The organism is Billgrantia kenyensis, assembly GCF_013697085.1.
GTDB lineage: Bacteria > Pseudomonadota > Gammaproteobacteria > Pseudomonadales > Halomonadaceae > Halomonas > Halomonas kenyensis.
In genome coordinates this window covers 1-54,296 of the sequence record NZ_JACEFT010000024.1, presented here as the reverse complement: position 1 = coordinate 54,296, position 54,296 = coordinate 1, and the positions used below count along the sequence as shown (strand labels likewise).

56 protein-coding genes (1 of these 56 running past the window's edge) are annotated in these 54,296 nt (G+C 64.2%); 25 read left to right on the top strand and 31 right to left on the bottom strand.

The features are described 5' to 3' along the window. Nucleotides 1-608: the 3' portion of a GGDEF domain-containing protein gene (locus tag H1D44_RS16240; protein WP_181515903.1), read on the top strand. 580 nt of this gene lie to the left of the window's left edge; only the last 608 of its 1,188 coding nucleotides appear in the window; its start codon lies beyond the left edge, outside the window; its stop codon occupies nt 606-608. Between the two features lie 6 nt (nt 609-614). Here H1D44_RS16240 and H1D44_RS16235 read toward each other — a convergent pair whose 3' ends face one another. Together H1D44_RS16235 and H1D44_RS16230 are read right to left on the bottom strand one after the other, a co-directional pair. Then, a complete protein-coding gene (locus H1D44_RS16235; RefSeq protein ID WP_181515902.1) occupies nt 615-2,084 on the bottom strand; it encodes a dihydrolipoyl dehydrogenase in 1,470 nt (489 codons plus the stop codon). A gap of 86 nt (nt 2,085-2,170) precedes the next feature. Beyond that, the gene (locus H1D44_RS16230; RefSeq protein ID WP_181515901.1) at nt 2,171-2,359 is read right to left on the bottom strand and encodes a DUF3008 family protein; all 189 of its coding nucleotides are present in this window, start codon (nt 2,357-2,359) and stop codon (nt 2,171-2,173) included. Nucleotides 2,360-2,679: 320 nt separating this feature from the next. On the opposite strand from H1D44_RS16230, the gene H1D44_RS16225 reads away from it, so the two are divergent. The 4 genes from H1D44_RS16225 (at nt 2,680) to H1D44_RS16210 (ending at nt 5,959) form a co-directional block, all read left to right on the top strand. Continuing rightward, nucleotides 2,680-3,996, top strand: a complete 1,317-nt coding sequence (locus tag H1D44_RS16225) for a putative bifunctional diguanylate cyclase/phosphodiesterase (protein ID WP_181515900.1) — start codon at nt 2,680-2,682, stop codon at nt 3,994-3,996. Between the two features lie 80 nt (nt 3,997-4,076). Beyond that, on the top strand, nt 4,077-4,274 hold the full coding sequence (locus H1D44_RS16220; RefSeq protein WP_181515899.1) for a tautomerase family protein: 198 nt from the start codon (nt 4,077-4,079) through the stop codon (nt 4,272-4,274). A gap of 14 nt (nt 4,275-4,288) precedes the next feature. Next, nucleotides 4,289-5,041, top strand: coding sequence for a creatininase family protein (locus tag H1D44_RS16215; protein WP_181515898.1), 753 nt, complete (start codon nt 4,289-4,291; stop codon nt 5,039-5,041). 84 nt (nt 5,042-5,125) lie between these two features. Further along, nucleotides 5,126-5,959, top strand: coding sequence for an alpha/beta hydrolase (locus H1D44_RS16210; protein WP_181515897.1), 834 nt, complete (start codon nt 5,126-5,128; stop codon nt 5,957-5,959). A 232-nt stretch (nt 5,960-6,191) separates the two neighbouring features. Here the strand turns inward: H1D44_RS16210 and H1D44_RS16205 are convergent, their stop codons facing one another. Next, nucleotides 6,192-6,914 carry a YebC/PmpR family DNA-binding transcriptional regulator gene (locus tag H1D44_RS16205; RefSeq protein ID WP_181515896.1) on the bottom strand — a complete coding sequence of 241 codons (723 nt, stop codon included), beginning with the start codon at nt 6,912-6,914 and terminating at the stop codon, nt 6,192-6,194. Between the two features lie 145 nt (nt 6,915-7,059). On the opposite strand from H1D44_RS16205, the gene H1D44_RS16200 reads away from it, so the two are divergent. Together H1D44_RS16200 and H1D44_RS16195 are read left to right on the top strand one after the other, a co-directional pair. After that, nucleotides 7,060-8,253 carry a M24 family metallopeptidase gene (locus tag H1D44_RS16200; RefSeq protein WP_181515895.1) on the top strand — a complete coding sequence of 398 codons (1,194 nt, stop codon included), beginning with the start codon at nt 7,060-7,062 and terminating at the stop codon, nt 8,251-8,253. Between the two features lie 98 nt (nt 8,254-8,351). Then, nucleotides 8,352-8,573 (top strand): hypothetical protein, encoded by a 222-nt coding sequence (locus H1D44_RS16195; RefSeq protein WP_181515894.1) that lies wholly within the window; start codon nt 8,352-8,354, stop codon nt 8,571-8,573. A gap of 81 nt (nt 8,574-8,654) precedes the next feature. On the opposite strand, the gene soxR is transcribed toward H1D44_RS16195, so the two are convergent. Next, a complete protein-coding gene (gene soxR / locus H1D44_RS16190; RefSeq protein ID WP_181515893.1) occupies nt 8,655-9,170 on the bottom strand; it encodes a redox-sensitive transcriptional activator SoxR in 516 nt (171 codons plus the stop codon). A gap of 253 nt (nt 9,171-9,423) precedes the next feature. Between soxR and H1D44_RS16185 the strand changes: the two genes are divergently transcribed. Both H1D44_RS16185 and H1D44_RS16180 read left to right on the top strand, forming a co-directional pair. Beyond that, nucleotides 9,424-11,307 carry an ABC transporter ATP-binding protein gene (locus tag H1D44_RS16185; RefSeq protein ID WP_181515892.1) on the top strand — a complete coding sequence of 628 codons (1,884 nt, stop codon included), beginning with the start codon at nt 9,424-9,426 and terminating at the stop codon, nt 11,305-11,307. 37 nt (nt 11,308-11,344) lie between these two features. After that, complete coding sequence (locus H1D44_RS16180) at nt 11,345-11,761, top strand: RidA family protein (protein ID WP_181515891.1); 417 nt, start codon at nt 11,345-11,347, stop codon at nt 11,759-11,761. A 30-nt stretch (nt 11,762-11,791) separates the two neighbouring features. Here the strand turns inward: H1D44_RS16180 and H1D44_RS16175 are convergent, their stop codons facing one another. Beyond that, nucleotides 11,792-12,766 (bottom strand): LysR family transcriptional regulator, encoded by a 975-nt coding sequence (locus tag H1D44_RS16175; protein ID WP_181515890.1) that lies wholly within the window; start codon nt 12,764-12,766, stop codon nt 11,792-11,794. 326 nt (nt 12,767-13,092) lie between these two features. On the opposite strand from H1D44_RS16175, the gene H1D44_RS16170 reads away from it, so the two are divergent. The 6 genes from H1D44_RS16170 (at nt 13,093) to H1D44_RS16145 (ending at nt 23,537) form a co-directional block, all read left to right on the top strand. After that, nucleotides 13,093-14,301, top strand: coding sequence for an efflux RND transporter periplasmic adaptor subunit (locus H1D44_RS16170; RefSeq protein ID WP_181515889.1), 1,209 nt, complete (start codon nt 13,093-13,095; stop codon nt 14,299-14,301). Between the two features lie 90 nt (nt 14,302-14,391). Then, on the top strand, nt 14,392-17,565 hold the full coding sequence (locus tag H1D44_RS16165) for an efflux RND transporter permease subunit (protein WP_181515888.1): 3,174 nt from the start codon (nt 14,392-14,394) through the stop codon (nt 17,563-17,565). After that, nucleotides 17,558-19,036 (top strand): efflux transporter outer membrane subunit, encoded by a 1,479-nt coding sequence (locus tag H1D44_RS16160; protein WP_238984562.1) that lies wholly within the window; start codon nt 17,558-17,560, stop codon nt 19,034-19,036. Before H1D44_RS16165 ends, H1D44_RS16160 begins: the two co-directional genes overlap by 8 nt. Nucleotides 19,037-19,301: 265 nt before the next feature. Then, a complete protein-coding gene (dbpA, locus tag H1D44_RS16155; RefSeq protein ID WP_181515887.1) occupies nt 19,302-20,702 on the top strand; it encodes an ATP-dependent RNA helicase DbpA in 1,401 nt (466 codons plus the stop codon). A gap of 28 nt (nt 20,703-20,730) precedes the next feature. Next, a complete protein-coding gene (locus H1D44_RS16150; RefSeq protein ID WP_181515886.1) occupies nt 20,731-21,633 on the top strand; it encodes a PA4780 family RIO1-like protein kinase in 903 nt (300 codons plus the stop codon). Nucleotides 21,634-21,764: 131 nt separating this feature from the next. Next, nucleotides 21,765-23,537: a sensor domain-containing phosphodiesterase gene (locus H1D44_RS16145; protein ID WP_181515885.1), complete on the top strand. Its 1,773-nt coding sequence runs from the start codon at nt 21,765-21,767 to the stop codon at nt 23,535-23,537. Between the two features lie 45 nt (nt 23,538-23,582). Here the strand turns inward: H1D44_RS16145 and H1D44_RS16140 are convergent, their stop codons facing one another. Then, entirely contained in the window at nt 23,583-25,091 is a 1,509-nt protein-coding gene (locus H1D44_RS16140) for a methyl-accepting chemotaxis protein (RefSeq protein WP_238984563.1), read from the bottom strand. A 233-nt stretch (nt 25,092-25,324) separates the two neighbouring features. Here H1D44_RS16140 and aroQ point away from each other — a divergent pair, with 233 nt between their 5' ends. Further along, the gene (aroQ, locus tag H1D44_RS16135) at nt 25,325-25,903 is read left to right on the top strand and encodes a gamma subclass chorismate mutase AroQ (RefSeq protein ID WP_238984564.1); all 579 of its coding nucleotides are present in this window, start codon (nt 25,325-25,327) and stop codon (nt 25,901-25,903) included. A gap of 29 nt (nt 25,904-25,932) precedes the next feature. On the opposite strand, the gene H1D44_RS16130 is transcribed toward aroQ, so the two are convergent. Further along, the gene (locus H1D44_RS16130) at nt 25,933-26,682 is read right to left on the bottom strand and encodes an NAD(P)H-dependent oxidoreductase (RefSeq protein WP_181515884.1); all 750 of its coding nucleotides are present in this window, start codon (nt 26,680-26,682) and stop codon (nt 25,933-25,935) included. Nucleotides 26,683-26,812: 130 nt separating this feature from the next. On the opposite strand from H1D44_RS16130, the gene H1D44_RS16125 reads away from it, so the two are divergent. Both H1D44_RS16125 and H1D44_RS16120 read left to right on the top strand, forming a co-directional pair. Beyond that, nucleotides 26,813-27,853 carry a zinc-dependent alcohol dehydrogenase family protein gene (locus H1D44_RS16125; RefSeq protein ID WP_181515883.1) on the top strand — a complete coding sequence of 347 codons (1,041 nt, stop codon included), beginning with the start codon at nt 26,813-26,815 and terminating at the stop codon, nt 27,851-27,853. 43 nt (nt 27,854-27,896) lie between these two features. Then, nucleotides 27,897-28,748, top strand: a complete 852-nt coding sequence (locus H1D44_RS16120; RefSeq protein WP_181515882.1) for a LysR substrate-binding domain-containing protein — start codon at nt 27,897-27,899, stop codon at nt 28,746-28,748. Here the strand turns inward: H1D44_RS16120 and H1D44_RS16115 are convergent. Beyond that, nucleotides 28,712-29,527, bottom strand: coding sequence for an AraC family transcriptional regulator (locus H1D44_RS16115; protein ID WP_181515881.1), 816 nt, complete (start codon nt 29,525-29,527; stop codon nt 28,712-28,714). The genes H1D44_RS16120 and H1D44_RS16115 overlap by 37 nt on opposite strands. Before the next feature lie 93 nt (nt 29,528-29,620). On the opposite strand from H1D44_RS16115, the gene H1D44_RS16110 reads away from it, so the two are divergent. From H1D44_RS16110 to H1D44_RS16100, 3 genes are all read left to right on the top strand, one after another. Then, complete coding sequence (locus H1D44_RS16110; protein WP_181515880.1) at nt 29,621-30,823, top strand: MFS transporter; 1,203 nt, start codon at nt 29,621-29,623, stop codon at nt 30,821-30,823. Between the two features lie 64 nt (nt 30,824-30,887). Then, complete coding sequence (locus tag H1D44_RS16105) at nt 30,888-31,667, top strand: aminoglycoside adenylyltransferase family protein (protein ID WP_181515879.1); 780 nt, start codon at nt 30,888-30,890, stop codon at nt 31,665-31,667. Nucleotides 31,668-31,733: 66 nt separating this feature from the next. Further along, the gene (locus H1D44_RS16100) at nt 31,734-32,741 is read left to right on the top strand and encodes a zinc-dependent alcohol dehydrogenase family protein (protein ID WP_181515878.1); all 1,008 of its coding nucleotides are present in this window, start codon (nt 31,734-31,736) and stop codon (nt 32,739-32,741) included. A gap of 18 nt (nt 32,742-32,759) precedes the next feature. Here the strand turns inward: H1D44_RS16100 and H1D44_RS16095 are convergent, their stop codons facing one another. After that, complete coding sequence (locus H1D44_RS16095) at nt 32,760-33,299, bottom strand: GrpB family protein (RefSeq protein ID WP_181515877.1); 540 nt, start codon at nt 33,297-33,299, stop codon at nt 32,760-32,762. A 141-nt stretch (nt 33,300-33,440) separates the two neighbouring features. Between H1D44_RS16095 and H1D44_RS16090 the strand changes: the two genes are divergently transcribed. Next, nucleotides 33,441-33,644, top strand: coding sequence for a putative motility protein (locus tag H1D44_RS16090; RefSeq protein WP_181515876.1), 204 nt, complete (start codon nt 33,441-33,443; stop codon nt 33,642-33,644). Here the strand turns inward: H1D44_RS16090 and H1D44_RS16085 are convergent. Genes H1D44_RS16085 through H1D44_RS16065 form a run of 5 tightly spaced genes read right to left on the bottom strand, consistent with a single transcriptional unit; the run spans nt 33,641 to nt 36,364 of the window. After that, on the bottom strand, nt 33,641-34,336 hold the full coding sequence (locus tag H1D44_RS16085) for an aspartate/glutamate racemase family protein (protein WP_181515911.1): 696 nt from the start codon (nt 34,334-34,336) through the stop codon (nt 33,641-33,643). The genes H1D44_RS16090 and H1D44_RS16085 overlap by 4 nt on opposite strands. Nucleotides 34,337-34,392: 56 nt before the next feature. Further along, nucleotides 34,393-35,097, bottom strand: a complete 705-nt coding sequence (locus tag H1D44_RS16080) for a DUF899 domain-containing protein (RefSeq protein ID WP_181515875.1) — start codon at nt 35,095-35,097, stop codon at nt 34,393-34,395. 13 nt (nt 35,098-35,110) lie between these two features. Then, nucleotides 35,111-35,506, bottom strand: coding sequence for a VOC family protein (locus tag H1D44_RS16075; RefSeq protein ID WP_181515874.1), 396 nt, complete (start codon nt 35,504-35,506; stop codon nt 35,111-35,113). After that, a complete protein-coding gene (locus tag H1D44_RS16070; protein WP_181515873.1) occupies nt 35,479-36,030 on the bottom strand; it encodes an SRPBCC family protein in 552 nt (183 codons plus the stop codon). Before H1D44_RS16070 ends, H1D44_RS16075 begins: the two co-directional genes overlap by 28 nt. Beyond that, nucleotides 36,023-36,364, bottom strand: a complete 342-nt coding sequence (locus H1D44_RS16065; protein WP_220128139.1) for an ArsR/SmtB family transcription factor — start codon at nt 36,362-36,364, stop codon at nt 36,023-36,025. Before H1D44_RS16065 ends, H1D44_RS16070 begins: the two co-directional genes overlap by 8 nt. A gap of 190 nt (nt 36,365-36,554) precedes the next feature. On the opposite strand from H1D44_RS16065, the gene H1D44_RS16060 reads away from it, so the two are divergent. Then, a complete protein-coding gene (locus H1D44_RS16060; RefSeq protein ID WP_181515871.1) occupies nt 36,555-37,454 on the top strand; it encodes an arylamine N-acetyltransferase family protein in 900 nt (299 codons plus the stop codon). Nucleotides 37,455-37,460: 6 nt separating this feature from the next. Here H1D44_RS16060 and H1D44_RS16055 read toward each other — a convergent pair whose 3' ends face one another. Both H1D44_RS16055 and H1D44_RS16050 read right to left on the bottom strand, forming a co-directional pair. Continuing rightward, entirely contained in the window at nt 37,461-38,180 is a 720-nt protein-coding gene (locus H1D44_RS16055) for an SDR family NAD(P)-dependent oxidoreductase (protein ID WP_181515870.1), read from the bottom strand. Nucleotides 38,181-38,240: 60 nt separating this feature from the next. After that, nucleotides 38,241-38,585, bottom strand: coding sequence for a hypothetical protein (locus H1D44_RS16050; protein WP_181515869.1), 345 nt, complete (start codon nt 38,583-38,585; stop codon nt 38,241-38,243). 159 nt (nt 38,586-38,744) lie between these two features. On the opposite strand from H1D44_RS16050, the gene H1D44_RS16045 reads away from it, so the two are divergent. Then, a complete protein-coding gene (locus H1D44_RS16045) occupies nt 38,745-39,635 on the top strand; it encodes a LysR substrate-binding domain-containing protein (RefSeq protein ID WP_181515868.1) in 891 nt (296 codons plus the stop codon). Between the two features lie 40 nt (nt 39,636-39,675). Here the strand turns inward: H1D44_RS16045 and H1D44_RS16040 are convergent, their stop codons facing one another. The 10 genes from H1D44_RS16040 to H1D44_RS15995 form a co-directional block, all read right to left on the bottom strand. Beyond that, the gene (locus tag H1D44_RS16040) at nt 39,676-39,873 is read right to left on the bottom strand and encodes a hypothetical protein (RefSeq protein ID WP_181515867.1); all 198 of its coding nucleotides are present in this window, start codon (nt 39,871-39,873) and stop codon (nt 39,676-39,678) included. Nucleotides 39,874-40,063: 190 nt separating this feature from the next. Continuing rightward, nucleotides 40,064-40,675, bottom strand: coding sequence for a cell wall hydrolase (locus tag H1D44_RS16035; protein WP_220128138.1), 612 nt, complete (start codon nt 40,673-40,675; stop codon nt 40,064-40,066). Between the two features lie 115 nt (nt 40,676-40,790). Beyond that, a complete protein-coding gene (locus H1D44_RS16030; protein WP_220128137.1) occupies nt 40,791-41,753 on the bottom strand; it encodes an arsenic resistance protein in 963 nt (320 codons plus the stop codon). Nucleotides 41,754-41,766: 13 nt separating this feature from the next. Next, complete coding sequence (locus tag H1D44_RS16025) at nt 41,767-42,366, bottom strand: NAD(P)H-dependent oxidoreductase (protein ID WP_181515866.1); 600 nt, start codon at nt 42,364-42,366, stop codon at nt 41,767-41,769. Nucleotides 42,367-42,477: 111 nt separating this feature from the next. Next, a complete protein-coding gene (locus H1D44_RS16020) occupies nt 42,478-42,978 on the bottom strand; it encodes an arsinothricin resistance N-acetyltransferase ArsN1 family B (protein WP_238984565.1) in 501 nt (166 codons plus the stop codon). 48 nt (nt 42,979-43,026) lie between these two features. Next, nucleotides 43,027-43,770, bottom strand: coding sequence for a carbon-nitrogen hydrolase family protein (locus H1D44_RS16015; protein ID WP_181515864.1), 744 nt, complete (start codon nt 43,768-43,770; stop codon nt 43,027-43,029). Continuing rightward, entirely contained in the window at nt 43,767-44,726 is a 960-nt protein-coding gene (locus H1D44_RS16010) for a DMT family transporter (protein ID WP_181515863.1), read from the bottom strand. The genes H1D44_RS16015 and H1D44_RS16010 overlap by 4 nt, the downstream gene beginning before the upstream one ends. 169 nt (nt 44,727-44,895) lie before the next feature. Next, entirely contained in the window at nt 44,896-46,155 is a 1,260-nt protein-coding gene (locus H1D44_RS16005; protein ID WP_181515862.1) for a hydroxymethylglutaryl-CoA reductase, degradative, read from the bottom strand. A 49-nt stretch (nt 46,156-46,204) separates the two neighbouring features. Continuing rightward, nucleotides 46,205-47,557 carry a tripartite tricarboxylate transporter permease gene (locus H1D44_RS16000; RefSeq protein ID WP_181515861.1) on the bottom strand — a complete coding sequence of 451 codons (1,353 nt, stop codon included), beginning with the start codon at nt 47,555-47,557 and terminating at the stop codon, nt 46,205-46,207. 2 nt (nt 47,558-47,559) lie between these two features. Further along, nucleotides 47,560-47,793: a hypothetical protein gene (locus H1D44_RS15995; RefSeq protein ID WP_181515860.1), complete on the bottom strand. Its 234-nt coding sequence runs from the start codon at nt 47,791-47,793 to the stop codon at nt 47,560-47,562. A gap of 158 nt (nt 47,794-47,951) precedes the next feature. Between H1D44_RS15995 and H1D44_RS15990 the strand changes: the two genes are divergently transcribed. Then, nucleotides 47,952-49,340: an aminotransferase-like domain-containing protein gene (locus H1D44_RS15990; RefSeq protein WP_181515859.1), complete on the top strand. Its 1,389-nt coding sequence runs from the start codon at nt 47,952-47,954 to the stop codon at nt 49,338-49,340. Nucleotides 49,341-49,342: 2 nt separating this feature from the next. Here H1D44_RS15990 and H1D44_RS15985 read toward each other — a convergent pair whose 3' ends face one another. The 5 genes from H1D44_RS15985 to H1D44_RS15965 all read right to left on the bottom strand — a co-directional run bounded on the left by H1D44_RS15985 (nt 49,343) and on the right by H1D44_RS15965 (nt 53,423). Next, nucleotides 49,343-50,011, bottom strand: a complete 669-nt coding sequence (locus H1D44_RS15985) for a dihydrofolate reductase family protein (protein ID WP_181515858.1) — start codon at nt 50,009-50,011, stop codon at nt 49,343-49,345. Between the two features lie 72 nt (nt 50,012-50,083). After that, nucleotides 50,084-50,575, bottom strand: a complete 492-nt coding sequence (locus H1D44_RS15980) for a GNAT family N-acetyltransferase (RefSeq protein WP_181515857.1) — start codon at nt 50,573-50,575, stop codon at nt 50,084-50,086. 538 nt (nt 50,576-51,113) lie between these two features. Further along, complete coding sequence (locus tag H1D44_RS15975; RefSeq protein WP_181515856.1) at nt 51,114-51,587, bottom strand: RidA family protein; 474 nt, start codon at nt 51,585-51,587, stop codon at nt 51,114-51,116. Nucleotide 51,588: 1 nt separating this feature from the next. Continuing rightward, a complete protein-coding gene (locus H1D44_RS15970) occupies nt 51,589-52,005 on the bottom strand; it encodes a c-type cytochrome (protein ID WP_181515855.1) in 417 nt (138 codons plus the stop codon). Next, nucleotides 52,002-53,423 carry a flavin monoamine oxidase family protein gene (locus tag H1D44_RS15965; protein WP_220128136.1) on the bottom strand — a complete coding sequence of 474 codons (1,422 nt, stop codon included), beginning with the start codon at nt 53,421-53,423 and terminating at the stop codon, nt 52,002-52,004. Before H1D44_RS15965 ends, H1D44_RS15970 begins: the two co-directional genes overlap by 4 nt. Nucleotides 53,424-54,296: the final 873 nt, after the last annotated feature.

Genomic DNA, 54,296 nt, shown 5'->3' with positions numbered 1-54,296 from the left:
CCGTTGTCATGCTGTTCCAGGCTGCGGTCATGTCGCTCTATGTGCACCATCGCAAGCAGGCGCTCTCGCTGTTGCGTCGTGCCAGCGTGCGCTTGAACGAGCTGGCCAGCCATGATCCGCTGACTGGTCTCTACAATCGCCGGACTTTCATCGAGGTGCTTGAGCGGGAGCTGTCCCGGCGCGGAAAAAGCGAGCGCCAACTGGCATTCCTGCTGTTCGATATCGACCGCTTCAAGGCCTATAACGACGAGTTCGGCCATCCTCAGGGAGACGAGCTGCTCAAGCGCCTTGCCTCCACCGCTACCCAAGTGTTCTCACGCCGCGAGGATGTCGTCTTTCGCCTCGGTGGCGAGGAGTTCGGGGTGGTGTTCCGGTCTGAATCTCCCGAGCAGGCTGCGGAGATGGCGGACCAGCTGCTGGCCGCCGTCGAGGCCATGGAAGAGCCGGCACCGGCTGGCCCGAAAAAAAACCTGACGGTCTCTGCCGGGCTGTACCTGGTGGCCAAGGGTGGAGCCACCAGCCCTAACCGCATCTATAGTCGGGCGGACCAGGCGCTCTACCGGGCCAAGGACGCAGGGCGGGCTTGCTGGCTGATGGCGTCCCAATAAGCCCACCTACCCGCCGGGGCCATATTCGAAGCACCGTTCGGTCATGGCCGGGCCCTGCAGCAGTGCCCTGTTGAGGTCGCGCAGCGCACTGCGCAATCCCTCCTCAAGCACCGGGTGGTAGAAGGGCATCTCCAGCATGCGCTCGACGCCCATGCGCTGCTCCAGTGCCCAGGCCAGCAGCTGGGCGATATGCTCCACGCGTGGCCCGAAGAGCTCGGCACCCAGGAACTGCCCCGAGCCATGCTCCGCATACAAACGCATGAGGCCACGATTCTGGCGCATGACCATGGCCCGCCCCTGGTCCTCGAAGGACGCCTCGCCCTCGGCCACGCTGTCGCAGCCGAACCAGCTCACCGCTTCCTCCCGGCTCATGCCGACCGTGGCCATCTGAGGGTCGGTGAAAGCGATCGAAAGCGGCGTACTGCGATGGCCGGCGCGGCGTTCGGGATAGCGTCCCGCGTTGTGCCCGGCGATACGACCCTGCTGGTTGGCCTCGTGCAGTAGCGGAAGCTCCTGGCTGGCATCGCCGGCGATGAAGACATGGCTCCCCTCGCCGTGGTCGTCGAGGCCACGGCACTGCATGGTGAAACGGTTGTAGAGCGGCACTCCCTTGTCGTCCAGGGCCAGGCCGGCATTCTCCAGCGCGAGCCGGTCGAGGTTGGGGCGCCTTCCGGTGGCTGCCAGCAGGTAGTCGAAGCTCTCGGTCAGGCGCTCGGCGCTGTTGCGTTTGCGGAAGGTCACGGCCACCTGGCTATCGTCACCCTCGATGGCATCGACCCGAGCTGCTGGGTCGAGATAGAAGGCTTCGTTGAAGATTCGCTCGGCATAGTCGCGCATCGCTGCTTCCTGGAACGGGCCAAGCGAGCCGCTCTTGCCGAACAGGCGGACCCGCACGCCCAGGCGACTGAGCGCCTGGCCCAGCTCGAGGCCGACGACTCCTGCGCCGAACACGGCGACCGAGCCGGGCAGGGTTTCCCATTCGAAAACGGCGTCGCTGTCGATCAGTCGCTCGCCGGCGGCCGCGAAGGCATCCGGCATGTGGGGGCGCGAACCGGTGGCAATCACGATACTGCGCGCGTGAAGACGCTGGCTATCGCCCACGCGCAGCGTATGCGGGGACTCGAAGCAGGCATGGCCGGATAGCAGCTTGTCGGGATCGATGCGCTGCATGGAGTCGAGCACGCCTTTGACGAAGGCGTCCCGTTGGTGTCTGACCCGGGCCATGACCGCGCGGCCATCGATCTCGACCGGGCCGGCCTCGATACCGAAGCCTGCGGCTTCATGGGCATGATGAGCGGCCTCGGCGGCGGCGATCAACAGCTTGGAGGGCATGCATCCCACGCGGGCACAGGTCGTGCCCGGCTCGCCTCCCTCGATGAGCACGACATTCTCGTGGTAGTGGCGGGCGGTCTGCCAGGCACTCAGACCTGCCGTCCCCGCCCCGATGATGGCAATGTCGACGTCTCGTTCCTGCATGACTCGGTTCCCGGCAGCGCTCCAGATTCGAACTCTTCGATGTGCACTAGCCTAGTCGCTATGCGGAACCAGTGCTGCAGGAAGCATCACGAGTTGCGGTTGTGTGAGGGCTTGTTCTTTTGGCTGGTGGAGGCCATTTTCTCGAGTTCCTTCTCGTCCATGGACTCATACATCTGCTTCGAAGCGCCCTCGAGTTCACTGGCCTTCTTCTCGCCGCGCTTGGCAGCGAGCGCGGCGCCGGCCGCCATTTGCTGAGCTTGTGACTTGGCAGGCATCTTCTCCTCCCGGTTCGATGGAATTTCGATTTCTTTCAACAACCTAGACGTAATTTTCGAGATTTTCTGTTACATTGGGTTATTTAATAATTTACCAGTAAATATAAAAAACGACGTTTCTTTATTTGTCTCTCGTTGAGATCTTTGAATTATTAATACAGCATGAGCCAATATTTCATAAGTTCTTTGACTGGCCGGCGTTCTCATGATATTTGAAACTGACAAATAACGATAAAAGACCTGGCGTGAAAGATAGGTTTGTCGAGCCACCGGGCTGCCATGGCGGCCAGGGGCTTTCATATTCGTGGGGATGGAGTCTCATGCGCCAGTTTGCCTATCAAAGCCGGCAACCTCGACCGGGTCGCCGCCAGCCTACCCTTGACGCTGTCACTGGCCTGACGACACGCCGCGATGCGGAACAACACTTGGCCGTCCTGCTGGCCGAAGCGGACGAACGTGACAGCCGAGTCGCCATCCTGCATATCGATATCGATCGCCTGAAGGAGGTCAATCATGCCTTCGGCAGAGCCGCGGGAGACGACTGCCTGCGGCAGCTGGCCCAGCGTTTCAGTGCCACCGTCGGCAGCCGGGGAAGCGTCAGCCGGTTGGACAGCGACGAAGTCATGGTGGTGCTGCCCGATGTCACGGACGTGGCAGAGGTAATACCTACCGTCGAGCAGTTGCTGCGCAAAAGCCACGAGCCTCTCGAGCTTTCCGGCCAGGCACTGTTGTCCAGTTGCTGTATCGGATTGGCCCTGTTCCCCGACCATGGCGCTACGGTCATCGAACTGATGCGTCAGGCCAACCTGGCCAGGCGCAAGGCCCAGGCCAGGGGAAGCGGGCAATACTGCGTCTTCTCGCCAGACCTGCTGGAGGACTGCCCCGATCGTATCCAGCTGCGCGGCGAGGTCCGAGAGGCCCTGCAGAGGGGCGAGATGGCGCTGTGCTACCGTCCGGTGTTGTGTGCACGCAGCGGCCAGGTAGTGGCGATATCGGCCCAGCCACGCTGGCACTCGCCCAGTTTCGGCCTGCTCGGCCCCCAGCAGTGGGTCGCTGCTGCCCATGAAGCGGGCCGGCTGTACGAGATCAGCCATTGGGTGCTGGCTTATGCGTGTCGCCATGCCCGGTCATGGTACGAGGCCGGTTCGGGGCTGAAGGTGGTGGTGGGCTTGCCGATGGAGGGGATGTCCGGCGACAGACTGGTGGAGAGCGTCGGTCAGGCGCTAGAGCACAGCGGCCTGCCATCCGGCCTGCTGGCTCTCGAAATGACCGAGAATGACCTGATGCAGGCCCCGGAGAGTGCAGTGGTCTTGCTCGACCGACTCAAGGCGATGGGGGTGCAGCTTGTCGTCGATGGCTTCGGAAGCGGGCATTCCATGCTGGGCCATCTCGCCATGCTGCCCATCGACACCCTCAAGCTCGATGCACAGTTCGTCAAGAACTGTCTCGACAGTCCTCGCCATCAGGCGGTGATTCGCTCGATCATCGGCATGGCCCACGAGCTGGGAATGAAGGTGGCTGCCGGTGGCGTCAGCCACCGGCAGCAGGCTGACTTTCTGCGAGAACAAGGTTGCGACCTGCTGCAGGGTGGCCTCTGGTCGCGCATGGAATACAGCGATGAGTTGTCGCATGAGTAGCGCAGCGCCACGCGAGGTTGCGAGTTGCCGGGTTTCAGCCGACCATGGGGGCTTGCAAGCCTGCTACCCAAGGAATTGACATGCCTATCGTCACCATCCAGCAATTTCCCCGTGACCTGGCACAAAAGCGAGAGCTGGCCCAGCGGATCACCCAGGCCTTCGTGGAGGTGTACGGCGCTTCGGAAGAGAGCGTGCAGGTGTTCTTCAACGAAGTGGATGGCGAGAGCTGGGCCAAGGCAGGCACGATGGGATGTGATCGTAGCCCCGCACGGGGCTGAAAGGAGGCGAACTCATGAGGCTGCAGCATGCCACCTGGCAAGAGGTCGAGGCCTACCTGGAGCGTGAGAAGGGGATCATCGTGCCGATCGGTTCCACCGAACAGCACGGTCCCAACGGCCTGGTCGGCACCGATGCCATCTGTCCCGAGGCCATTGCCTGGGAGTTAGGCGAGCGCCATGGCGTCCTGGTTGCACCGACCCAGAACCTGGGTATGGCCCAGCACCACCTGGCTTTTCCGGGCACCATCAGCCTGCGTCCCTCCACTCTGATGGCGGTGCTGCGCGATACCATCACTTCGCTTTCGGGCCAGGGTTTTTCCCACATTCTCTTCCTCAACGGACACGGCGGCAACATCGGCACCATGAGTGCGGCCTTTGCCGAGGTGTATGCCGAGCGCAGCATGCGCACCGGCCCGCAGCCAGCAGGCGAGCTGCAGCTGACGACCTTCAACTGGTTCCTCGGCCCCCGAGTGCGGGAACTCGCCGAATCGCTGTATGGCGATGCCGAGGGAACCCATGCCACTGCCTCTGAGGTGGCCCTCTCCTGGTTTGCCCGCCCCGCGGCAGTCAAGCAGGTCGATATGTCGCCACGCATCGCTCCGCGCGGAAGCGCGCAGTGCGATGCCGAGGAGTTCCGGCGACGCTTCCCCGACGGCCGCATGGGTTCCGACCCTTCGCTGGCCAGTGTCGAGCATGGTGAGCGTTTCCTCGAGGCCGGGGTAGCCGACCTGTGGGAGGTTTATCGCGCTTTCGTGACATCCCCCTGAGCGGGGCCTGTCGGTTTACAGGCGAACTTGCAAGGGCCGCCCGGGCTTATCATGGTTTTGACAGCATATCGGATGGGGGCTGCAATGCTGCGCGTGGTTTCTACCCTGGCTGGCATCTACGGGCTCGTGGTGCTTCTGGCCTGGTTCTTCCAGGATCGGCTGCTATACCTACCTCACGTGGGGCGCGAGCATGTTGCCACCCCGGCAGATCGCGGCCTGGGTTGGCAGCAGGTGGACCTGATTACCGAGGATGGCCTGGCCCTGGATGCCTGGTGGATACCCGCCGAGGATCCTAGGGGCAGCCTGCTGTTCTTCCACGGCAACGCCGGCAACATCTCCCATCGTCTCGATTCGATCCAGCAGTTTCATCGGCTGGGGCTGTCGGTGCTGATCGTCGATTATCGCGGCTATGGCCGCAGCGAGGGCCGCCCCTCCGAGGAGGGCACTGCGGAAGATGCCCGCACCGCCTGGCGCTGGCTGACCGAGCAGGCCGAGGCGAGCCCCGGCGAGATCGTGCTCTTCGGCCGCTCGCTGGGCGCCGCGGTGGCGGCGGAGCTGGCGGCGTCCCTGGCTCCTGACGTGGAGCCGGCAGCACTCATCCTCGAGTCGCCCTTTCGCTCGGTGCCGGCGCTGGGGCAACAGCTCTATCCCTTCCTGCCGGTCCGCTGGCTGGCCACGCTCGACTATCCGACAGAGCGCTATGTGAGCGAAATTAGTGCGCCAATTCTGGTCATCCACAGCCGTGACGACGAGATCATCCCCTACTCGGAGGGCGAGGCTGTCTTCCAGGCGGCGGGTGAGCCCAGAGAGATGCTGACCATCCAGGGCGGGCATAACACAGGCTTCATCGATAGCGAGCCGGATTACTCCGCAGGAATCGACCGCTTTCTCGAGCGTCATCTCGGTTTGAGTCGCTAGCCCGATAGCTGTCGAACTGTCGCCTTTGCTTGACGTTTTTCTGTAGGAACTGTGAAGCGACAGGTAATGTTGCTTGTTGTCTCTCCTGGTGTTTTGCCGCGGCCGTGTTCGGCCTCAAAAGGTGCTTGCTCCCCAGACAACGTCATGGCTCTCCGCGCTTGTCGTCGGCGGGGTGGTACCCGCCCCGTGGTGAGCCTGCGCCGCGCCAACCGGTCGGCGCGGCTTTTTTGTATCAGGCGACGATCTCGGCGTTGTGATAGACGTTTTGCACGTCGTCCAGATCGTTGAGGGTGTCGAGCAGCTTTTCGAACATGGGAATGTCGTCGCCCTCGACCGGGGTGGTGGTCTGGGGCACGAACTGGATCTCGTCGACCTCGAACTCGATCTCGCCGAAGGCGTCGAGCAGCGCCTGCTTGGCCTTGGCGTACTCGGTGTGTGGAGCGAAGACAGTGATGTGTCCCTCTTCGTTCTCGATGTCGGTGACGTCGACATCGGCCTCCATCAACGCCTCCAGCGTCGCCTCTTCGTCATCACCGGCGAAGGCCAGGATGGCGCAGTGGTCGAACATGTGGCTGACGCTGCCTGGGGTGCCGAGCTTGCTCTTGGCCTTGTTGAAGCAGCCGCGCACGTCACCGAAGGTGCGGTTGGGGTTGTCGGTGAGGCAGTCGACGATGACCATGCAGTTGCCCGGCCCGAAGCCTTCGTAACGTGCCGGGGAGAAGTCCTCGCCGCCCACGCCGCTGGCCTTGTCCAGCGCCTTGTCGATCACGTGGCTCGGCACCTGGTCCTTCTTGGCCCGTTCGATCAGCCCGCGCAGTGTCAGGTTGCCGGCGGGGTCGGTGCCGCCCTGCTTGGCGCAGACGTAGATCTCTCGCCCGTACTTGCTGTAGACCTTGGTCTTGGCGGCGGCCGTCTTGGCCATGGATTCCTTGCGGTTCTGAAAGGCCCTGCCCATAGCGATTTCCCGTTGCATCGAATACAAGGCTGGATTCTACGAAACCGGCCTGTTCCGGAACAGCCCTATTTCCTTTGTCAGGCGCCTCATGTGATACGGGTCATGGCTACACTGTCTGTCAGACTTGGCCGTGTGGAGTCGTACCATGGATCACAATCGCTATCGCCAAGCGCTGCAGGCACAGCTCGAGGCCAGCGAGCTGGCTTTTCCCCTGGACGAGTACGCCGCTCGACTGTCCCAGGTGCGAGCAGCCATGCACGAGGCCGGGCTGGACGCACTGATGCTGACCGACCCCGCCGACATCTACTACCTGACGGGCTACAACACCTTCGAGGTCTCGGTGCATACCTGCCTTGTATGCTCGGCACAGCGGCTGGTGTTGCAGGTGCCCTCGATCGAGACTGGCCCGGCCGTGGTTACCGCTCGAGTCGACGAGACCCTGGGTTATCGCTGGGAGGGCATAGGGGAGGTGATCGAGCCCTTGGCCGAGACGCTGTCACCCTTCCAGGCGATCGGCCTGGATCTTTATGGCGCTGGGCTGCGCCATGGCGTGCTGCGTGAGCTGCAGTCCCGCTTGGGTAGTGAGCGTTTTCACGATGGTGGTGGCGAACTGCTCGATCGTGTCCGTATCGTAAAGAGCCAGGCGGAGCTCGCCTGCCTGCGCGAGAGCGCGCGGATCACCTCGCTGGGGCTCAGGGCCGCCATGAGTGTCATCGCACCCGGCATGAACGATAGCGATGTGGCGGCAGAAGGTGCCCGTGCGATGCTGGCAGCCGGCAGCGAGTTCATGAGCATGCAGCCCATCGTGACCACAGGCAGACGTAGCAGCGTGATCCACATGAATCACCAGCGTCACAGGATTGCCCTGGATGAGCCTGTGTTCCTGGAGTTCGGCTCCGCCTATCGACGTTATACCGCGCCGATGATGGTTACGGGCGTGGCGGGCAGGGCCAGTCATGAGATGCGGATGCTGCGTGATGTTTGCCGCGACGTCTTCGAGGCACTCATCTCGAGGATGCGGCCGGGCAACACCTTCGACGATGCGGCGAAGGCCGCGGAAGCGGAGCTTGGGCCGCATACTGAGCGCGTGTTCTTCTCCGGTGTCTTCGGCTACGCCGTGGGTGCCCAGTTTCCTCCCAGTTGGGTCGAGGGTAGTGGCTACATTGCCCGCGGCCAGCAGCGCGAATTCGAGGCCGACATGGTCTTTCACCTGCCGCTTTGCCTGCGCATACCGGGGCAGTGGGGTGTTGGCCTGAGTGATACCGTGCGGGTCTCCAGGCAAGGGGGCGATCCGCTGACCGACAACGATTGGTTGCTCCGGGAGAACCTCGGAGCCTGATGGCGGTGGACAAGCTGCGTGACTCACTATACTTGGGTTGTAGTGCGAACCGTGCGGTCCTTGACCGGCGGGCTTGGAAAACAAGGGAGGGAAGCGATATGACTCAGACTGTCACGGCCAAGTACCAGGACCTGATGAAGGCCACCAATGCCTACGATGAACTGATATCGGAAGGTTACCCTCGCGAAAATCTCTATTTCGACAAGGAAGAGCATCAGGTGAAGGTGATCGTCCCCGATGAGGCGAAGCCTGAGGCCGAATTGATCCTCAACCGCCACCAGCCGGCTGACCTCTGGTTCCGTCCGTTCGAGGAGCAGTGACCGGCGGTGCACACATGAGCCAGGGAGGCGTCGGCCCCGCTAGGGTAAGGCGGAAGATGGCAGCTTAGGTTCAAGCGCAAGCTAATCGGGGTCGAGCAGGCGCGGCCCGGCACCTTCCTCGGCCAGTTCGTCCTCGGGGTTGCGCAGCGGACACTCCTCGATCGACAGGCAGCCGCAGCCAATGCAGTGGTCGAGCTGATCGCGCAGTTGGGTGAGGCGCACGATCCTGTCGTCTAGCGCCTGGCGCCAGTTCGCCGAGAGGCGCTGCCAGTCGGCGGCGGCTGGTGCGCGTGTGTCCGGCAAGGTGTCGAAGGCGGCACGAATCTCTCCCAGGGTGATGCCGGTGCGCTGAGCGACCTTGATGATTGCCACACGGCGCAGCACATCGCGGGAGAAGCGTCGTTGGTTGCCGGCGTTACGTCGGCTTCTTATCAACCCCTTGGCCTCGTAGAAGTGGATGGCGGAGACGGCTAGGCCGCTGCGCCGAGCGACCTCTCCGACGCTGAGCTCGCGGTGACGCAGGGCGCAGTCTTTGCGCTTACCCGAAGCCTTTCGTGATGGCGTGCTTGAAGTGTCACAGGTGGCAGGGTCAGTCATCGTCGCAGCCTCGTCGGTATTTGTTTAAATTAATTTATCAGCTTTATTGATATAAACGATCAGCAAGTTTGATTGTGCATTCTTTCGCAATGCTCGTATGGTTCTCGGTTCCCTTCCTTCACAACGTTGTTCATGAAGAACGCAAAACTCTCTTGACCTCAATATAAGTTTAGGTTTTAGCCTGCTTCCTGTCATGGGATCAAACTCTGCTTGACGCCAGATTATCTTAAGTATTCTTGACGATGGAGTTGTCATGTTCCGTTACTTCGAAACATTGGTGAACCCCTACCCTTCGGAGCAGGCCGGTACACCGCCCAAGGGGTTGTTCCGGTTCATCCTGCACTTCTCGCGTCCGGTGTTACCACTGTTGCTGGCCATGTCGCTGGTCACCGCCATGGTCTCGGCGGCCGAGGTGGTGTTCTTCGGCTACATGGGTGAGCTCGTGGATTGGCTGGCCAATGCCGAACGCGAAGGCTTCTTTGCCGAGTATGGCTGGCGCCTGGCGGGGATGGCGGCGCTGGTGGTGGTGGGGTTTCCGCTGCTGGTGCTGCTGCAGTCGCTGCTTTCGCATCAGGGTATCTTCGGCAACTACCCGATGCTGGGGCGCTGGCTGGCACATCGTCACATGTTGAGCCAGAGCCTGGCCTTCTACCAGGACGAGTTCGCCGGTCGCGTATCGCAGAAGGTGATGCAGACGGCCCTGGCAATCCGCGAGACGGTCACCAAGCTGCTGGGCCTGATGGTCTACGTGCTGGTCTACTTCATCGGCGCCATGTGGCTGATGGGCGGCGCCGAGCCCTGGCTGATGCTGCCGCTGGTGGCGTGGCTGGGGGGCTATGGCGGAATCATGTGGTATTTCGTGCCGCGGCTGCGGCGGGTCTCCATGGAGCAGGCCGATGCCCGTGCGCGCATGACCGGACGTATCGTCGACAGCTACAGCAACATCCAGACCATCAAGCTGTTCGCCGATACCCAGCGCGAGCAGGCCTACGCCCGCGACGCCATGGAGAAGTTCATGGTCACGGTGCATCGGCAGATGCGTCTGGCCACGCTGCTCTCGGTCTCGTTGACGATGCTCAACTCCCTGCTGCTGGCCAGCGTGGCTGCCATCGCCATCGGGGCCTGGTATTTCCAGGCCATCTCGCTCGGCGCCATCGCCGTGGCCATCGCCCTGGTCATGCGCATTCGCTTCATGTCCGACTGGATCATGTGGGAGGTGGCGGGGTTGTTCGAGAACATCGGCACGGTGCAGGACGGCATCAACACCATTGCCCGTGAGCCCACGGTGCAGGATCTGCCCGGCGCGGCGGTGCTCAGCGTCCCCCACGGCGAGATCCGCTTTGAAGCGCTGCGTTTCGGCTACGACCGGCCAGACGGCGCGCAGGCCCGTGTCTTCGATGGCATGAGCCTGACCGTGGCGCCGGGCGAGAAGGTCGGGCTGATCGGTCGTTCCGGCGCCGGCAAGTCGACCCTGGCCAATCTGCTGCTGCGCTTCTACGACCTGGAAGGCGGACGCATCCTGATCGATGAGCAGGACATCGCCGAGGTCACCCAGGAGTCGCTGCGGCGCAAGATCGGCATGGTGACCCAGGACACCTCGCTGCTGCACCGCTCGGTGCGCGACAACATTCGCTACGGCAGCCCCGAAGCCACCGACGAGCAGGTGCTGGAAGCCGTGCGCCGGGCCCATGCGGAGTTCATCTTCGACTTGGTCGATCACAAGGGCCGGCGCGGCCTCGATGCCCACGTCGGCGAGCGTGGCGTCAAGCTCTCCGGCGGTCAGCGGCAGCGTATCGCCATCGCCCGGGTGCTGCTCAAGAATGCACCGATCCTGGTGCTCGACGAGGCCACCTCGGCGCTCGATTCCGAAGTCGAAGCGGCCATTCAGGAGCAGCTCGACACCCTGATGGTGGGCAAGACGGTCATCGCCATCGCCCACCGGCTGTCGACCATCGCCATGCTCGATCGACTCATCGTCATCGACGAGGGACGCATCGTCGAGAGCGGTACCCATCGCGAGTTGCTGGCGCTCGATGGCCTCTATGCCTCGCTGTGGCGGCGCCAGTCCGGCGGTTTCCTGGGGCTGGACACCGAGGAGAGCGAGCGGCAGGAAAGCCCGTTGAACGCGGAGTCGTGAGCCGGGCACAACCATAGGCAATGAAGGAGGGGTGAACATGCAAGGCGTGGAACGAGAAGCCATCAACCCGCGGGGCGTGCCCAATACCCTGCAGTACGGCTTCAGTCAGGCGGTGATGGTCAAGGGCGGCTACCGTGTGCATCTCTCGGGGCAGGTGGGGGTGGATGCCCACGAATGCCTGGTCGGCCCCGACCTGGAGGGCCAGACCTTTGCCGCATTGGACAACATCGAGTCGATTCTCGGCACGCTGGGCGGTGACCTGTCCCATGTGGTGATGTTGCGCATCTATATCGCCGAGCCCGCCCGCTACGACCAGGAAGGGGTGGTGCAGGCACTGCGCTCGCGCTTTCCCAAGTCGCCACCGGCCTCTTCCTGGGTGATCGTCAGCGGCCTTTCCGAACCGGAATGGCTGATCGAGATAGAGGCCGAGGCGGTGCTGCCGGAATTGCCCTGAGGCGATGCCGGAGGCTGCCTGAGCCAGACGCTATGCCAGCGCCTGTTCCACTTCCGCCGGTTCGGTGTGGGCAGGCGGCTGCCAGGCATCCCCAACTGGCTCCATGGTGATGCGCATGCGCTCGACCACGAAGTCGACGAAGGTTCGCACCTTGGGCGAGACCAGGCTGCCGCCGGGGAACACGGCGTTGAGCTCGACCTCGGGGCCTTCCCAGCCTTCGAGAATGCGCCGCGGGCGGCGCGACTCGGAGCTCATGCAGGTGACGAATTCGTTGGCCAGCATGATGCCCTGGCCGTCCTCGAGCATGCCGCGTAGGGCGAAGGGGTCGTTGGCGATGGCGATGGGGTCGACCTCCACCTCCACGGCTTGCTGGCTCTCGCTGTGGTGCAGCTGCCAGACGTAGCGCTGGCCGCGCTGCTCCATGGCTTTGGCCAGCACGGGGTGGGCGGCCAGCTCCGCCGGTTCGCGGGGCTCGCCATGCCGCGCGAGGTAAGCCTCGCTGGCATAGACGTAAGAGTGAAAGCGAGCCAGGCGGCGCGCCACCAGGCTGGAGTCGGGCAGAGGGCCGACCCGTAGCGCGACGTCGATCTGGTTGGCAACCAGATCCAGGCGCTCGTTGGAGAGCACCAGCTCGATGCGCACCTGGGGATAGAGTTGACGGAAGTCCCTTACCAGGATCGAGGTGAACTCGGTGCACATGGTGAAGGGCGCGGTGACCCTGAGCCAGCCGCGGGGGCTCTCTTCGAGATGGTGCACCGCTTTTTCCGCCTCGCCCAGGTCGCGGGCGATGCGGTTGCAGTAATCGAAGTAGATGGCACCCGCCTCGGTCAGGCTCAGGTTGCGGGTGGTGCGGTGCAGCAGCCGAGCGCCGAGGCGCCGCTCCAGGTCCTGCACCTTGCGGCTCACCGTGGTCTTGCCAAGACGAAGCTGTTTGGCGGCGGCGCTGAAGCTGCCCTGTTCCACGACCTTGGCAAAGATCAGGGCGTCGTTGAGGTCTTGCAGCATGGTCGTATTCCTGTGCCGTGCGCAGTGCCTGAAGAACCCCGTTTCAGGGTAAGCACCGTGTCAGGGGAAATACTGCAGAAGGGCAAGAACGGTTGCACGGAGACTGTCCCGCCAAAGGGACAGTATTTCCCTGCTGGCCCGACTAATCAAGTGCCCGGTAACACTATAAGGTGGCGGTTTGCGAAGTTTGCCGTCGATTAATCACGCCACCGAACGACATTAATAAGTCAGAAATATTGAGGCAAAAAATAGCGGCAAGAAATAGAGGCCAGGCTGAACAAAGGGCATGGCGAACTTCGCGTTGGTCAATGGGAGAGGGAGTATCAATGAACGTCCACAAGATGTTCGAGAGTCGAGGGGGCCGGCGTCTGCTCATGGTTACCGCCATGTTTGCCGGGATCGTCGTGCTGACAGGTTGCGAGAGCCAGGCCGATACCCAGGCCGGCGCCGAACAGGGGCCGCCGCCACCGCAGGTCAGCGTGGCTCAGGTGCTGGTCGAGGACGTGGAGCTGTGGGACGCCTTCACCGGCCGTATCGAGGCGGTGGAGACGGTGGACCTGCGTCCGCGCGTGTCCGGCTACATCGAGAGCGTCAACTATACCGAGGGTGAGAAGGTCGAGAAGGGCGACGTGCTGTTCGTCATCGACCCGCGTCCCTATCGCGCCGAGCTGGAGCGGGCCGAGGCCGAGTTGCAGCGGGCCAGGGCGCGTGCCGAACTGGCACGCAGCGAAGCCGCCCGGGCCGAGGCGCTGGGCCAGAGCCGCTCGATCTCCCGCGAAGAGCTGGATCAGCGACGTTCAGCGGCGGCCACTGCCGAAGCCGACATTCTCGCCGCCCAGGCCATTGCCGAGACGGCCCGGCTCAACATGGAGTTCACCGAAGTGCGCGCGCCCATTTCCGGACGTGCCGGCAGGGCGCTGGTCACCTCGGGCAATCTCGTCTCCGAGGCCACGCCGCTGACCAGCATCGTCGCCCTGGATCGGGTCCATGTGCATTTCCACAGCGACGAGCGAGCCTACCTGCACTACGACGCCCTGGCGCGCAACGGCGGGCAGTTCAGTCTGCGCGATGGCGGCGTTCCGGTGCGTGTGGGCCTGGCCAGCGACGAGGACTACCCCTACCGCGGCGAGGTCGATTTCATCGACAACCGTCTCGATGCCGACACCGGCACCATCCTGACCCGGGCCGTGCTCGACAACGGCGAGGGGCGCTTCGCTCCCGGCATGTATGCCCGCGTTCAGCTGCTGGCGGGCAGCGCCGAGGGCACTCTGCTGATCGACGACAAGGCGGTGCTCACCGACCAGGACCGCAAGTACGTCTACGTGGTCGACGAGGGCCGAGCCATGCGTCGCGACGTGCAGCTCGGACGCATGGTCGACGGCCTGCGGGTGGTGACGGCGGGTCTCGAGCCCAGCGACCAGGTGGTGGTGAACGGCGCCCAACGGATCTTCTTCCCGGGCATGCCGGTGGCGGCGGAGAGCGTCGACATGCGCGGCTCGGGCGCGGCTTCCGGCGAGTATGCTGCCGTGCGCTGAGCCGACCACTGCCCAGCACGACTCCAGATAACCATAACCCCTGACTTGTACGGGGCGGACCACGCGTCCGTCCCGTAAGGGAGTCTTGTCATGAATTTTGCCAAGTTCTTCGTCGACCGGCCGATCTTCGCCGCGGTGCTGTCGATTCTGATCTTCATCGCCGGTGCCATCACCATCCCGCTGCTGCCGGTCAGCGAATACCCCGACGTAGTGCCGCCCACCGTACAGGTGCGTGCCGTCTATCCCGGCGCCAACCCCAGCGAGATCGCCGACACGGTGGCCACGCCGCTGGAGGAGGCCATCACCGGGGTCGAGAACCTGATGTACATGAAGTCGGTGGCCGGCTCCGATGGGGTGCTGGCGCTGACGCTGACCTTCCGTCCCGGCACCGACCCGGACGAGGCCCAGGTGCAGGTGCAGAACCGGGTCAGCCAGGCCCTGGCGCGGCTGCCCGAGGCGGTGCGCCGCCAGGGCGTGACCACCGACAAGCAGTCGCCCGATCTGACCATGGTGCCGCAGCTGATCTCGCCGGACGGTCGCTACGACAGTACCTACCTGCGCAACTACGCGGCGCTGCACGTGCGCGACGAGCTGGCGCGGCTCGAGGGGGTGGGGCAGGCGATGCTGTTCGGTGCCGGCGACTACGCCATGCGCGTGTGGATCGACCCCGACCGTGCCGCTGCGCGCGGGCTCACCGCCGGCGACATCATAGCCGCGATCCGCGAGCAGAACGTGCAGGTCTCGGCCGGTCAGCTCGGCGCGCCGCCGACGCCGCATTCGTCCGACTTCCTGGTCTCTATCAATGCTCAGGGGCGTCTGACCACCGAGGAGGAGTTCGGCAACATCGTGGTCAGGGCCGGCAGCGGTGGCCAGATCACCTATCTCTCCGACGTCGCACGCATCGAACTCGGGGCCGCCGAGTACTCGCTGCGCGCGCTGCTCGACAACCAGCAGGCAGTGGCCATCGGTATCTTCCAGGCGCCGGGCTCCAATGCCATCGCACTCTCCGATGCAGTGCGCGACAAGATGGAGGAGCTCTCCCAGCGCTTCCCCGAAGGCGTGGAGTACACCATCGTCTACGATCCCACGGTGTTCGTGCGCGACTCGATCAAGTCGGTGATCAAGACCCTGCTCGAGGCAGTGCTGCTGGTGGTGCTGGTGGTCACGCTGTTCCTGCAGACCTGGCGCGCTTCGGTGACCCCGCTGCTGGCGGTACCGGTGTCGATCGTGGGTACCTTCGCCGTGCTCTATCTACTCGGCTTCTCGATCAATACCCTGACCCTGTTCGGCCTGGTGCTGGCCATCGGCATCGTGGTCGACGACGCCATCGTGGTAGTGGAGAACGTCGAGCGCAACATCGAGGAGGGGCTCGCGCCGCTGGCGGCGGCCCACCAGGCCATGCGCGAGGTGAGCGGGCCGATCATCGCCATCTCGGTTGTGCTGTGCGCGGTGTTCATCCCGATGGCTTTCCTCGAGGGCGTCACCGGCCAGTTCTATCGCCAGTTCGCGGTGACCATCGCCATCTCCACGGTGATCTCGGCGATCAATTCGCTGACCCTGTCGCCGGCGCTGGCGGCGCTGTTGCTCAAGCCCCACGACGCACCCAAGGACCGCCTGTCGCGGCTGATCGACTTCCTGTTCGGCTGGGTGTTCCGTCCCTTCAACCGCTTCTTCAACGCCAGCTCCAAGGGCTACCAGGGCGGCGTGGCGCGCAGCCTGCGTCGACGCGGCGCGGTATTCGCCGTCTACGCGCTGCTGCTGGCGGGTACCGGGGTGATGTTCCAGATGGTGCCGGGCGGCTTCATCCCCACCCAGGACAAGATGTACCTGATCGGCGGCGCCAAGCTGCCCGAGGGCGCATCCCTCGACCGCACCGAAGCGGTGATCCGGCGCATGACAGAGCTGGCGCTCGAAACCGAAGGGGTGACCTCGGCGGTGGCTTTCCCCGGGCTCAATCCGCTGCAGTTCACCAATACGCCCAACACCGGCACGGTGTTCTTCGGCCTCGACCCCTTCGAGTCGCGCTCGCGCAGCGCCAACGAGATCGTCGCCGAGCTCAACGGCAAGTTCGGTGCCATGCAGGAGGCGTTCAGCTTCGCCTTCACCCCGCCGGCCATCCTCGGCATCGGTTCGGGCTCGGGCTTCTCGCTGTTCGTGCAGGACCGCGCCGGGCTCGGCTACGGTGAGCTGCAGCAGGCGGTGGACGGCTTCAGCGGTGCGCTGATGCAGGCGCCGGGCATGGGCTATCCGATCACTTCCTACCAGTCCAACGTGCCGCAGCTCGACCTGCACGTCGACCGGGTCAAGGCCAAGACCCAGGGCGTTGCGCTGACCGACCTGTTCGAGACCCTGCAGGTCTACCTCGGCTCGGTCTACGTCAACGACTTCAACCGCTTCGGACGTACCTGGCAGGTGATGGCCCAGGCTGACGGCGACTTCCGCATGGACGTGGCCAACATCGAGCGCCTGCGCACCCGCAACGAGCATGGCGAGATGGTGCCCATCGGTAGCATGATCCGTGTCGACCGCACCTTCGGCCCCGACCCGGTGATCCGCTACAACGGCTACCCGGCGGCGGACCTGATGGGCGAGGCCGACCCACGGGTGCTGTCGTCGAGCCAGGCCATCCAGGTAGTGGAGCAGTTGGCCGCGGGAGTGCTGCCGGCGGGCATGGCATTCGAGTGGACCGACCTGAGCTATCAGCAGGTCAATCAGGGCGGGGCGGCGCTGATCGTGTTCCCGCTGGCCATCCTGCTGGTGTTCCTGGCGCTGGCCGCGCTCTACGAGAGCTGGACGCTGCCGCTGGCGGTGATCCTGATCGTGCCGATGTGCATGCTCTCGGCGCTGATCGGCGTGAAGCTCACCGGCGGCGACAACAACATCTTCGTCCAGGTGGGGCTGGTGGTGCTGATCGGCCTGGCGTGCAAGAACGCCATCCTGATCGTCGAGTTCGCCCGCGAGCTGGAAATGCAGGGCCGCGGCATCGTCGAGGCAGCGCTGGAGGCGTGCCGTCTGCGCCTGCGTCCGATCATCATGACCTCGATCACCTTCACCGCGGCGGTGGTGCCGCTGATGCTGGCCGGCGGTGCCGGCGCCGAGGTGCGCCAGGCGCTGGGTACGGCGGTGTTCGCCGGCATGCTCGGCGTGACCCTGTTCGGCCTGTTCCTGACCCCGGTGTTCTACGTCGCCCTGCGCAAGCTGGTCTCGCGCGGACAGGCCGAACCCCGTGACACGCAGCCTGTGGAGGGCGCCTACCATGCCTGATCTGGCCAACCCCATGAGAGTCATGCGTAACCTGATACCGTTGCCGCTCGCCCTGGTGCTGGCCGCCTGTGCGGTGGGGCCCGACTACCGCGCGCCGGCACTGGCCGAGCCCGCCGCTCTGGTGCGTGCCGAGGCCGAGCTGGTGACGCCCGAAGCGGTCGAGCGCGAGTTCTGGCGCGGCTTCAACGACCCGCTGCTGAGCGAGCTGGTCGAGGAGGCCTTCGACGCCAACCACGACCTGCGCATCGCCCTGGCCCGCCACGACCGCAGCCTGGCCCTGCTGCGCCAGTCGCGCCGCGACCTGGCGCCCAGTGTCACCGCCCAGGGCGGTGCTGCGCACCAGCGTGCCAGCGCCGACCAGATGCCCCAGGCGGCGCACTCCCAGCGCGACTTCGAGAGCTATGACGCCGGCGTCGCCGCGCTGTGGGAGCTCGACTTCTTCGGCCGCGTGCGGCGCGCCGTGGAGGCCCAGCAGGCCGAAGCGGATGCCTCGGGCGCTGACGTGCGTGCCATGCAGGTGGTGGTGGTCGGTGAGCTGGTCGATCAGTACGTGCGCCTGCGCGGGCTGCAGGAGCAGCTGCGTGTGGCCGAGGCCAATGCCGACTACCAGCGGGAGTCGTTGGCCTTGGTCGATGCGCGGCTGGAGGCAGGGCGCGGCACCGAGTTCGATAGCGTGCGCGCCCGGGTGCAGCTCGAGAGCACGCTGTCGCGGATTCCGGCCATAGAAGGAGAGATCGCCGCCATCGTCCATCGCCTGGCGGTGCTGACCGGCCGCGAGCCCGGCGCGCTGATCGCCCGGCTGGAGGCGCCGGCACCGCTGCCGGCAGTGCACCAGCGGGTGGCGGTGGGCCTGCCCGGCGAGCTGCTGCGACGCCGTCCCGATATCGCCGCCGCCGAGCGGCGCCTGCACGCCGCCACCGCCAGCATCGGTGTGGCCACGGCCGATCTCTACCCGCGCTTCACCCTGAGCGGCTTGCTCGGCACCCAGGCCGCCAGCACCGGCGACCTGTTCGGCCGCGACAGCCAGACCCGGCTGGTGGCGCTGGGGGTGGACTGGTCGTTCCTCGATAGCGGCCGGGTGCGGGCGCGCATGGCCGCCGCCGATGCCGACGCCGAGGCCAACCTGGCGCGCTACGAGCAGACCGTGCTGCTGGCGCTGGAGGAGGCCGAGACGGCGCTTGCCCGCTACGCTCAGTCGCTGCGCGAGCGCGAGCACCTGGCCGCCGCCGCCGAAGCCAGCGCCGAGGCGGCCCGTCAAGCGCGGGTGCGCTTCGAGGTCGGCGTGATCGACTTCCTCGAAGTGATCGACAGCGAGCGTTCGCGGCTCGAAGCCGAGGACGGTCTGGCCCAGAGCAACGTGCGCGCCGCCACCGCCCTGGTGGGGCTCTATCGTGCCCTGGCCGGCGGCTGGGAGGAGCGCATGGACGCGCCGCGGCAGGCGAATGCAGAGCCTGTGCTGACCTCCACCTGAGAAGGCGAGCCCCTGGCTTGCCCGTATGACGACGAGCCGGCATGGCGCCATGCGCCGTGCCGGCTCCATCTGTTTCGCGTTCCACGTTCCGCGTTTCACGTTCTATGTACCACGTTCCGCGGTACGGCCCCAGTAAGCACTTGCTGACCCGAGACTATCGGTAGCACGATGCTTTCCCTATTTTCTGCTATGCTGCTCGCCTTCCTTTAGACGAAGCCCGGCATTGGCAGGGGCCTTCGCCATTCATTCTCGCAGGTCCATTTCCGTGTCCGACTCTCCCAACGACGGGGCCTTTGCCTCGCTGCCGCTGGCGCCACAGTTGCTGGCCAATCTCGATTCGCTCGGCTACCACGCCATGACGCCGATCCAGGCCGCAAGCCTGCCGCCGGTGCTGGCCGGTCGCGATGTGATCGCCCAGGCCAGGACCGGCTCAGGCAAGACCGCGGCGTTCGGCCTGGGGCTGCTTTCCCGCCTCGAGGTCTCGCGCTTTCAGGTTCAGGCGCTGGTGCTCTGTCCGACTCGCGAGCTGGCCGATCAGGTGGCCGGCGAGATCCGGCGACTGGCGCGCACGCTGCCCAACGTCAAGGTGCTGACCCTGTGCGGCGGCGCTCCCTTCGGCCCGCAGCTGGCCTCGCTGGCCCATGGCGCTCATGTGGTGGTGGGCACGCCCGGCCGTATAGAGGAGCACCTGCGCAAGGGCTCGCTCGATCTCGCCGCGCTCGACGTGCTGGTGCTGGACGAGGCCGACCGCATGCTCGACATGGGCTTTCAGCCCAGCCTGGAGGCGATCGTCGGCGCGACGCCGGCCAGCCGCCAGACCCTGCTGTTCAGCGCCACCTTCAGTGACGAGATTCGAGACATCGCTCAGGGGCTGATGCGCGAGCCGGCCGAGGTGGCGGTGGCCGAGAGCCATGACGAGAGCACCATCCGCCAGCGTGTCTACCGGGTGGCCGACGAGGCGGAGCGCTTCGCTGCCCTGCGCGGGCTGCTGCTTAAGCACCGGCCGCGCTCCAGCGTGGTGTTCTGCAACACCCGGCGCGAGGCCCAGGAGCTCGCCGACGCCCTCTGTGAGGCAGGCTTCAGCGCCCTGGCGCTGCACGGCGACCTGGAGCAGCGCGATCGCGACCGCATCCTGGTACTGTTCGCCAATCACAGCGTCTCCATCCTGGTAGCCACCGACGTGGCGGCCCGCGGGTTGGATATCGCCGCGCTGGATGCGGTATTCAATTACCAGATCGCCCGCGACCTGGAAGTGCACGTGCATCGCGTCGGGCGTACCGGCCGTGCCGGTGGTTCCGGCATCGCCTGCACCCTGGTCAGCGCGGGCGAGGCCTATCGCCTCGAGCGGCTCAACGAGTTTCTCGGCGAAGCACTGGAGGAGGCGCCGCTGCCGCCGCGCAGCGTGCTGGCACAGGAGCCCTTCCTGCCGGAGATGGCCACGCTGCAGCTCGACGGCGGCAAGAAGCAGAAAGTGCGCCCCGGCGATATTCTCGGCGCCTTGACCGGCGAGGGTGGCATCGAGGGGGCCCAGGTAGGCAAGATCAAGGTGCTGGAGCGCAGCGCCTACGTGGCGGTGCGGCGCGAGGTCGCCAAGGCGGCGCTGGCCCAGCTCGGCACGGGCAAGCTCAAGGGGCGCTCGTTCCGCGCCCGGCGCGTCAGCCGCTGACTGGCGCTGTGAACAGTTAGGAGGAGAGGTGAAGGTACCCAAGCGATTGCAGCCGCTGATCGACGACGGCCTGATCGACGAAGTCGAGAGCCAGCTGATGAGCGGCAAGGAAGCCCAGGTCTTCGTGGTGATTTCCCACGGCGAGCGCCGCTGCGCCAAGGTCTTCAAGGAGGCCAAGCAGCGCAGCTTCAAGCAGGCGGTGCAGTACCAGGAGGGGCGCCGCGAGCGCAACAGCCGCCGCTCGCGGGCCATGGCCAAGAAGACCCGCTACGGCCAGAAAGAGCAGGAGCAGGCCTGGCTCAACGCCGAGGTCGACGCCCTCTACCGGCTGGCGGCGGCGGAGGTGCGGGTGCCCAAGCCCTACGGCTTCATCGACGGCGTGCTGCTGATGGAGATGATCAGCGATGCCGAGGGCCTGACCGCCCCGCGCCTGGACGACGTGACCCTGAGCCCCGAGCAGGCCCGGGAGTACTACGCCAAGATCCTGCGCGACGTGGTCAAGATGCTGTGCGCCGGCCTGGTGCACGGCGACCTTTCCGAGTTCAACGTACTGCTCGCCACCGACGGGCCGGTGATCATCGACCTGCCCCAGGCGGTGGACGCCGCCGGCAACAACAGCGCCGAGTGGATGTTCGAACGCGACGTCGACAACATGCGCCGCTACTTCGGCCGCTTTGCCCCGGAGCTGCTGGCCACCGACTACGCTAAGGAGATCTGGGCGCTCTACGAAGCTGGCGAGCTGCACCCGGAGAGCCAACTGACCGGCTGCTTCGAGCATGACACCGGCACTGTGGACGTCGGCGAGCTGATGAGCGTGATCGACGACGTGCGCGAGGAGGAGGCGTACCGCCAGGGGATGCGCAACCGCAGCGACGAGCCCGGTGTCGAGGAAGCCGCAGAGGAGTGGCGGGAGTCTCAGCGGGAGCGCTGAGCCTGGGAGCTGTACTGTCGAGATTCGGCAGGCTGGGGGTAACCCACGCTATAGTGGCGATAGCAGCATTTGACTAGGCTTGAGGGAGAACGATGAATAAAGTGCCGGCACGAACTGGCAGGGACCCCTCGATGTACGACGACGTTCACGATCTCGACTACGAGCAGGCTAGGCTCTATGCGCTGCGCCAGCTCAAGCTGTTGGATACGCCGCCCAGCGAAAGTTTCGACCGCATCACACGCCTGGCCAGCAAGTACTTCAATATGCCCATTGCGGCAGTCTCGCTAACCGATGCCGATCGGCAATGGTTCAAGTCGCGGGTGGGGGTCGAGCATTGGGAGATCCCGCGCTTCAAAGCGTGCTGCGCAGAGGTGGCTGATGAGTCCACAGTGTTGGTCGTGCCCGACATGCTTGAGTCCTCTACCTACCGGGATAGCGTACTGGCCGATTCCGGCATCCGATTTTATGCTGGCGCACCGTTGCAGACCCAAGATGGTTACACCTTGGGCGCCATGTGCGTGCTAGACACCCAGCCCCGCGAGATCAGCGAAGATGATATCGCCCTCCTCAAGGACATGGCCGCCATGGTCATGGCGCAAATCGAGTTGCAGCACGCCGTCGGTCGAATCGATCCGCTAACCGGGCTTCCCAACCGCAGCCAACTGGCTGAAGACCTTGATGATATGGCACGTGATGCCTTCGGCCGCCACCATTGCGCCCTCTTCACAGAAGTGCTCGACAGCAGCCAGGTGAGCACCTTGAACCGGGTCATGGGACCGACCTACGTCGATGAGCTCTCGCGATTGGCGGCGCGCGGCTTGCAGGAGGTGCTGGGCGAGGAGCAGAAACTCTACTGCGTGGGGCTGTGCCAGTTCGTTCATCTGGTGGAAGGGTGCGGCGACGACGAGTTGATCGATGGGGCGTTGCGCCTGCGTGAGACACTGTTGTCGCTGACACTGATCCGTGAAGCGCCGATCCTGGTGCATCCCGTGGTGGGCGCCACGCCGGTGTACTTGGGAGAGAACCAGCCTGGCGACGTATTGCGCACTGCACACAGCGCCTGCCAGGACGCACGCCTGAGTGAAGTGGGAGCGGGAGTCTATTCCCAGGCGTTGGATGCCAGCCATCGGCGACGCTTCATGCTGCTCGCCGATTTCCGTGCCGCACTGAACGCCCCTGATCAGCTGCGCCTGGTGTACCAGCCGCGCATCGACATGCAAACGAATGCCTGCCTGGGCGTCGAGGCTCTGCTGCGCTGGCGCCACCCCCAGCTTGGTGAAGTCTCGCCCTCCGAGTTCATTCCCCTCATCGAGAACACACCCCTGGCCCGATCGCTGACGGCCTGGGTCGTCTACTCGGCCATTGCCCAGGCTCAGGCCTGGCATCGGCAGAAGCTGAATATCGGCATGTCACTCAACGTGTCGGCCTGCAATCTGGAAGAGCCCGACTTCGCTGAGCGTTTGCTTGCCCAGGTGCACGAAGCCGGTCTGCCCGTCTCCGCCATCGAGCTAGAGCTGACGGAAACTGCGCTCATCGGACAGGGACGCGCCGCCTGGCAGCAGCTCGATAGCCTCATCGAAGCGGGCATCCGCATCGCTATCGACGATTTCGGTACCGGCTACAGCAGCCTGGCCTACCTGCAGGACATTCCCGCTCAGGTGGTCAAGATCGATCGTTCCTTCATCAAGGGGCTGGATGACACTCCGCGCAGTCGTACGCTGGTCGAGTCGATGCTCAACATGGCCCACAACCTCGGCTACCGTGTGGTGGCCGAAGGGGTGGAAACGCAGCAAACCTACGATTACCTGGAGTCGCTGGGCTGCAACGAAGCGCAGGGATTCCTGATGTCACGACCGCTGGAGGCGGTAGACTTCGAAACCTGGCTGGCAGCACGAACTGCATAGTGCCAGCGGCGCCCGACTGCCGCTCGGCGAGCCGGGCGCCTGCCCTCATGCCAGGGCGGGCAGGGAGGTATGCCGGGCTGTGCCCGGCAGGCTGCCCGTTGCCCTCGGCAGCGTATCGGCGGTTCCCAACAGCTGGAATTCGCCGATAGCGGCATTGAGCGAGCTGGCCACCGTGGTGAGCTGTTCCGCCAGGCGATGAGCTTCGCCAAGGGAGTGTGCGGAGTGGTGCAGCGAAGACTGCATCTCGCTGACGCTGGCTTCCAGATCCTCGATTCCCTGATGCTGTTGCGACGTGGCGCTATCGATTTCGGCCAAACGAGTGGCCACGTCGCGGAACGCATTCAGCATTTGCTGCATGGTGCCATCCACCTCCTGGGTCTGCTGCACGCCGTGACGTACGCTATCGCCGGTTTGCTGCACCCGCTCGCGAATGCGCCCGGCCGTGTCGCTGGTGCGGCTTGCCAGCGTGCGTACCTCGCTTGCCACCACGGCGAAGCCACGGCCATGTTCGCCGGCCCTTGCAGCCTCCACCGAGGCATTGAGTGCCAGCAGATTGGTTTGAAAGGTGATCTCGTCGATTTCGCCCAGCAGGGCGGCAATGCTGTGAGCGTGTTCTTCCAGTACCTGCATGGCCTCGCGCAGGGCAGTGGCTTTCTCGCTGCCGTGGCGGGCGGCGCCTTCGGCTGCGCTCGCAAGCTGCCTGGCCTGAGATGCTTGATCGACGCTTTCACGGGTGGTTGCGGCCATTTCAGTGGCAGCCGAAGAGACCCGTTCCACCTGGGCACTGTTTTGGCCGGCCTGGCTGCGAATGTCGTCATGAGCACTGAAAAGACCCTCGCTCAGCACGTCCACCTGCGTGGCCGCTTCGCTCGCCTTGAGCAGCGTATCGGCGAGTTTGTGCTGCATGCGCGCCATGGCCGCGATAGCAGGGCGGCCAAGTTGTGCCTGGGTGAAGACGTTATCGAGCCGGCCGCCGCCGGCGCGCTCTGCCACTTCGCATACGGTCAGGCTGTCGTCGACCATATGGCGCAGCTCACGGGCCAGATACCCGAGTACGATGACCTGGGCTACCACGGCGCCGGCATGCATCAGCAGGCATTCGAAGAGGCTGGCTGCTTGGACATGGCTGCCCAGGCTCTGATAGAGGTGCACGTGTCCAAGATGCTGAAGCCAGGTGAATAACACGTGGTGCACGGCAATGACCAGCCCGCCGAAGGCAATTACGCGCCAGTCGCTGTAGAGGATCAGCACGGCGAGCATGATGAAGATGCTGAAGTGCGCCTCGATCAAGCCGCCGCTCTGTTCGATCAAGACCATCGAAAGGCCCATGAACAGCGCTGCCTTGGCGAAGCCGTTGACGATATGACCGGGCCACTTCCACTGCAGCAAGGCGGCAAGAGGAAAGGCGGTGATGCCAAAGGCAAGGGCGAGCCACAGGGTTCCCGTAGTCAGCCCGACCCCTAGGCAGAGCAGCAGGAAAGCGCATGCCGGGAACCACATGATCTTGTCGGTGCGCTGAAAGTGATGCGAGAGGCTGATGGCAGGTTGGGACATGGGCGACTCCAGGGACGGGAAGCATCGTTAGCAATCTTTGTATTAACTCTTTCTCATGTATGGATTTTGTACAAAAATTGCTCTGCAGATATCGGCCGATGCTCCGTCAACTTTAATGCCTCGCCAAGCTGAACATTCTGATACAGGAAGAGAGGCGATATACCTGCCACACTGGCTCGGAACCCAACGGAGCGAGTCGAATCCCGATGCGTTGCCATCCGAAACGAAACCCTATGACACCCGGCGCCTTGCCGCTTCTCCTGACGCTGCTGATGGCCCTGCTGCTGGCAGGGTGTCAGATGCAGCCACCGGAGCCACCCGACGAGGACAAGGCGGCCATCGACCGCATGCTGGTATTGATCGACGAGCGGCTTGACGTGGCGCCGCTGGTGGCCCAGTCCAAGTGGAACAGCGGCGAACCCATCGAGGCACCGGAGCGCGAGGCGCAGATTCTCGATCAGGTGGCAGAGGATGCCGAGGCAGCCGGCGTCGATGATGCCTTCGCCCGGCGATTCTTCGACAAGCAGTTCGAGGCCAGCAAGCAGGTCCAGCGGCGCCTGCACCATCAATGGCTGCAGGAGGGGCGCTCCACCTTCGCCGATCCGCCCGATCTCGCCGAAGAGGTACGCCCGGTCCTCGACCGCCTGACGCCTCAGCTCATCGAAGCGCTGGCCGACATGCAGCGCATCGCCGAGGTGGAAGGGGCAGGGCGCTACCTCGAACAGCGTGCCGTGGAGCTGATTCAGGACGACTTCGATGGCGAGCCGCGTGACGTGGCGATTGCGCCGCTGAGAGAGCGCTTCGCGCCCTAGCGGCCACTTCTTTCTCACCATCGCGAAGCCTACAGCTGCCAGGCTCGGGGGTGCTCGGCCTTGAGCACCCCCTGTTCGTCCCAGTCGTCCCAGCCGGCGAAGGGAATTGCTGCCTCGTCTTCGAGCCCTTCCAGCCGCCGTGCCCAGGCGGCCTTCTCCGCTTCCAGGCGTTCACGGAACGCCGCCTCGTCCTGGTAGCTCAGCCCGCCGCCCTGCACCCCGTAGGTGACCTGGGGTGGCAGCACGCTGACACCCAGATAGTAGAGCGAGTAGTGGATCGGCCACAGTAGCGCCACGATATGGCCGCTGCGGCCATGCCGGGTGAAGGTCGGCGCCGGGGCCCCGGTGGTCACCGAGAGCATCACCCGCTTCTCGGGAAAACGGCCGCGGTCGTAGCGCATACGGCCGCTGTAGAGCCCGCCGTAGACGAACACCCGATCGAACCAGCCCTTGAGCATGGCCGGCTGGGCGTGCCACCACAGCGGAAACTGCAGGATCACCAGATCGGCACGCTCCAGGCGCTCGATCTCACGCTTCACGTCGGCGGGCAGAAAGCCCCCCTCATAGGCGTGTCGCTGTTCGGTGAGGGGCAGGAACGTCCCTGGCTCGGCGCGCTCGCCGTAGTGGCTTGGCCGTTCCAGCGGATCGAAGCCTTCGGCGTAGAGATCCGAGACTTCGACCCGGTAGCCTTGCCGCTGCAGGGTCTCGACGGCGACGTCCTTCAGGGCGCCGTTGAACGAGCGCGGTTCGGGGTGGCAGAACACGATCAGGGCATGCATCTTGGGTCTCCGCTTCGCTGGCCTACGTGATGCGTGTCTTCAGGCTATGCTGTACGCTGACGAACCGAAATTCCCAAAGAATGACAATCGACTTTGCATGATTGAACATGCCTGCCAGAGAGGATCCTGCATGAAAGCCGTAGTCTACGAGGCCTTTTCCGCTCCGCCGCAAATCCAGCACCTTCCTGACCCGACGCCGGAAGCGCACGGCGTGGTGGTCAAGGTGATGGCGACGGGCGTATGTCGCAGCGACTGGCACGGCTGGATGGGGCACGATCCCGACATTCGGCTCCCCCACGTGCCGGGGCACGAGCTGGCGGGCATCGTCGAGGCGGTGGGCAAGGACGTGAAGCAATGGCGCGTCGGCGATCGCGTCACGGTGCCGTTCGTCGGCGGCTGCGGCAGCTGCCCCGAGTGCTACGCCGGCCATCACCAGGTCTGCGACAGCCAGTTCCAGCCCGGCTTCACCCACTGGGGCTCGTTTGCCGAGTACGTCGGCATCCACCAGGCGGATGTCAACCTGGTGGCCTTGCCGGAGACGCTGGACTTCGCCACGGCGGCCAGCCTGGGCTGCCGTTTCGTGACCTCGTTTCGCGCCGTGGTCGACCAGGGCAAGGCATCCGCCGGGCAGTGGCTGGCGGTGCACGGCTGCGGCGGCGTCGGCCTCTCCGCGATCATGATTGCCAATGCCGTGGGCGCCAACGTGGTGGCCGTCGACATCTCGGCCGAGAAACTCCTGTTGGCCCGTGAATTGGGTGCGGTCGCCACCGTGAACGCCACCGAGGTGGCGGACGTTGCCGAGGCGGTCATCGAGGTGACGCGGGGCGGTGCCCACGTGTCGCTGGATGCACTGGGACACCCCACCACTTGCTTCAATTCGATCAGCAACCTGCGCAAGCGCGGCAAGCACGTTCAGGTCGGGCTCATGCTGGCCGATCACAGCACGCCGGCCATTCCGATGAGCAAGGTGATTGCCCACGAGCTCGAGATCCTCGGCAGCCACGGCATGCAGGCCTATCGCTACGGCGCCATGCTCGACATGATCCAAACCGGCAAGCTTTCGCCCGAGAGGCTGGTCGGCCAGAGGATCAGCCTGGAACGGTCGATCGAGGCGTTGACGAGCATGGACGAGTTCCAGGGCATCGGCGTGACCGTGGTGACCGAGTTCTGAACAACGGCCGGTGTGTCATGCCAGCGCTGGATGGGAGTGAGCCGTGAACGAGCAGTCGCTACAGTGGGACGACCTGCGCGTGGTGCAGGCCATCGCCGAGGCGGGCTCGTTGTCCGGCGCCGGACGTCGGCTGGGGGCCAGTCACGCCACGGTGTTCCGCCGCCTGAATGCCATCGAGCGGCGTCTGGGGGTGGCACTGTTCGAGCGCTCGCGCACGGGCTACGCGGCGACCCCGGCAGGGGAGGACCTGGCGGCAACCGCCGCCCGTGTGGAAACCGAGGTGCTGGGTGCCGAGCGGCGTGTGGTGGGGCGTGACCTGCGCCTCTCCGGCACCATCCGCGTGACTACCACCGACACGCTGCTGATGGGGCTGCTGTCGCCGATCTTCGCCGGCTTCCAGCGTGCGCATCCCGAAATCGTGCTCGAGGTGGCGGTCTCCAACCAGCTGTTCAATCTCTCCCAGCGCGACGCCGACGTGGCGGTGCGGCCCTCGCCCACGCCACCCGAGCACTTGGTGGGGCGGCGGGCCGGCAGCATCGCCCAGGCCGTTTACGCCCGTGCCGATGGCGCCGCCGATGCCTGGGTCGGGCCGGACCGCCACCTGGGCTATGCCACACTCGACGCCTGGATGGCCGGGCAGGGAGCCAACGAGCGCTGCCGTTATCGCGTCGACACCATGTTCGGCATGCTGGCCGCCGCCCGCGACGGTCTCGGTCGTGCCGTGCTGCCCTGCTATCTCGCCGATGCCGAACCGGCCCTTACGCGACTCGGCGAGCCAATCCCCGAGCTGGCCACCGACCTGTGGCTGCTGACCCACCCCGACCTGCGCCGGGTGGCACGTATTCGCGCCTTCATGGCTTACGTCGCCGAGGCGTTGGCCGGGCGGGTAAAGTAGCGCCCGGGGCTGGTGCCGAGGCTGCGGCGAAAGGCGGCGATGAAGGCGCTGGGCGATTCGTAACCGACCTCCTGGGACACGACGGAGACCGATCTCCCTTCCGCCAGCATGGGCAGGGCGGCGAGCAAGCGGGCTTGCTGTCGCCAGGCGGCAAAGCCCATGCCGGTCTGTGCCAGGAAGCGTCGTGCCAGGGTGCGTGACGAGGCACCGACCCTGCCACCCCAGGTGGTCAGGTCGTCCCGGTTAGCTGGGTCTTTACGTAGGGCGGTGCAGATCCGCCGCAGCGCGGGATCGTCGGGCTCGGGCAGGTGCAGCGGTAGCGGGGGCCCTGCGTGCAGCTCGTCCAGCAGTACCGCGACCAAGCGTGCGCCGGCGCCGTGGGCAGTCGCCCCGGCCGGCAGCTCCATCAAACGCAGTATCAGCTCGCGCAGCAGCGACGACACGTTCACTACGCGTGGCTGGGCCGATGGCCCTAGCCGCTCATCGAGATAGAGGGTGCGCAGCTTCACAGGCCGGTGCATCAGCAGCGCATGCTCCAGGCGAGCGGGAATCCACACCGCGAGCTGGGGTGGCACTACCCACCACCCCGCTGGGGTCGCCACCGTCATCACGCCCTGGGTGGCGAAGACGAGCTGATGGCGCAGGTGATGATGACGGCCGGTGTCCCAGCCGGCGGGATAGTCGCAGGCATAGGGCTGTACCGGACCCGAGGCGCTCTCGATGCGCCGCTGCAGGGCATCGCGTGACAGGGGCGTAGCGTGGGCCAGGGTGTGGGGCATGTTGTCCGTTTCACGATATATCTTGTCAGAATGGCGAGAGAAGTCGCTTTGCGTCCAGTTTAGCCTGAAAGTCGGCAACTCTGGAGTCTGGTCATGAACGGCAAACGCGTTCCGCTACTGTTCCTCAACCTGGGGCACGCCTACGCCCACTACTTCATGCTGATCCATCCCACGGTGGCGGTGGCGCTCGAGGGGCGCGGCCAGGGCGATTACGCTGCGCTGCTGCTACCGGTCACGGCGGGCTTCGTCGCCTTTGCCGCCTTCACCCTGCCGGCTGGCTGGCTGGGCGATCGCTGGAGTCGGCGCGGCATGATAGCCCTGATGTTCCTGGGGCTCGGCGTGGCTTCCATGCTCACAGGCTTAGCGAGCGGACCTTACCAGCTGGCGGCCGGGCTGTTTCTGATGGGCAGCTTCGCGGCCATCTATCATCCTGTCGGCATCGCCATGGTGGCGGAGAGCAGTGATGGCGTCGGCCAGGCGCTGGGGGTGAACGGCGTATGGGGCAACATGGGCGTCGCGGCGGCGCCGCTGCTGACCGGTGCGATCACGGGCATGCTCGGCTGGCAGGCGGCCTACTTCATACCCGGGGCGCTGTGCGTGGCGAGTGGCATCGCCTACCTGGCGCTGGTACCGGCGCAGCGCAAGCCGCGTCAGCCGCTACGACCGGCCAGCGATGCGCCGGCAGCGGTGCAGACCTCAACGGCCATACCGGGACGGATACTGGCCTACCTGATCGTCACCGCACTCATGGGCGGCCTCGTGTTTGCGTCCACCACCGTCGCGCTGCCCAAGATCATGGAAGACGCCTTCAGCGGCGGCGGGAATGCCCTGCTCGGTGCCGCCGGCCTGGCCTCGCTGATCTTCGCCTGCGCCTCCATGGCGCAACTCGTCACCGGCAGGGCGGTGGACCGGGTCGCACCGCGGCAATTGATGTTGCTGCTGGCGCTGGTGCAGGTCCCTCTGTTGCTGCTGATGATTCTGGGCGGGCAATGGCTGATGGTTGGCCTGTCGCTGGCGCTGATGCTGACGGTGTTCGGTGTCATTCCGGTACAGGATGCCATCGTGGCACGTCATACCTTGAGCGACTGGCGGGCACGGGTCTATGCCGTGAAATACGTGCTGTCGTTGGGGGTCGGTGCCCTCGCCGTGCCGATCGTGGCTTGGGGTTACGAGCCGGCCGACGGGTTCGACCGGCTCTACCTGCTGCTGGCTGCCTGTGCCGTCGGGGTGGCCATGGCGGCCTTGCTGCTGCCGGCCCGACGCTATGCGCAGGCGGCTCTCGGTGATAGCCAGTAACATTGAGGGCAGCTGAGAGTGCGTGGGCGGTTTAGCGTGGCGCATCAGGAAAATGGAGGACGCAATGGAGCTCTCTTCCCAGGCGGCCGGCCAGTCACTACCGCAGGAGGCCATGGACGCCTTCGCCATTATCGCTCGCGAGCTGAGCGAGAGCGTGGTTGGTGTCTATCTGTTCGGTTCGGCGCTGGCTGGCGGCCTGCGACCCAATAGCGACGTGGACGTGTTGGTGATCGTCGTCCAGCCGCCCGAGGAGGCGGTGCGCCGGCGGCTGGTCGAGGCGCTGATGCGGGTCTCCGGCAGCCCCGCGAGCGATGGCTCGCCCCGGCCATTGGAAGTGACGCTGCTGTGCCGCCAGGCACTGCTGCCGTGGCACTACCCGCCGAGGAGCGAACTGGTCTACGGCGAGTGGCTGCGGGACGAGTTCGAGCAGGGCCGCATACCGCCGGCGGCAGCCGACCCCGATCTAACGGTGGTGCTGACCACCGCCAGGCAGTCGAGCCTGGCCCTGTACGGGCCGGAACTCGCGGCGCTGATCGCGCCGATTCCCGAGGCGGATCTGCGACGGGCCATCGTCGATTCGCTGCCTGGCCTGGTGGCGGGCTTGCAGGGAGATGAGCGCAACGTGCTGCTGACCCTGGCGCGCATGTGGATGACCCTGGAGACGGGTGAGATCGCGCCCAAGGACGTTGCCGCCGCCTGGGCTGAGGAGCGTTTGCCACCCGACCATCAGGCCACCATGGCGATGGCGCGGCGCGGCTATCTCGCAGGAGGCAGCGAGGACTGGACACAGCGCAAGCCCCAGGTGGAAACGCTGGTGGCTTATCTGCAGCGCGCCATCGCTTGACCCAAGGCGGGCCCATTAGGCTAGTCTCTTAGCACGCTCATTTTCAGGATCAAGAAGGAGTACGCCATGAAGGTCGTGACACTAGGCAGCGGCGGCGGGTTGGATCAACTGCAGGTCGTCGAACGCGAGACGCCCGGCGAGCCGGGTCCGGGGGAAATCCGCGTACGGATCCATGCCAGCTCACTCAACTTCCACGACTATGCCGTGGTCGCCGGGATGATTCCTACCGAAGATGGCCGCATCCCCATGTCCGACGGGGCGGGTGTGGTCGAGGCGGTGGGCGAGGGCGTCGAGGAGTTCGCCGTTGGCGATGCGGTGGTCTCCACCTTCTTCCCCTACTGGCTCGACGGCCCGGCGCGGGTGGCGGATTTCAAGGCCACGCCCGGCGACGGCCTTGACGGCTACGCTCGCGAGCAGGTCGTTCGCCCGGCCACCTGGTTCACCCACGCGCCCAAGGGCTATAGCCACGCCGAGGCGGCGACCCTGACCACGGCGGGGCTCACCGCCTGGCGGGCGCTGGTGGTGGATGGCAATCTCAAAGCCGGCGATACGGTGCTCACCCTGGGCACCGGCGGCGTTTCCATCTTCGCCCTGCAGTTCGCCAAGGCGATGGGGGCGCGGGTGATCTCTACCTCGTCCTCCGACGAGAAGATCGAGACGCTCAAGAAGCTCGGCGCCGACCATACCATCAACTACAAGGCCGAGCCGGAGTGGGGCAAGAAGGTGCAGGCGCTGACCGACGGCCAGGGCGTCGACCATGTGATCGAGGTGGGCGGCCCCGGCACCCTGCCGCAATCCATCGACGCCGTGCGCATCGGCGGCCATATCGCGCTGATCGGCATCCTGACAGGCCGCGGTGGCGAGGTGCCGACCATCAAGCTGATGGCCAAGCAGGCGCGCCTGCAGGGGCTGATCGTCGGCAGTCGCACCCAGCAGCAGGAGATGGTGCGCGGCATCGAGGCCATGGGCGTGCGCCCGATCATCGATAGCACCTTCGAGCTGGAGAAGATCGCCGATGCCTTCCGCCACGAAGAGTCGGGACGCCACTTCGGCAAGATATGCCTGGCGTTCTAGCCGGGCGGCAAGGGGCGGCTAGCTTGGGCCTGCCAGCACCCAAGTGATGAAGTCTGCCTTGGCCTGGGTGTAGGCCTCCCGATCGTCGGGGTGGCGGGCCGCCAGCTCGGCCTTAAGCAGGGCGTAGCGCTCGGCCTGCGCTGGGTCGGCGCGCAGTGCATCGCGAAAGACGAGCCTCTGGCGCCATAGTTCGCCGTCGTGCACCACCACATGCAGATGGTGGGTACGGTGACCGTTGGCGTGGCGCATGAACCAGCGGCGGTCGGTGAGGACGGCATTGAACTCCCGCGAAGTCACGTAACCGTGATCGAGAATTGGCTCGAATAGGGCATCGGCCATGGCCATGGACGCGACCCCGGCCATGACGTCGATGATGGGCTTGGCCGGCATGCCGGGGATGGCGGTGCTGCCGATATGCTGCACCTCGATCAGTTCGGCGGAGAAACGCTCCAGCAGGCGGCTGCGCTCGGCGTCGAAGCGTGCCGGCCAGGCGGGGTCGTACTCCGCCAGGCGTACCGGCTCGTCAATGGCCTGCTGCAGCGATTGGGCTTCGTTCATGGGGGCTCCAGTCATCGGGCGAGGATAAATCCTACCTTGGTGCCATCGAGAGTTGCCCGTTTCGTCGGGCTGCGTTTTTGCCATCGCTTCCTTCAGCTGTTAGCGTGGAAAGATAGAAGAACCAACAATGGAGCAAGCGACATGGATTCTGCCGTCAACGCCATCGTGGGCCAGGCTCTAGTCATGCAGCAGGCCCAAGCCGCTCAGCAGGTGCAGCTCGAGGTCTACAAGGAAGCGCTCGACATGCAGAAGGATCAGGTCCAGGCACTGATGGCCTCGGCTTCGCTGGATCCCCAACTTGCCAGCGACGGCATGCTGGGCACGCTGATCAACGCCTACGCCTAACCCCCCAACGCCCACTTCACTGCTTCTTCGGCGTGAATGGCCGTGGTGTCGTAGAGCGGCACTGCGGTATCGCTCTGCCGCACCAGCAGGGCGATTTCGGTGCAGCCGAGGATCACCGCTTCGGCTCCCTGCTCGCGTAGCGATTCGATGACCTCCAGGTAGCGCTGGCGTGAGGTCTCCTTCACCTGTCCCAGACACAGCTCGTGGTAGATCACCTCGTGCACGAGGTCGCGCTGAGCGGCGTCGGGCACCAGTACCTCGATGCCGGAGCCTTCGGCGATCCGCCCCTTGTAGAAGTCCTGCTCCATGGTGAAGCGGGTGCCGAGCAGGCCGACGCGGCGAATGCCGTTGGCGGCCAGGCGCTGTGCCGTGGCATCGGCGATATGCAGCAGCGGAATCGAGATCGAGGCCTCGATCTCCGGCGCGACCTTGTGCATGGTGTTGGTGCCGATCAGCAGGAAGTCCGCACCGGCGGCTTCCACGCTGCGCGCGGCCCGGCTAAGGATTTCGGCGGTGGCGTCCCAGTCGCCGGCATGCTGCAGCCGTTCGATCTCGGCGAAGTCGACGCTGTAGAGACACAGCTTGGCCGAGTGAAACCCACCCAGGGCAGCCTTCACCCCTTCGTTGAGCGCGCGGTAGTAGCTGACGGTGGATTCCCAGCTCATGCCGCCGAGTAGGCCGATGGTCTTCATGGTCATGGATTCCCTCTGGTTGTCGTTATTCCCATATCAGTTGCTGCGCCGCTAGCTCAGGTTTCGTACTCGTCGTGACGCCGGTTCCATACGTAAGGTGGCGTCTGCGGCCAGCCGGGCGGGGACTCTTCCCAGGTTTCCTGGCGGCCGTAGGGCGTCAGGTCCAGGTAGGTCCATAGGCTGCCCAGGTACTCCACGCCGCGCTTGCCGCTGAAGTAGGTGCGAAATACCCGCTCGCCGTCGCGCAGGAAGACGCTGATGCCATGCCGCTCGCCGCGGTCGGTATCCGGTGCATGGCAGTTGCAACTGGTCACGCCCATGTCCTGATTGAAGCTGCCGTTCAGCGACGAGTACCAAGTCGGGTGCTGCCAGCCCATGCGCGCCTGGTAACCCTGGAGCTTTTCCAGCGGCGCCCGGGAAACCAGCGCCAGAGTGGTATCTCGCGCGTTCAGATGGGCGGGGTGGGTCATGGCGTCCACTACCCAGGAGCAGCCGTCGCAGCCGGCCTCCCAGTCGGGCCCGAACATGAAATGGTAGACGATCAACTGGCGGCGCCCCTCGAACAGGTCGAGTAGGGTGACCTCTCCCTGTGGCCCTTCGAAGACGTAATCGGCACGCACCTCGGTCATCGGCAGATGGCGCCGCGCGGCATTGAGCCTGTCGCGCTCACGCGTATGGGCCTTTTCGCGAGCGATCTGTTCATCCAGCGCGCTGCGCCACTCCTTTTCGGAGACGATGGAGGGCAGGGATGAGGTCGTCATGGAGTCTTGCTCCTCAAGCCAGATTGAGCTGCCAGGAGACGCCGAAGCGGTCGTTGAGCCAGGCGAAGCGGGCGCTGAAGCCGTAGTCGTCGGGCGGCATCAGCGTCTCGCCGCCTTCCGCCAGGGCTCGGTGGAGGCGTTCGAACTCCTCGAGGCTCTCACATTCCACGAGCAGTGATATCGAAGGTGTAAAGGTGAAGGGGTGCTTGATGTGGCTGTCGATGCAGGTATGGCGTCGCCCGGCCAGGGTGAACTCGGCCTGCTTGATACTACCTTCCCTGCCTGGCTCCTCGGGGCCATAGCGCTCGAGCCGGACGATCTCGGCGTCGTCGAACAGCGAGACGTAGAAGCGCATGGCCTGTTCGGCATTGCCTTCGAACATCAGTTGCGGGGCGATATGATGCGGCATTGGTACTCCTCCTCCAGGCGTTCGAAGGTGGGCCAGAATGGGGCAGGCGGTTGACCGTGCAGCACGTCGGCCAGGATGCCTAGGTGGGTGTGCCAGCCACCGGCCACGTTGACCATGGTGTCGTCATCGGCGAGGCGGCGGTGGGTGACGACCAGGCGCACCTGCTCGCCTGCCTCGCTGAGCTCGAAGGTCACCTCCGAAGGGGCTTCGTTGCCGCCGCCCCAGGTCCAGACAAGCAGATGAGGCGGTTCGCAGCGCAGTATCTGGTGCTGGGTCGTGAAGCTGCCGTCGTACTGCCGAAAGCGCTCGGTGGGCGGCGTTCTGTCGGGTGTCAGCTCGGTATTGTGGAAGTGTAGAGCAAAGGAGCTGCCGGCCCGCGGCTCCATGGCGCCGGGGGCGAGCCACTGGGCACGCTTGTCCGATTCGGTGAGAAAGGCCCAGACCCGTTCGATGGGCCCCGGCAGCAGGCGCTCGAAGCGGACGCTCTCTTCAGCAATCTGCTTGCCGTAGTCGGTGTCATCCATCGTGCCTTTTCTCCTTCTTTGACTTGCCATCCGGGGCAGCCTGCAGCGCCTTTTCCAGCACGCTCAGCCGCTGGCTCCAGAAGCCTTCGTAGAAGCTCAGCCACTGCTCTGCTGCTGCCAGCGGCTCCGGTCGCAGCCGGCAGTAGTGGGAGCGCCCTTCGATACGACGCTCCACTAGCCCCGCCTGCTCCAGCACGCGAACGTGCTTGGAAACGGCCGCCAGCGAGATGGGGAACGGCTCGGCCAGCTCGCCGACCTTGCGCTCACCCGCTGCCAACCGCTCGAGCAGCAGGCGCCGGGTTGGGTCGGCCAAGGCATGGAAGACCCGATCCAAGTGTGTTTCGTTATATTCAACCATATGGTTGATATAGGCTTGGCAGGCAAAATTGTCAACCCTTTGGTTGAATGTTCTGAAGCTATCAGAGCGATTGAAACCTCTCCGCTTTACCTGAAGCTAACTTGAGGGATTAGCCTGTGCGACAAGGTTGCTCTTCGAGATAAGTTTGAAAGAACAGGAGAACGTTATGCAGGCTGTACGGAACGCCCGACCCCTTCATGAATCGACCCAGTGGGAGACGTCGGCGCTCGATCTCGACGCCTACCTGGCACGTATCGACTACCGTGGCCCCTTGACGCCCAGCCTGGAGACTCTGAAGACGCTGCAGCAGGCGCACCTCGCCGCGGTGCCGTTCGAGAATCTCGAGATCGTCACCGGTGGCGAGATCCGCATTGACCTGGACAGTCTTCAAGACAAGCTGGTACGGCGTCGGCGCGGCGGCTATTGCCATGAGCACAACACGCTGTTCGCCACGGTGCTGGATCGGCTCGGCTTCGAGGTCGCCGGGCGTAACGCCAGGATACTCATGGGCCAGGAGGAGCGTGTCGTCACCCCGCTCGGCCATACCATGCTGGTAGTGACAGTGGGCGGGCACGACTGGCTGGTCGATGTTGGCGTCGGCAATGTCGGGCCGCGTGAGCCGATCCGGCTCGAGACGGACCGCGAGGTGAGTCATGGCCCTTGGGAGTACCGCCTGGAGCGCTCGCCGTTGGGGTATTGGCTGCTGCGTCACAAGTACCTCGGGGAATGGTTTAACCTCTACCAGTTCAGTGACGAAACCAATTACCGCGCCGACTCCGCCGAATACAACTATCTGGCCTCTCACCACCCTGAATCGCCCTTCGTGCGGCGCATCGTGGCTCAGCACAACGGCGCCGAGGTTCGGCTTGCGCTCACCGATCTCGAGCTGAAGGTCTTCCGCCCGGGCCAGGCGCCGGAGCTGCAGCGGATTGAAGCCGCTGCGCTACCCGACGTGCTGCGCCAGCGGTTCGGCCTGGCATTGATGCCGGAGCAGGAGCGCGCGCTGCTGCGGCGAGCCGAGATGCTCGTCGAGACCACCACCGAGGGAGAACAGCTCGGAACCTGACGGAGCCTAAAAACGTTTATCGGCGACTGCCGGCATCACCACCTCCTTGACGTAGGCGCTGGGCGACAGCGCCAGTAGGGTGCGCACCAGTTGCACCACGTCGTGCATGGGAATGAGCTCGCCGCCGCCGCGGCGGGCTGCACGCTCGAGCGGCACGCTCAGGTCGTCGTCGGTATTGAGGTAGCCGAGCTGCAGGCAGGTCACCGCCAGACGCTGTTCGCGAAAGCCCTCGCGCAGCGCCTCGGCGATGCCGCGCAGGGCGTGCTTGGTGGCACCGAAAGCGACCTCCGGCCGGCCGTGGCCGGGCAGGGCGGAGGTCGAGCCGGTCAGCACGATACGCGGCGCCCGGGAGCGCAGCAGCACGGGGAGCAGCGCCTGGATCAGCAGAATGGCGCCGCTGACGTTGACCGTGACGATGCGCTGGATCTCCGCCGGGCTGTCGTTCAGGAAGCGGTAGTCCGGCTCGAAGGCCCGACTTTCCCACAGTCCCAGGTTGTAGACCAGCACGTCGAGTCCCCGCGCTTCCGCGGCTTCGGCCAGCGTGGCGGCCGCCTGCTCGGGTGAGGCTAGATCGGCCTCGATCCAGTCGATCTCGAGCCCGGTGCGTACCGGCAGTGGCACCGGCATGCGGCGCGATACGCCGACCAAGCGGTCGCCGTCATCGCCAAGCCCTTCGATGAAGGCCCGGCCCAGGCCCTGGCTCGCGCCCACGATCATCACGTTCATCGTGCTGCTCCTCGCTGTGCTGACGTTGCCCGCACCCTACGACCTCAAGTGCAGCTGAGGTCAAGCACCGGGCTCAGCATGTCTGCCCTGCGCGGCCTTGCGCTGTGCGCGACGCTGGGACAGGGCCTGCCCGGCGTCCTCCTTCAGCGGCAGGCGCGAGGCCCACAGGATGTCGTCGCGGTTGTGGCCCATGTCGTCGAGTATGTGATCGTCATGAGCGAGCAGCGGCAGAAAGCGCTGGCGAAACCGCCGTCGACTCAGGTAGCGCTGCAGCCGGGATTCGATGGCATGGAGCAGCTCCAGAGGCGGCATGGCCGGCATGTAGAAGTCCGGCTCTGGCGGTGGCGTGGAATGCTTGGCTTGTGTCGGCTTGGGCTGATGATGCAGCGGTTCGTACTGACTCATGTCGCACCTCCTCACGGGCCGCCACAGGCTGGCTGCCGTGATCTCGTTTGAAAGTGAGTGGAGGGTCGCGACCTCTGCAGGACAGTGTCGCGCTTGCGATTGGATCAATCCAGCGAAAAAGACTAGAGTCTCCCTTAAGATAAATTGAAAGGTGGCGCCATGACCCAACTGCCCCCCGTTTCCCCGCATTCATCGCTGCCGCTGCTCGATACCGACGTGCTGCGTACTTTCGTGGCGATTGCCGAATGCGGCAGCTTCACCCGGGCTGCGCGCCAGGTGTTTCGCACGCCCTCGGCGCTCAGCATGCAGATCAAGCGCCTCGAGGAGACGCTGGGCCATGCCCTGTTCGTCCGTGAGGCCCGCCAGGTACGCCTCACGCCCGAGGGAGAAACGCTGCTCGGCTATGGGCGGCGCCTGCTCAAGCTCAACGAGGAGGCGGTGACGCAGTTCCTCGCCCCCAGCGTGTCTGGGCGGCTGGGCTTCGGTACCACCGATGACGTGGGTACGCGCATCCTGCCCGGTGTGCTGGCGCAGTTCGCCCGCTCGCATCCGGCGGTTCAGGTCGACGTGGTGGTGGGCAGCAGCCGTGAGATGCTGGCCCGGCTGGAAGCCGGGGAGCTCGATCTGATTCTGGTGACCGCCGGCAACCCGGGGCAGGAGGTACGCGGCGAAATCGTGCACAGCGCACCGCTGGTGTGGGCGGGGCGGGAAGGTGGACTTGCTGCGCAGCGCTCGCCGCTACCGGTGGCGCTGGCGCACTCCGGCTGCGCCTGGCGGGGCATGGCCCTCGAAGCCCTGGACCGGGCAGGCTTGAGCTACCGCATCGCCTACTCCTGCGAGCACTGTGCCGGCCAGGAGGCGGCCATGCTGGCCGACCTGGCAGTGGCGCCTTTTCCGCTGAGCCTGGTGCGACCGCCGCTCAAGCGTATCGATCCCGGCTTGCTGCCGCCGCTGGGTGAATATCAGCTGGCGATGGTGAGGCGGCCCGGCGCCGATCAGGCATGCGAAACGCTGGCAGGACAGGTCATGGCGGCCTTTCAGAAGCTCTGAGCCTCTTTGCCAGCGCGATTTACCTGAAGTGGACGGCAGGTCAGCCGCGTTTTTCGCGAATGCTATTGAGTTGGCGCTTGATTTCGGCCCGCTCGAGTATCAGCAGGTCGAGCAGTTCGTCCCGCTCATGGCGGTTTAGCCCTTCATCGCTCATCAGGCCGTCGAGCAAGGCTTCGATATCCGCTTCGTGTCGGGTTTGGGGAACGGAAACGGAGCTGGGAATAAGAGAAACGATCATGAGTCCTCCTGCATACTGCCTTTGGTGCATGGCTGGCTTGTCAGGTCTTATTTAATCTTTTTGTAACTGAATGGTGAGATCTTGAAGCGCTTCCGGTCAAATCCAAGCGCAACGGAAACGTGCCGTTTCGAGCAAAATCAGGAAAAACCCAGGCAATAGCAGAGCGCAGGGAGGCAATGGCTGGGTTCACTCACTGCGCCGCTTCGGCAGGTCGGTAGAACAAGAACGACTCGGTTTCGGCAGTCAGCAGGAACACTTCGGCCCAGTGGGGGTGTACGGTACGATCATGGAAGTAGAGCGCCCCGTCGGTGTGGTCGGGCAGTTCCTGGTTCAACGCCTGGCGTGCCACTTCCTTGGCTACCTCATAGGCGTCGCCTTCCACCACCTCATCAGGTCGACCGTCGCACCACCATGAAAACTGGCACGGGCTCTGCTCGGCCCCCTGGGGCACCACCTCGCAGATGGTGTTGGGGTAGCTCTCATCAGCCAGCCGGTTGATCACGACATTGGCAACCGACTCCATATCATGGCCAGGCACCCCCTTGGCCTCCCAGTAGAGAGTACGTGCCAGGCAGGTGAGTGGTTCTTCCAGTGGGTCGCTGCCCTCAGGGTCGATGACCTGCGCCTCCTGCACGTCGAGCGGCTCCACCGGCTCACTGACTTCCGCATCGGGAGCGACAACCTGCTCCAGGACTTCGGTCTTGCGGGTGGCTTCTTCAGCCTGGGGGGCCGCCATGGCAAGAGCGGAAGCTGTTACCAGTAGGGTGAGGGAGAAGCGGCCTGGTCTTCGAAGAGGGAGCATGAGCGAGCCCTGTCCTGATGTCGTTAATCAGGTTCCATGACGTGTGCAATGACCATTTCAGCGTAACGAGTATAGCCCTCCGGAAGGCTTCACTTGCGCTGACACCGCATGGTTTTCATCCTGTGGCAGGAAACAGGCGGCGTGGCACCCACCACAGGAAGAACGCCATGCCGATCAGTTCCACCAGCGACTGGAAGACGATGACGACCACGGCCAGCTCGTAGGGGGCGGGCAGGGAAAGCGCCAAAGGAAGCACCACGAAGGAGTTGCGCGTGCCCAGGCTGAAGGCGAGCACTCGACCTTGTTCATTCGGGAGCTTCCAGGCGTACGCCAGCAGCCGAGCCAAGGTAGCCGCCAGCAGCAGAAAGCCGACGAAGGCCAGCAGCAGCCCGCCGAGCAGCGGCAAGGAGCCGGCGGCGACATTCACCTGGGTGGCGGCAATGCTGAACACCACCAATGCCAGCAGCGGCACCGGCAGCCATCCCAGCCGCTCGATGCCGGCAGCGCGCTCGAGGTGCCCCTGGGCCCACTTCTCGGTGATGAAGGCCAGCAGCAAGGGCAGCAGAATCAGCCCGGCAAAGGCCAGCAGCAGCTCTCGCTGTACCAGGGCGAGGCGCAGGTTTTCGTCCAGAAACAGCCAGAGGTAGAGGGGCAGCAAGGCAAGCTGCAACAGCAGGCTCACCGGGGCGAAGGCGATGGCGTACTGTGCCTTGCCGCCGCCCAGATGGGAAAAGGTGATGAACCAGTCGGTACACGGCACCAGCAGCACCAACAACAGGCCGAGGCGTACCGCCGGCTCAGTGACGAACAAGCTTGCCAGCCCCCAAGCGACGAGCGGCAGCAGGACGAAGTTGCCGACCACCGCCGCGGCCAGGAAGCGCGTGTCGCGCCAGGCGGCGCGCAGCTGCATGAGCGGCACCTGGGTGAAGGTCACGTAGAGCAACGCCCCCAGCAACGGCCACAGCAGCGCTTCCAGCACCCCGACCCGCTGCGGCAAAGCGCTACCCAGCGCCAGGCCCATGGCGATGAACGCCAGATAGACCAGGACCTGATACTTCTCGAGTGTCTGACGTATCAAAGCGACTGCCTTGTCAGTTTGGGTTGGGCCAATGTCGAAGCGCCTCATCGATGCGCGTTTTGAATCGGCTGACCTGATCGGTGGTGAGTCTCTCGCTCTTGTATAGAGACAGTACCTTGAGGCGGCAGTTAGGAGCGCATGTTCGAACGATGGCCGTTTTCAATACACGCTTGACAGGCTGCCACAGCACCAGCTTGTCGACCCACCAGGGCGAGCCTAGAGAAGTCACCACCAGCATGTGGCGCAGCCGATGTAGACGAGGCATGATCGGCCCGTAATCGTCGGCATGATCATAGGCCACGCCCGGGGCCCAGACGCGATCGAACCAGCCTTTAAGGATCGCGGGAAAGCTGAACCACCAGGTGGGAAAGAGCAGAACTATGGCCTCGGCCGCAAGTAACCGCTCGATTTCGGCATTCACCAACTGCCGCTCGTAATCGTCGAAGTAGCTGCGTCGTTCCTCGATTGTTAGAGCGGGGGTGAATCCTCGTGCATAAAGGTCTTCGACTTGCACGGTATGTCCCGCCCGCTCGAGTGCCTCGACAACATGAGTCGTCAGCGAAGCACAAAGACTTTCCGCGAGTGGGTGCGCTTTAACCACGAGGCAGTGCATCGATTTCCCTCATGAAGGCGGCAGGAAAACCGGAGCGTAGCAGATCGCTCTTGGCTTGGCTGTTATGCCGCCTTCTGGAGCGGCTGCCGTATTATCGGGAAAGCGGCTGGCTCACTGCCCCAGGAGCAACTGCCAGTACCCGACATCGATCCAGCGATCCTGCTTGTAGCCAATCTCGCGGAAGTGAGCGACTTTCTCGAACCCAAGCGCCTCATGCAAGGCGATGCTGGCGGCGTTGGGCAGTGCGATACCACCCACCACGGTATGCAGGGGGCGCTGGCGAAGCTCATCGATCAACGCTGAGTAAAGCCGGCGCCCGACTCCCTTGCCCGTCACGCTCGGGGCCAGATAAATCGTCGCTTCCACCGAGCCGCCATAGGCGCAGCGACCCTTCCAGCTTGAGGCGTAGGCGTAGCCAATCACCTTGCCCTCTACCTCTGCCACCAGCCACGGAAGCTGAGCAGCCTGGGTATCGGTGATTCTCCGGGCCATTTCCTGGGGCAGGATAGGCTCCATCTCGAAGGTGATGCAGGTGTTGGCAATAAAAGGGTTGTAGATGTCGGTAATGGCGGCCGCATCGCCGGCTTCGGCAGGACGAAGGGTAACTTCCATGGTGGATGGCATCTCTCTATCTTTATGGTCAGCCAGGTTCAGCTGGGGTCAGGCAGCTGGCGCCGCCAGGCTGAGCACCTGGGCGGTGAGCGTGGTGGTGTCGAGCATCAGCATGGCTTCCTGTTCGCCGTCCAGGCTGGCGACACGCTTGCCTCGGTCGATCCAGGCCGCCGAGCGGCCCCCGCCGGCATCGCCGTCGAAAGGCCCCACGCAGTTGGCCATCAGAATCGTCATGGCGTGAGAGCGGGTGAAGGTGGCGTAGTAGGCATGCGCTTCGTCCATGCCCGGTGCGAGCTTGGCCACGCTGGCCAGGTAGACGTCCGCCCCCAGGCTGGCCGCCGTGGCGACATGATCGGGCTGCAGCGACTCGTAGCAGATCGCCAGGGCCAGACGGTGCTCGCGGGTTTCGATCACCATCGTCGTTTCCCCGGCGGAGAAGTAGGGCAGCTCGTCGTCGTGCAGCCGCTGCTTGGCGTAGGCCTGACGACCCGAGTGGGGCTGAAATACCACCATGCCGATCTGCGGCTTCGTCGAGGTGACCAGCGGCAGCCCCACGCCGATCACGATCTCATGGGTGTCGCTCAGACGCTGGAACCCGTCCAGGCGCGGGTCTTCCGGGTGGGTGGCAAGTTCCTTGGCCAGCGTGGGTTCGTAGCCGGTCAGCGAGAGCTCGGGGAAGAAAATCAGCTCGGCATCGTGTGATGCCGCCAGTTCGATGAACTCGGTGTGGCGTGCCACGTTCCCTTCGATATCGCCCGTTGTCGAGGCGTACTGCACGGCACACAGCTTCATCGGCCCGCTCCCTCTCGCCTGGCTTTCCGGTAAGCGTAAGCCATTTTTCGAAACCACCACAACGGCCTGCCGTCGATGGCCGCAAGCCCAAGCCCGACCAGCCCCATTCCGGCCAGATGGCGCCACTCCAGCCGCTCGCCCAGCACCAAGATACCCAACACAATGGCGCTGGCCGGGATCAGAAACGTAACCAGCAGCAGGTTGGTCGCCCCAGCGCTTGCCAGCAGGCGGAAATAGATCAGGTAGGCCAGCGTGGTGGAGAACAGCGCCAGGCCGAACACCGCCGCCCAGGTGTCCAGCCCCGGCCACGGCTGCTGCCAGAAGCGCTCCACCAGCAGCGCCAAGGGCAGGAGCACCAGCGCCGATGCCGTGACCTGCCCGCAGGCGGCCACTAGGGGCGAGCAGCCCAGTGCGCCAAAGCGCCGCCCGAACACTCCGGCAAAGGCATAGGAGAGCGCGCCGGCCAGCACCGCAAGCTGCGCCCATGAGTGGCTGGTGGCACCCTCATTGACTTCGGTGCCCAGCATGTACACCACGCCGGCAAAACCGATTGCCACGCCCGCAAGGCGCGCCGGGGTGAGCGGCTCGTCGCGGGTCAGGAAATGCGCCACCACGATGGTGAAGAAGGGCGTGGTGGCGTTGAGTATCGACGCCAGACCGCTGGCGATATGCCCCTGACCCCAGGCGATCAGGCTGAAGGGAATCATGTTGTTGAACAGGCCCATACCGAAGAAGGCCATCCACAGTCGCGGGTCGCGCGGCATGCGCTGGCCCAGCAGCAGAATCAGCATATGCAGCGCCAGCGCCGCCAGCCCCACGCGCAGGGCCACGATAGTGAGCGGCCCCAGCTCCGCGACCGCGACCCCGACGAAAAAGAAGGAGCCGCCCCACAGCACCGACAAGGCCAGCAGCAACACCCACTGCGTGAGCCCCATGCTTCGATCGATCGTCTTCATCGCTGCACTCCGGTTGGTAGACGGTACCAACCTAGGGCAGCAAGGCGACGAGGTAACTCCGCTTCTTGCGCTGGAAGTCGCAAGGGCGAGAAGTGGATATCGCAACTCACGAAAAGCGCCCGGCGAGCTGAACTCACCGGGCGTCCAAGGGATTGCGGTCGTTAACGGCTCAGCGCTGGCGCAGCTTGGCCAGTTCGCTTTCGGCAACGTCGACCCGCACGCTGCCTTGCTTCACCAGCAACTCGGCGATGATTGCCACTTCATCGCCCTGGGCACCTGCCATCAGGGCGATGTTCTTGGCATGCAACGCCATATGGCCCTTCTGAATACCGGTGGTGGCCAGCGCTTTCATGGCGGCGAAGTTCTGCGCCAGGCCCACCGCCACGATGATCCGCCCCAGGCGTTCGGCCTGGTTCACGCCGAGGATTTCCAGGCAGTAGCGGGCCGTGGGATGCGCCCGCGTAGCGCCGCCGATCAGGCCGACCGGCATCGGCATCTCCAGCGTGCCGGTAAGGTTGCCTTCGCCGTCGATCTCCCAATGGCTCAGCGAGCGGTAGCGCCCCGTGCGGGCGGCGTAGGCGTGAGCGCCTGCCTCAACGGCGCGGGTGTCGTTGCCGGTGGCCAGCACCACGGCGCTCACTCCGTTCATGATGCCCTTGTTGTGGGTGGCCGCCCGGTACGGATCCATATCGGCGAAGCGATAGGCCGAGAGCATGCCGTCGCGCACCTCCGCGCCGCCGATCTGGTCCAACCGCCAGGTGGCTCGCGCGCGCATCAGCCGCCGATCCGCCAGGTTGGAGAGAATGCGCAGCCGGCTCTTGCCGCCGCTCCACTCCGCCAGCGAGGGGGCCACCGCCTCGGCCATGGAGTTCACCGCGTTGGCCCCCATGGCGTCGCGCACGTCCACCAGCAGGTGAACGATCAGCAGGTCGTCCAGCACGCGCACCTCGAGATCGCGAAAACCGCCGCCATGCTTGACCAGCACCGGGTCGGTGGCATCGCAGATCTGGCGGATCTCCTCGCGTGCCGCCAGCAGCTTGAGGCGCGCGAACTCCGGGTTGGGCACCTCGACCAGCTGTACCTGGGCAATCATCACCGGTTCGGCGGCATCGGTGATGAAGCCACCGGCGTCGCGACACTGGCGCGCCGCGTTGCATACCGCCGCCACCACCGAGGACTCCTCCGTGGCCATGGGCACCAGCTGCTCCTCGCCGTCGATGATCAGGTTGGTGGCGATGCCCAGCGGAATGTTCAGGGTGCCGATCACGTTCTCGATCATCGAATCGGCGGTTTCCGGCTCGAGGTTGCCCATGTCGCCGAGGTGCGTGACGCCTGCGTCATCGAGACCGGCGATCTCGGCCACCTTGGCAAGCCGCTCACTGGGTGAAAGCTGATAGAAGCCGGCGATTCGGGAAGTGCTATGAGCCATGTCGATACCTGTCTGGATCTATGAAATAAGTACGAAAGATGCGTAGGATTTAGACCAGCAGCCCCATCAGCCAGGGCGCGGCATAGAGCGTCATGAACTGCACGCCGTAGTTCACCCCCCAGCGGTTCAGCAGGCCCGCCACCAGGGCCAGCACCATCACGCCGAGAATGCCCATCACCCCGGCGTCCATGTACGCCAGCAGCATCACCAGGGCGAAGAACATGGCGAGGAAGGCCTCATGGGGAATGCGGCTGAATACGAAGATGCAGATCTGACGCGCATAGCGCACCGCGATAGGGTAGGTGATGAGTAGCGCGACGGCGGTGCCGAGAATGCTGGCGATGGCGATCTCCGAGAAGCTCATCAGATGGTGAGCGTTCTGCTCCAGGGTCAGCACCGGAGGAGCGTTGAAGAAGGCATTGCCCGGGCCGATGGCCATGGGGCTCATGGGAATGCCCAGCGCCGCCAGCGGGATCAGGATACCTGCGATATAGGCCGCGTTGGTCACGGCGTCCATGGAGGAGAGCGCCCGGCTGGCCTTTTCCACGGTGCCCTTCACCCAGCTCGACATCATCTCGCCGAGGAAGATGGTGATGCCCACCGGGCTCATGAAGAAGGTGACCGAACCCAGCACCGAGCTGGCGGCAGCGGATGTGGTTTCCTGCCGCGTGAGGATGCGGAAGGGGTTGGGTATCCGGTGCTCCTCCTCGGTCTTGTAGATCTGAATGGTCTTGGGTTCGGCTACCGTCATGGCCTTGCGCTCGCGGTTCACCAGCAACTGCGCCAGGTTGAACATCATCGGGCCGATGGTGATGCCGAGGAAGAACGAGATGAACACCACCCGTCCCTCGGGAATCACGCCCATGCCCCAGTAAAAGTGGCGCAGTGCCTGGATCAACGCTGCCAGCACCAGGATGCTGACCAGGCTGATGACCTTCTCGCGGCTCATCAACGCCAGGAAAACCGCACCGAAGAAGAAGATCTGGCTGGCGTACTGGCCCAGCACGTCGGCCAGCGGCGTCAGCAGGAAGGCGAGGAACAGGCTGATCGGCACCGCGACCAGAGTGCCGATCACCGACCCAGAGGCCATCTTGCGAATGGCCAGGGTGGCCTGACCCTCGCGCTTCAGCGTCATGGCGTGCTCCACCATGGGCGCCGACATCACCCCGCCGGGAATGCCCGCCACCGATACCGGAATCGAGTCGGTCAGCTTCTTGGCCACGATGGCTGCCATGAAGAAGGAGAGCACCACCGGCAGCGGAATACCGGCCACCACCAGCGCCAGCGTGACGGGGGCCAGCACCGCAGTTTCATCTGTGCCCGGGGCCACGCCGATGGCGGTATAGACCACCACGCCGACAAGGGCAGCGAGCAGCATCTGCAACAGCATCATCGGATCCATGCTCACGCCTCCCCTTCAATGTCGAGGCGGCGCTTGGGACGAAACAGCAGCGCGCTGATGAAGAAGCCGAGAATGGCCCCTGAGATGCCCAGTACCAGCGGCCCGGGAGCCGGCCACGGTGCGAGCAGAAAGCCACCCAGGCTGAGCAGCGTAGCGATGGAAAGCGAGATGAGCAGATCCCTGCCCGAAACCGTATCGTCCCAGACATTCAGGAAAGCCCTGTCTTTGGCTGGCATGCGAAACTCCAGGTGAGTCGTTATTGGTGTTATGAGCCGTTGCCGGCTGTGCCAGCTTCAGCAATACGAGGAGACAGCATAAGGTACAGTAGTGAAAATTGTTCCAAGTACTGTACCCTCGACATGAGGGATACAGTTTTGCTGCGTGCGAGGTAGGCATGACCAAATCCGGCCAGATCGCCGAAGCCCTGCTCAAGGCCATGGACGAAGGGCGGCTGGCGCCGGGCGCCAAGGTTGCCTCCATTCGTGAGGCGGCTCGGCAGTTCGGCGTAGCCAAGAACACCATCATCGACGCCTACGACCAGCTCGTTGCCATGGGGCGCCTGCAGGCCCGCCACGGCTCCGGCTTCTTCGTCTCCCAGGCACGCCCCCTGGCCACCGGGGAGGAGCGCGAGAGCCTGAGTGAAGCCATCGACAGCGTCTCGCTGCTGCGCGAGCAACTAGTGGGAAGCTTTGCTGTGCGTGCCGGCGACGGGCGCGCCCCGGCAGCATGGATGGGTGGACTCGATCTCGCCCGGGCGCTCAAGCGGCGCGGATCGGAGCAGGACGAAACGCACTTCGAATACGGCATGCCGCAAGGCTTCGAGCCGCTACGCGACGCCATCGCCCGGGTGCTGGCGGGGCGCTCCATTCATGCCGCTCCGGAGCAGGTACTGCTCACTTTCGGTGCCAATCACGCCTTCGATCTGATCATCCGCCACTTCGTCGATGCCGGCGACAGCGTGATGGTGGAAACGCCGGGCTACTATCCGCTGTTCGGCAAGCTGCGCCTGGCGCGGGCCAAGCTGGTGGGAGTTTCGCGCACCTCGGAAGGGCTGGACCTGGAGGAGTTCGAGCGCAAGGTGCGTCAGTACCGGCCGCGGCTGTTCTTCCTGCAACCCAACGCCCACAACCCCACCGGCACCAGCATGTCGCTGAGCAACATGCACCAGCTGCTGAAGATCGCCGAGCAGTACGGCGTTGTGCTGGTGGAAGACGACGTGTTCGCCGACCTGCTGCCCCAGGGGAGCGCGCACCTGGCGGCGCTGGATGGGCTGGAGAACGTCATCTACGTGGGCACCTTCTCCAAGACGCTCTCCACCGGGCTGCGCTCGGGCTACATCGCCGGCAGCCGTACGCTGATCCGTTCTCTCACCGACATCAAGATGCTCACCGTGGTCAACTCCTCCACTTTCATCGAATCGGTGATCCATGAACTGATCGTGAGAGGACGCTACCGCCGCCATCTGGTGCAGCTTCGCGAGAAAGTCGCCAAGGCCGGTGCCAGCGCGCAGCGCGCCCTGCGCGAGGTGGGCATCGATGATGTCAGCGGCCCCGGAGGCGGCTACTACCTCTGGGCTCGGCTGCCCGCCGGCATCAACACTCTGGAACTGGCCAAGCGCGCCACGGAGGAAGGCATCTTCATCGCCCCTGGCGCCATCTTCTCTCTGCGCCCGGATGGCATCGACGGCACCGCCATGCGCATCAACGTCGCCTACGCCAACGACTACCGTTTCCTGGAGCTTTTGCGCGCCCAGTGCAGTGCAGCCGTGCGGTCTCGTGGCTAGCCCTAACCTTCGCGCTGCAACTTCTCGCGCCGCGCCACTTCCGCCTCCGTGGGCGGGTCCATGGCGAAGTCACCGGTTTGCACTGCACCTTCGCGCTCATAGTGGGCAATCACGACCCCGTTGGGCGAAGCGCGATGGGCGGTGAGCCTGAATGCCGCCGGTGCCAAGCCATCGCCGAACAGCTTCTTGCCGCTGCCCAGCACCACGGGGAAGGTGAAAGTGTGGATTTCATCGACGAGATCGCTGGCGAGCAGCGTGTGAACCAGCTCGGTGCTGCCCTGGGTGAGCAGCGTCGACCCCTCTTCCTGCTTCAGCCTGGCGACATCGGCTGCGGCATCGCCGAGGGGCACCGAGCCTTTCCAGGTCAGCGCCAGCCCCTTGCGGGTTGCCACGTACTTGGTAATCGAGTTGAAGGTTCTGGCAATATCATCATCCGGGCCATTCGCGGCATAGGGCCAGTGGGCGGCGAAGACCTCGTAGGTCTTACGCCCGAGCAGCAGATCGAAGGGCTGTTCGAACAGCTTGCCGATCTCCTCGCCGAACACCTCATCCGCCAGCGGTGCGACCCAGCCGCCGTAGCGAAAACCGCCAGTCGGGTCTTCCTGCGGCCCGCCGGGCGCCTGCATGACGCCGTCCAGTGACACCATCGCGCCAACGATCACTTTACGCATGTGCTGATTCCTCGTGGTTTGCTTGTTCAGCCAGTATTCGAACTAGCTGAGCAGGAATCGACAGGTGAGCAGCTACAGCTCTCGACACATCCAGACGCTGGGGATCGTCTTCGAAAAACCCGCTTTCTCGTAAGCACGGCGTGCCGGCGCATGGCTTGCGTCACCGCCCGTGGCCACCGTGCCCGCACGCATGCCGGCCGCCTTCATCCGCGATAGCGCGAACTCGTACATGAGCGTGCCGATTCCCTGACCTGCGTGATCGGGATCAACCGCATTGAGACCTATCTCGCCCACCCGACTTTCCCGATTCAGCTGGAGTGCAACGAAGCCGACGATACGCTCGGCCCCTTCGGCAACATGAATCTGCCAAGGGGAGGCTGGCGCCAACAGGGAAGTCAGTAGTGTGGATTGTTCCTCATCTTCGCGAGCCTGCACGATATCGTAGAGCGAGTCGCCCAGCAGCTCGCGAAATGAGGCGAAGATGGGAGCGAAAGCTGCCGCCCGAATCCGCTCCAGGGCAGGCAGGTCGTGCTGCGTTGCCTCACGAATACGCCAATCGTTCATGAGCAGAACCTCATCGACAGGGGGGCCGCCAGAGCATGGCCAAGGGTGCCTCTGGCTACATCGTGGCGCCTATCCTCAGCACAAGCCATTGGTCATGCTGCACGTCAGTCGAAGCTGAGGGAGCGCTAAGGGAGTGGGCCGCATTGGAGCGGTATCGAAATCGTTGTCTGGTTCGCCGGTGGGTCAGTTCATAAGGAGGGTGCTGGGGCATTACCAAAGGGCTAACTGAGCTGCGAACCAACGTCCCGGCATCAGAGTGCCGATGAAGGCCCCGACCAACCCCAGATATGCTCCTCGCATCCAGCCGCGATGCTCCGCCACCTTGCCTTTGAGGATGGGTATTAGGCCTCTATGTGACCGAGCCTGCGACGACCTGAAACGAGAAGCGCTATAATCTTGATTTTTGCCTCCTTCTTAATGGCATATTTGGATTAGCCTTGCGTGGAATTTTGCTGGCCTCAAAACAAACTGTTATTTGACATACTGTCACCCTCGAGGCCGCCGCCTCGAGGGAAAAAGCCGTGGCTGGGAGCCACTTTCAGCGAGCTCGAGCAGCTACTACCTCGATCTCCACCAGCCACTCAGGATTGGCCAGATCCGCGATGCCCACCACCGAGCGTGTCGGCAGGTTCGGTTGCTCCTCAGTGCCGAAGTATTGGGTATAGCCATCCATGAAGCCAGCGAAGTCGATGCGTCCCGTCTCCTCGATCGGCACCAGGAAAACTGTCATCTTGACCACATCGCCAAGATCCAAGCCCCGGCTCTCCATGGCAGCCTTGATGCGTTCCATGACGGAGATAGTCTGGGCCTCGGTATCGCCGAAGTCTCCCTCTTCGTTGGCGCGGGGCACGGTGCCGCTGAAGTAGGTCAGCTCGACATTTTCCAGAGTGACCGCCTGCAGGATGGGAAAGTCGGAATCAGGGATGGGATGGCGCTCGATGCTGCTACCGAAGGCCGCACCGCTGAATGCGGTCATCAAAAGGGCGGTGGCTGCAATATGACGTAATTTCATTCTAGTCCTCTCTTGCCATTCTGGCTGCAGATGTCTTCGTGACGGACGCAATATCCTCGGCCGTCAGGTGGGTGGATGTGGCATTGAATTCTTCGCGGATGTAGGCAACGATGGCGGTCAAGGTGTCCTGTGACAGCTCATCACCAAAGGCCGGCATGCCGGCACGTCCGTAGACGATGACTCTAAGCACGTCGCGGGCATCTCCCGCCACGAAGCTACTGTCAGCCAGGGCAGGAAAGGCGCCGGGGATACCCTCGCCACTGGCCATATGGCATGCGGAACAGTTCAGTTGATAGCCGGCCTTGCCTAACGGCTCGGCCTGGGCACTTGCCGTCAGGCCTGATGCCGCAAGTACAGCCGACAGCAGCACTGTTCGCCGAATCAGCCGCGGGCCGGCACCAAGGCGATTCATGTTCATCCTGCCTCCATCGCCAGCTCATGGAGCTTCTCGATCTGCAGCCACGCTGACTCGATGGCTCCCGCCATCCAACCTGTCATGTAGCTGAGATGCTCGCCGGCCAGCAGCACTCTACCCTGGGGCTCATTGAGCAGCGGATAGCTTGTCTCTCGCGCCTCACTGGACCAGCTAGCCCAGCCGCCCAGGTTTTCGGGCACCAAGTGCCAGGCGGTACTGAAGGCAGTCTCAAACTCCCGCCGGTAACTAGCATGAATCTTCCCCCCCACGCTTAGGGCCTTCTCGATGCGCTGGGACTTGTCGAGAGCGCTGAACTGAGCCGCATTGGAGCCGAAATTGTAGACCCCCTGCAGCACCCCTTTCTGACTTTGCCAGCCGGTCGAGGGATAGCTGATGTTCCCGGTCTCGCTGTTGTGGGTGAAAGAGTGACCGCCGAAAACGTGGTCTTCGACCTCCCAAAAGCGGCTCTTCATCTGCAGCGCCAACTTGCAGGTCGGGGTGTAACTGACGGCCTCGATGGCACTCTGGAACTCGGCCGAGAAGTCGTTCTCGATGCCTCGCAGCACAGATAGCGGAATGGTGCAGAGACAGTAGTCGGCTGCCACCTGGTGGCTTTCGCCCGTCTCCCGGGTGCGGTAGTCGACCAGCACCTGTTCACCGTTCTGCTGCAGCCGGGTAACCTGAGAGCCGAAGCTGATGACATCACCCAGTGCCTTTTCAAATGCCTGGGGAATTCGATCCATGCCGCCAATGGGCTGGAACATGGTCTTCTGCTGGGTAAAGCCGCTGACAGAGCTGACGATGCCGTAGAGGTCAGACTGAAGCAGCGCCGACAGACTGTGGGGCGTTGAAGCCTCGCCAGGGTTCAAGCCTGCGCCGGGCTCCTGTAGGTAGCCTCGCCCTCCCGTACCGAGATAGTCCAGGCTGTTACGCTCCAGCTGACCTTCGCCCACCAGAAACTCGAGGAATTTTTCGCGCTCTTCCTGAGTTAGAGGGATATCCAGGGCATCCTGGTCTACATGCTTGGCCAGGATCTCCGCCGCATGCCCACGCATGTCGGCTATGACCTCCTTCTGTCGGACGGCCCTGCCACTCAGCGGCCCTGCTGCCTCCCGGTAGACGAATGCGGCCTCGTTATGATTGACGAAGATTTCCAGGGGGATACCCAATTCGCGGGTATAGTGCAGCGTCGAGCGGTGATGATAGGGAATGCGCCAGGGCCCATGGTTAAAGTATTCGCCCTCGTCGAAATCACACACCTCATCTTCCTGGCCCAACTGCGGCAGCACAAAGCCAGTGCGTGCAGTCTGCACACGTCCGCCGGCATAGTGCCTCGCCTCCAACACTTGGCATTGATACCCCTTCTTACCCAGCTCATAGGCTGCGACCAGACCGGCAAGCCCCGCTCCGAGAATAATCACTCTCTTTCCGTTGCCCTCCCCCTTCAGAACGGGAGGGGTATCCTGTGCAGAGGCGATGCCGATACCGAACGCCGACAGGCCCGACATCATCATGCCAGCCCCGCCTACGGCGCCCAGCGCCTGCAAGAAATGCCGGCGGGTCAGGGACCCGACAACGGCCGGTCCTGCTCCACTATCCCCAAATTCCGAATCATGCACTGTCATGAATGGCTCTCCGTGAGTTGTCGGAAGAGCCATTGCATACGCTGTACCTAATTCATAACTTGTTAAAAAAAACAGAACGTTAGCCTGCTTATGGCTGGGTGGAGAGATGCTTCAACTTCTGCGCTTGCTTTCCAGCAGTGCATCTGAATCAGCTAACATTGCGCAAAAGCGCCATTGAGGTGCAGCACGGCGACTCGAGACACCCCGGCACTCACTGGGAAATACTCAGCGTGATAACGCCACGGCAAGAACCTGCGCAGACAAGCGTGTGCTGACTAGCAAGTCGCCCCTCGGCAATGCTGCAAGAAAGGGTCGTTATCTTTACGTAGAAAAATCTACTTAGTTTCTATATGCAAGACCGCCCCCCAGGTCCTCTGGCGGGACAGGGGACAGCGCTTCTAAAGAAAGCGACCAGATGGTGTGCAGCAGCTATCGGCCAAGAGAGGATATTGAGATTTTCCTAGCGCATAGCTAACGTGCTGGGTGAAGCAAAGCATAACCCAGTCACGTTGAGCGTAGCGTTAGGGGAACTATTCACCTTCCCCTCTCTGAAACAAATACCGTTCATAGAACCGCCGTACTGTAGAAATTACGTAAGCGCTCCACGAACCCCACCTGTTGCGGCCTGAGTTAGACCGGTAGCGTGTCTCTCCAGCGCCAGGGCAGCAG

Bases quoted from the DNA above. Each gene is read 5' to 3' on its own strand.
- H1D44_RS16215 (WP_181515898.1), top strand. From the start codon at position 4,289: ATGAGGCTGCAGCATGCCACCTGGCAAGAGGTCGAGGCCTACCTGGAG.
- H1D44_RS16140 (WP_238984563.1), bottom strand. From the start codon at position 25,091: ATGTCCCAACCTGCCATCAGCCTCTCGCATCACTTTCAGCGCACCGAC.
- H1D44_RS15995 (WP_181515860.1), bottom strand. From the start codon at position 47,793: ATGCCAGCCAAAGACAGGGCTTTCCTGAATGTCTGGGACGATACGGTT.
- H1D44_RS16160 (WP_238984562.1), top strand. From the start codon at position 17,558: ATGCCTGATCTGGCCAACCCCATGAGAGTCATGCGTAACCTGATACCG.
- H1D44_RS16230 (WP_181515901.1), bottom strand. From the start codon at position 2,359: ATGCCTGCCAAGTCACAAGCTCAGCAAATGGCGGCCGGCGCCGCGCTC.
- soxR (WP_181515893.1), bottom strand. From the start codon at position 9,170: ATGACTGACCCTGCCACCTGTGACACTTCAAGCACGCCATCACGAAAG.
- H1D44_RS16175 (WP_181515890.1), bottom strand. From the start codon at position 12,766: ATGCTGCAAGACCTCAACGACGCCCTGATCTTTGCCAAGGTCGTGGAA.
- H1D44_RS16195 (WP_181515894.1), top strand. From the start codon at position 8,352: ATGACTCAGACTGTCACGGCCAAGTACCAGGACCTGATGAAGGCCACC.
- H1D44_RS16235 (WP_181515902.1), bottom strand. From the start codon at position 2,084: ATGCAGGAACGAGACGTCGACATTGCCATCATCGGGGCGGGGACGGCA.
- H1D44_RS16045 (WP_181515868.1), top strand. From the start codon at position 38,745: ATGACCCAACTGCCCCCCGTTTCCCCGCATTCATCGCTGCCGCTGCTC.
- H1D44_RS16040 (WP_181515867.1), bottom strand. From the start codon at position 39,873: ATGATCGTTTCTCTTATTCCCAGCTCCGTTTCCGTTCCCCAAACCCGA.
- H1D44_RS16055 (WP_181515870.1), bottom strand. From the start codon at position 38,180: ATGAACGTGATGATCGTGGGCGCGAGCCAGGGCCTGGGCCGGGCCTTC.
- H1D44_RS16015 (WP_181515864.1), bottom strand. From the start codon at position 43,770: ATGAAGCTGTGTGCCGTGCAGTACGCCTCGACAACGGGCGATATCGAA.
- H1D44_RS16165 (WP_181515888.1), top strand. From the start codon at position 14,392: ATGAATTTTGCCAAGTTCTTCGTCGACCGGCCGATCTTCGCCGCGGTG.
- H1D44_RS16130 (WP_181515884.1), bottom strand. From the start codon at position 26,682: ATGCATGCCCTGATCGTGTTCTGCCACCCCGAACCGCGCTCGTTCAAC.
- H1D44_RS16095 (WP_181515877.1), bottom strand. From the start codon at position 33,299: ATGAACGAAGCCCAATCGCTGCAGCAGGCCATTGACGAGCCGGTACGC.
- H1D44_RS16090 (WP_181515876.1), top strand. From the start codon at position 33,441: ATGGATTCTGCCGTCAACGCCATCGTGGGCCAGGCTCTAGTCATGCAG.
- H1D44_RS16145 (WP_181515885.1), top strand. From the start codon at position 21,765: ATGTACGACGACGTTCACGATCTCGACTACGAGCAGGCTAGGCTCTAT.
- H1D44_RS16205 (WP_181515896.1), bottom strand. From the start codon at position 6,914: ATGGGCAGGGCCTTTCAGAACCGCAAGGAATCCATGGCCAAGACGGCC.
- H1D44_RS16115 (WP_181515881.1), bottom strand. From the start codon at position 29,527: ATGCCCCACACCCTGGCCCACGCTACGCCCCTGTCACGCGATGCCCTG.
- H1D44_RS16110 (WP_181515880.1), top strand. From the start codon at position 29,621: ATGAACGGCAAACGCGTTCCGCTACTGTTCCTCAACCTGGGGCACGCC.
- H1D44_RS16050 (WP_181515869.1), bottom strand. From the start codon at position 38,585: ATGAGTCAGTACGAACCGCTGCATCATCAGCCCAAGCCGACACAAGCC.
- H1D44_RS16060 (WP_181515871.1), top strand. From the start codon at position 36,555: ATGCAGGCTGTACGGAACGCCCGACCCCTTCATGAATCGACCCAGTGG.
- H1D44_RS16005 (WP_181515862.1), bottom strand. From the start codon at position 46,155: ATGGCTCATAGCACTTCCCGAATCGCCGGCTTCTATCAGCTTTCACCC.
- H1D44_RS16125 (WP_181515883.1), top strand. From the start codon at position 26,813: ATGAAAGCCGTAGTCTACGAGGCCTTTTCCGCTCCGCCGCAAATCCAG.
- H1D44_RS16200 (WP_181515895.1), top strand. From the start codon at position 7,060: ATGGATCACAATCGCTATCGCCAAGCGCTGCAGGCACAGCTCGAGGCC.
- H1D44_RS16220 (WP_181515899.1), top strand. From the start codon at position 4,077: ATGCCTATCGTCACCATCCAGCAATTTCCCCGTGACCTGGCACAAAAG.
- H1D44_RS16105 (WP_181515879.1), top strand. From the start codon at position 30,888: ATGGAGCTCTCTTCCCAGGCGGCCGGCCAGTCACTACCGCAGGAGGCC.
- H1D44_RS15975 (WP_181515856.1), bottom strand. From the start codon at position 51,587: ATGAAATTACGTCATATTGCAGCCACCGCCCTTTTGATGACCGCATTC.
- H1D44_RS16100 (WP_181515878.1), top strand. From the start codon at position 31,734: ATGAAGGTCGTGACACTAGGCAGCGGCGGCGGGTTGGATCAACTGCAG.
- H1D44_RS16020 (WP_238984565.1), bottom strand. From the start codon at position 42,978: ATGGAAGTTACCCTTCGTCCTGCCGAAGCCGGCGATGCGGCCGCCATT.
- H1D44_RS15980 (WP_181515857.1), bottom strand. From the start codon at position 50,575: ATGAACGATTGGCGTATTCGTGAGGCAACGCAGCACGACCTGCCTGCC.
- H1D44_RS16185 (WP_181515892.1), top strand. From the start codon at position 9,424: ATGTTCCGTTACTTCGAAACATTGGTGAACCCCTACCCTTCGGAGCAG.
- H1D44_RS16075 (WP_181515874.1), bottom strand. From the start codon at position 35,506: ATGCCGCATCATATCGCCCCGCAACTGATGTTCGAAGGCAATGCCGAA.
- H1D44_RS16080 (WP_181515875.1), bottom strand. From the start codon at position 35,097: ATGACGACCTCATCCCTGCCCTCCATCGTCTCCGAAAAGGAGTGGCGC.
- H1D44_RS16085 (WP_181515911.1), bottom strand. From the start codon at position 34,336: ATGAAGACCATCGGCCTACTCGGCGGCATGAGCTGGGAATCCACCGTC.
- H1D44_RS16210 (WP_181515897.1), top strand. From the start codon at position 5,126: ATGCTGCGCGTGGTTTCTACCCTGGCTGGCATCTACGGGCTCGTGGTG.
- H1D44_RS16070 (WP_181515873.1), bottom strand. From the start codon at position 36,030: ATGGATGACACCGACTACGGCAAGCAGATTGCTGAAGAGAGCGTCCGC.
- H1D44_RS16000 (WP_181515861.1), bottom strand. From the start codon at position 47,557: ATGGATCCGATGATGCTGTTGCAGATGCTGCTCGCTGCCCTTGTCGGC.
- H1D44_RS15985 (WP_181515858.1), bottom strand. From the start codon at position 50,011: ATGCGTAAAGTGATCGTTGGCGCGATGGTGTCACTGGACGGCGTCATG.
- H1D44_RS16180 (WP_181515891.1), top strand. From the start codon at position 11,345: ATGCAAGGCGTGGAACGAGAAGCCATCAACCCGCGGGGCGTGCCCAAT.
- H1D44_RS15990 (WP_181515859.1), top strand. From the start codon at position 47,952: ATGACCAAATCCGGCCAGATCGCCGAAGCCCTGCTCAAGGCCATGGAC.
- H1D44_RS15970 (WP_181515855.1), bottom strand. From the start codon at position 52,005: ATGAACATGAATCGCCTTGGTGCCGGCCCGCGGCTGATTCGGCGAACA.
- H1D44_RS16010 (WP_181515863.1), bottom strand. From the start codon at position 44,726: ATGAAGACGATCGATCGAAGCATGGGGCTCACGCAGTGGGTGTTGCTG.
- H1D44_RS16025 (WP_181515866.1), bottom strand. From the start codon at position 42,366: ATGCACTGCCTCGTGGTTAAAGCGCACCCACTCGCGGAAAGTCTTTGT.
- aroQ (WP_238984564.1), top strand. From the start codon at position 25,325: ATGACACCCGGCGCCTTGCCGCTTCTCCTGACGCTGCTGATGGCCCTG.
- H1D44_RS16170 (WP_181515889.1), top strand. From the start codon at position 13,093: ATGAACGTCCACAAGATGTTCGAGAGTCGAGGGGGCCGGCGTCTGCTC.
- H1D44_RS16035 (WP_220128138.1), bottom strand. From the start codon at position 40,675: ATGCTCCCTCTTCGAAGACCAGGCCGCTTCTCCCTCACCCTACTGGTA.
- H1D44_RS16225 (WP_181515900.1), top strand. From the start codon at position 2,680: ATGCGCCAGTTTGCCTATCAAAGCCGGCAACCTCGACCGGGTCGCCGC.